The organism is Microbacterium sp. I2, assembly GCF_051364985.1.
In the GTDB taxonomy this organism is placed as follows: domain Bacteria; phylum Actinomycetota; class Actinomycetes; order Actinomycetales; family Microbacteriaceae; genus Microbacterium.
This window is the reverse complement of sequence record NZ_JBLWIH010000025.1, coordinates 171410-213179: the sequence shown is the minus strand read 5'-3', so window position 1 is coordinate 213179 and position 41770 is coordinate 171410. Positions and strand designations below refer to the sequence as shown.

The window sequence follows — 41770 nt, the reverse complement described above, 5'->3', positions numbered from 1 at the left end:
TTCGGGGGTGGGGGGGGAGTCGCCCCCCCCCCCCCCCGCGACGGATGCCTGGAGGCTCGCCGGCACGTAGGCGTGATCGATGTTCGCCACGGCCGCCAGGGCGGCGTCGTACGCGGCGTCCCAGCCGCGGTAGGCGGCCTCCCACTGCTCCCACAGGTCGGACAGCGCGGTGCGCCGCCGGGCGAGAGCGTCCTCGGCATCCGCGACGGCCTCCTCGGCGAGAGCGACCTCGCGCGACGTCGCGTCGTCGCTCAGCCCGCCCATCTCCCGGTCGGCCGTGGCGACCGACGCCGCTGCGGACTCCACCGCCGCGTGGGCGGCCTCGATGTCGTCGATCAGATCGTTCGCGGCGCGCCCGTGCTGAGCGACCGCTTCGCCGTACGATCTCAGCACCGCGGCGATGCGGTCGACCATCTGCGTCGTCGGAGTGATGCGACCGGCGAGGTCGCCGGCATCCGACTGGACGGACCTGATCGCCTCACCACGGCCTTCCAGTCCGCCGTCGATGTTGCGCAGCACGACACCCGCGTCTCGACCATCCTCGGCGAGGTCGCGGAGGGCATCGGAGAGAGCCTCGATTCCGCCCTCGTCGTAGTCGATGCGCTCGAGCGGCACCCCCAGCTCAGGCGAGGTCAGCGACATAGTCCCGATCCCAATGGGCGCTCAATGAGACGTCCAGCTCCGTGAACGAGTCGAGGATGTCGAGCAGCTGGGCGCTCACCACGATCGCGTCCTCGTCCTCGGCGGTCACACGCATGAGGGCGGCGCCGACCGCGTTCTCGACCATCACGCGTAACAGGGTGCGCCCGCACGGATCACCGATCCCCGTGTCGCGACGCCAGGCGTCCTCGGCTTTCGCGCGGTAGTTCAGGAGCGCCTGATCGAGCGTCATCTTCGCGCTCTCGAGCGCGTAGCGGTCGATTTCGACGTCACCCACTGCAGCGCCCCGTCCCCCGCGTCCACGACCAGTCGCCTCATGCTATCCACGCGATGCGAACGACCACGATGGGGAGCATTCCCCATGCCCGGCCGCCCGTCGCACCCGAATGCGCGGGTCTCAGTGGAAGAAGTGGCGCTCGCCGGTGAAGAACATCGTGACGCCCGCCGCCTGCGCGGCCGCGATCACCTCGTCGTCTCGTACCGAACCGCCGGGCTGCACGATCGCCGTGATGCCGGCGTCGAGCAGGATCTGCGGACCGTCCGCGAACGGGAAGAAGGCATCGGATGCCGCCACCGAGCCGGCGGCGCGGTCGCCGGCGCGTTCGACCGCGAGCCGGCACGAGTCCACACGATTGACCTGGCCCATGCCGATGCCCACCGTTGCGGAGTTCTTGGCGAGGACGATCGCGTTGGACTTGACGGCGCGGCAGGACTTCCACGCGAAGATGAGGTTCGTCATCTCCGCGTCGGCGGGGCGCTCACCAGACACCAGCTGCCAGTCCTTCGCGACGGATTCGATGTCGTCGGGGAACCGGTCGGCGTCCTGGAGGAGGAGTCCGCCCGACACCAGCCGCACGTCCATGCGCTCCTGCTGCCAATCGGCGGGGAGTTGAAGCAGTCGCAGGTTCTTCTTCGTCCGGAAGACCTCGAGCGCGGCCGGTTCGAAGTCGGGGGCGACGATCACCTCGGTGAAGATGTCCTTGAGATTCTCCGCCATCTTGAGGGTGACGGTGCCGTTCGCGGCGATCACGCCGCCGTATGCCGAGACGGGATCGCACTCGTGGGCGCGCAGGTGGGCGCTGGCGATCGGGTCGAGCGCGTTGGGCGCCGTCACTGCGATGCCGCACGGGTTCGCGTGCTTGATGATGGCCACGGCGGGCTTGACCATGTCGAACGCGGCGCGCAGGGCGGCGTCGGCGTCGACGTAGTTGTTGTACGACATCTCCTTGCCCTGCAGCTGCGTGGCCTGGGCGATGCCGTGCCCGCCGTTGCGCGTGTAGATCGCGGCGCGCTGGTGCGAGTTCTCGCCGTAGCGCAGCGTCGCGAGCCGCTCGGCCTTGATCGTGAGGTGGGCCGGCAGGTCCGCCTCGGTCAGGGTGCCCTCCGAGAACCAGGTCGCCACGGCGCGGTCGTACTCGGCGGTGTGCGCGAAGGCGCGCGCGGCGAGTTCGCGGCGCTGCACGAGGCTCGTGCCGCCGGCGCCGAGCGACTCGATGACCGCCGGGTACGACGACGGCGAGACGACGATGGCGACGTTGGCGTAGTTCTTCGCCGAGGCACGCACCATGGCGGGGCCGCCGATGTCGATCTGCTCGACGACGTTGTCGCCCTGGGCGCCGGAGCGCACCGTCTCGACGAACGGGTAGAGGTTGACCACGACCAGTTCGAACGGCTCGATGTCGAGGTCCGCGAGCTGGCGCTCGTGGTCCTCCAGGCGCAGGTCAGCCAGCAGCCCGGCGTGGACGCTCGGGTGCAGCGTCTTGACGCGACCATCGAGCGACTCGGGGAACCCGGTGACGCTCGCGACGTCGGTGACGGCGAAACCGGCGTCGCGGATGGTCGCTGCCGTCGACCCGGTCGAGACGATCTCGACGCCCGCGCCCGCCAGCGCCTCCGCGAGCTTCAGCAGGTCGGTCTTGTCGCTGACCGAGACGAGCGCACGGCGGACGGGCACGACGTCGCGGGTGCGGTACAGGGCGGGGTCGTGGCTCGGTCCGGCCATGGCGGATCTCCTCGGTGCTGGGGACGAAGTCAGGGTGCGGGGGCGCGGGTGGCGGCCTGCGCGGCGAGGTCGAGGTCGCCGGTCGCGATGCGGCGCACGACGTCGATCAGAAGGCGCCGCTCCACGGGCTTGATGCGTTCGTGCAGGGTGTGCTCGTCGTCGCCGGCGAGCACGGGCACGCGCTCCTGGGCGAGGATCGGGCCGCTGTCGACCCCGGTGTCGACCAGGATGACGCTCGCTCCGGTCTGGTCCACGCCGGTGGCGAGCGCATCGCGGACGCCGTGCGCGCCGGGGAACTCGGGCAGGTAGGCCGGGTGGGTGTTGATGATCCGCGGCGACCACTCGTCCACGAGCGCGGCGGGCAGGAGCCTCATGAGTCCGCTCAGCACGACCAGGTCGGGCTGCCACACGGCGAGCTGGGCTCCGAGTTCGGCGCCCCAGTCCTCGCGGCTGTCGAACTGCGCGTACGGGACCATGAACGTCGGGATGCCGTACTCCTCGGCATGCGCGAAGCCCTCTGCCTCACGATCCGCGCCGACGACGACGACGCGAGCGGGGTAATCGGGGTCGGCGGCCGCGTCGAGCAGGGCTCGCAGATTCGACCCTGTGCCCGAGATGAGAACGGCGACCGAGAGCACCCGGTCAGTCTAGCCGGGGCCGGCGGGCCGCCCCGCGCGTGGGAGGACGGATGCCTCGGTTCGAGGCATCCGTCCTCCCGACCGCACCCGGCCAGGTCCCCCGGCAGCCGGGTGCGGCGCCTTCAGGACTGCGCGATCGCGAACCCTCCGGCCGGGAGCACGATCGTGCCACCGCCTTGCATGCCACGCTCGCGGACCAGCGCACCGGACGCATCGAAGACGCGCACGGACAGCGGCGTTCCCGGTTCCCCGATGCGCACCGGCTGAGGCCGGTCGATCGTCGAGTGCACCAGTTCGGTGCTGCCCTCGCCGCTCAGCACGAGTCGCGACACCGCGGGCCTGACGATCAGCGCGTCGAGCATGAGGGTGCCGCCCTCCACCTCGACCCGCACGGACGCGGTGCCGGCGGGCACGTCTCGCTTGAGGGAATGCGGCAGCAGCACGCCCGGGGTCGGCGAGATCCCCTGCTCCGGGCCGGTGATGTCGAGGGTCCCGAGCGGGCGGTGCCCGGTGCGCCACTGCGATGAACTCTCGGCGCCGGGCTCGGACCACACCACCGGCTCGATCGAGCGACCACCGGCCGCCTCGCCCAGGTCGAACACTGCGTGCTCGCCCGCGGTCAGGGTCAGCGCGTCACCCGACCACAGCGACTCACCGGTCCACGGCGTCGGCGCCGACACGACGCCCGTGGTGTCGCCCGACGATTCCGCCTCGATCACGGTCAGCCCGTCGCGGGCCGACACCGTGGCGATCGTCGTGGCGCGGGTGGCGAGATCGGGACGCGCGTCCAGAGTCAGCATCGTCAGCAGTCCGTGGATCGTGCTCTCGGCGCCGCTGTTGCGGTTGATGACGCCGTTGGAATGGGTGCCGTCCGGCTGGATCCCGTCGAAGGTCACGCCGGTGGCAGGGTCGTACATCGGCGAGCCCGCCGGATTGGCGCCGAAGAACCAGGCCGCCTGCATGGCAGCGAGGTCGGCGAAACCTGTCGAGCCCGTCGCGTCGGCCACCGCGACCAGCGACTGCACGCGCGAGTCCGCACCGTAGGCGATCTGCACGCGATCGGCGGGCGTCGGGAACCATCCGTTGTCGGGCCCTCCCGCCGTCAGCAGGGTCGTCGTGAACAGAGCCGCGTCGCGCGCTGCGGGTTCGGCGAGCGCCGGGTCATCGAGGACGACGGATGCCGCGGCCAGCGCCGCCGGCATCTGCGAGCCCCATCCGTGCCACATGCTGCGCGACTGCGCCCAGGGCAGCACCGCGCCGTACGGCCACGAGCCCCCGTCGCCGGCTGACATGGCGGCGATCCCCTCGGCGAGCTTGCGCAAGGCGTCCGCCGCGACCGCGTCATCGGGCACTGCCCGCACACGCGCCGCGAGTCCGAGCACTGCCTCGGCCGAGGCATCCGCCCCGTCCACGATCAGCCACGCCGGCACGCGCATGCCGTCGGTTTCCGCCCATTGCCCGTACCGAGAAAGCACCTGCCGGTCGATCGCCGCGATGGCGAGCCCCAAGCGGTCTTCGAGGAAGGCGGCGAACTCGGGATCGGCGTCCTGGAAGGCCGCATAACCCTCGCCGAAGGCCCACACGGTCCGTGCGAGCCAGTAGCTCGGGCCCGAATCCGAGGGATCGGGCAGGTCGACCGGCTCGGCCGACGGGTTCAGGGTGCCGTCGGGCTGCATCCACAGCACGACGTTCCCGGCGTTCGGTCCCTCGGCCGTCTGCAGGTAAGCGAGGCTGCGCAGCAGCTCGTACGCGGTGTCACGACTGGTCTCGGCATCCGTCTGCTCCCAGTGCCGCAGGTACACGACCGCGGCGCGCGCGATGTCGTCGGCGTTGTAGGCGCCCTGGCCCCAGTGACCGGTCGCCGGGTCGAGCGGGCCGCCGCCGACCCGCTCGAACGCGCCGCCCGGTCTCGCGTCGGCGTACGTCCAGGGCATCACGAGCGATGGCTCGGCGTCGAGGCGGTACGTCGTGTGCCCCGGCACCTCCGCCGGCGGCGTCGCTTCGTCGAGCAGGAAGTCGAGGTGCGCGAGATTCGTGAGGGGGGCGGATGCCGCGGCCGGCGACTGCCGGTGGTCAGGCGTCGCGGCAGCGGGTACGGCCACCGCGGTGGCCGACACCAGTGCGACGGCGGCGGACACTGCCGCGACGCGTGCACCCCATCGTGCGTGCGTGTTCATGGGATCCTCGATCCTTTCTCAGCCGGCGTCGGTGCGCTCCAGGAGCGCGACGCCGATCTTGGAATCGGCCATGCCGTAGAAGACGAACAGGCGGCCGTCGATCTCTTCGATCGCCGTCGGGAAGACGACGTTGGGGACGATGCCGCTGCGCTCGTCCTCGGTCTCGGGCGCGAGCAGAGGCTCGGGAGTGCGGGCGATCACGCGCGACGGGTCTGCGGCATCCAGCAGGAGGGCGCCTGCGGCGTAATTCACGCGCTGCTGCTGCGCGAACGCGCTGTCGAGGACGCCGGTGACGCCGTGGTGCAGAACGAGCCACCCCTCCGGCACCCGGAGCGGCGGCGGGCCGCCGCCGATCTTGACCTCCTCGAACGCGTACTCGGGACCGGCGACGAACCGGTGCTGCTCCCACAGCACGAGGTTCGCCAGATCGTCGCGCACGGCCGCGAGCGGCACATAGCTGATCCAGATGGACTGGCGCGGGTCGTCGATCCCGGCGGGCAGACGCACCCCCTGTCCGGGCTTGGTCTCGCTGAGATCCCACATCGGGCGGTGCAGCACCGCCAGGGCCTCGGTGCCATCGGGCGCCGTCACCGGCTCCGGGAAGAAGACCGTGTCCTTGTTGTGGAAGAGGTTCAGGTCCATGTCGAGTTCGTCCTGGTACCGGAACAGCACCGGCCCGAGACGTCGCCACTCCCGCAGGTCCTCCGACACCGCGATCGCCGTGCGAGGGCCGAGCGGCCCGTACGCGACATACGTCATGACGTGCAGGCCGAGGGCGTCGATCCACGTCGTGCGCGGGTCCTCGACACCGGCGTTGCCGACGCCGCGCTCCCAGCCCCGGTCAGGCTCGAGTACGACACCCTCGCGCTCGACGGCCACCGGGACGCCGTCTTCGACGACGACGCGTGCGAGCCCCACGCGCGAGACGTTTCCCTCGGCGACGAGGCGCGGCAGCAGGTACAGCTCTCCATCCGGCCCGCGCCCGGAGGCGGGATTGAGCACGCCCTCGGCTTCGTTCGGATCTCCGGGCTGCGGCGTCATCACGACGCCCATCCGGGTCAGCCGGTACGGGATCGAGGGGGTTGTTCCGGGCATGGTCATCCTTTCACTCCGGATCCGAGGTCATTGCTGGTGAAGTACCGCTGGAAGACGATGAACAGGGTCACCGCTGGAACAGCGAGCACGACGGCGCCGGCCATCATGGCGCCGAACGGGTTGGCGGTGGAGGCGGCGATGTTCGAGATGAAGTTCGCGAGCGACACAGCGAGCGGCTGCATCGACGCCTCCTTGGTGATGAGGAAGGGCCACAAGAACTCGTTCCAGGGCCCGATGAACGTCAGCAGCACGGCCGTCAGCAGCGCCGGACGGACGAGGGGCAGGGCGACGCTCCACAGCAGGCGGAACTCCCCGGCACCGTCGATTCGCGCCGCCGAGAAGAGATCCTGCGGAAGCTGCAGGAAGTACTGCCGGAAGATGAGCACTGCGGTGGAGTTGATGAAGAACGGCAGGATCATGCCGAGATAGCTGTCGGACAGTCCGAAGTCCCGCGCGATCATGACGTAGAGCGGAATCATCAGCAGCTGGAACGGCACAACCTGCACCAGCAGGACCAGGGCGAAGGTCGCACTGCGACCGCGCCACTGGAGGACCGCGAGCGCATACCCGGCGAGAACCCCGAAGACCACGGTGCCGAGGATCACGCCGCCCGTGAAGATCCCCGAGTTGAGCAGCCCCTGGAAGAGGTTGATCCGCTCGTTGATGGCGACGTAGTTGTCCACCGTCAGGTTCGCCGGGTCCGGGAAAGCGCCCGCCACGGTCGCGTCGACATCCGTCTGCAGCGACCCGACGATCATGTACCAGAACGGGAAGAGGAAGGCCAGCGCGCCGAGGCTCAGCACCACGTAGAGCGCGATCTTGCTGCCGAGTGCTCGCCTCATGACTCGTCCCCTCCGCCGACGAACTTGCGCTGCGCGGCGGCCAGAATCAGCACGAAGATGATCAGGATCACTCCGATCGCGGCCGCGACGTCCGGATTGCCCTGCTCGATTCCGCGCTGATAGATCAGCAGCACCGGAGAGGTGGAGGCTCCATTCGGCCCGCCGCCGCCGGTGAGCAGATACGGCTCGGTGAAGAGATTGGCTCCGGTGATCGTCGACAGGAGCACCACCAGGAACGTGGCCGGGCGCACGCCCGGCACGGTGACCGAGAAGAACTGGCGGATGCGGCCGCCGCCGTCCATCGACACCGATTCGTACTGCTCTTTGGGCACGTTCTGAAGCGCCGCCAGGTACAGCAGGATGTAGAACCCGAGCCCCTTCCACGTGACGAAGAGCGCGATCGTCGGCATGGCGAGAGCCGAGTTGATGAGCCACGACGGGTCGGGCGCAAGCGGCCCCAGGACGTTGTTGACCAGACCGTTGCTCGAGAACAGGAAGAGCCAGACCGCGACGACGGCCACCGAGGCCGTCACGTACGGCACGTAGTAACTGACGCGGAAGAAGGTCCGCGCGTGGACGACGTTGTTGAGCGCGGTCGCCAGGACGATCGACAGTGCCACCGTCAAGGGCACATTGATGAGCAGGAAGATTCCGACGTTGCGGAACGACTGCCACACGTCGGGGTCGGTGAGCACCGCGACGTAGTTCTCGAACCCGACGAACGGCCGTTCGACGTCGGCTCCCGGCGCGGCGAAGAAGTAGTCCTGGAACGACATCCACACCGCGAAGACGATCGGCCACGCGAAGACGAGGATCACGAAGACCAGATACGGCGCCGAGAACAGGATGCCGAGCGGCTGAGCGCCGAGGATCCGCCGGCGTGTGCGCCGCTCCGGCTGCGTCGGGGCCGCGGCGGGCGCGGCCGACCCGGCGCGGTCCGGGTCGTCCCCGGTCCGTCCGGGCGGCCCCGCCACCGTCGCGCTCATGTCAGCCCGCCGCCAGTTCGTCGACCTCGGCCGCGGTGTCGGAGAGGAACGCGTCGATCTCCTCCTCGCCGAAGATCACCGACTCGGAGTAGCCGTCGCGGAACACCTGCCAGATCTCGACCGAGTTCGGCACGTTGGGCACCTCGACGGTGCGCGAGGTCTGGTCTCCGAACTGCTCGTACGCGGGGTTCGCCTCGAAGTAGTCCGCATACGTCTCGGTGAGGTTCTCGCGCATCGGCATCTGCCCGGTCTCTTCGAGCCAGATCCCGTCCTGCTCCTCGCTGGTGGCGAACTTGAGCACATCCCACGCAGTCGCCTTGTTGTCGCACGCCGTGAACAGGCCGACGTTCTTGGCGTCGCTGAACGTCCACGTCTCTTCCGGGGCGGTGCCCTGCTGCGTCGGTACCGGGACCGCGCCCCAGTTCACGTCCTCGCCGTAGACGTCGATCGCCCAGGGCCCGACGATCGACATCGCGGCGTAGCCGTCGGCGAACGCGTCGCCCTGGTACTGCTCCTGCCCGGCGAGCTGCTCCTCATAGAGCGTGCGCCAGAACTCCGCGACCGCCTGCCCGTCCTCGGAGTCGAACGTGGCCGCGCCGTCTTCGACGAGCAGCGTGCCACCGGTCTGTGCGGCGTACAGCGGGTAGAAGTCGAACCATGACTGGAAGAACTCGCTCGTCGGCGCCGGGTTGATCGCGTACGGGGCGACGCCGGCGGTCTTGAGCGCCCGCGCGGTCTCGAGGAACTCGTCGTAGGTCGACAGCGGCGGGTTCTCGGCATCCAGCCCCGCCTGGGTGAACATGTCCTTGTTGTAGAAGATCATGACCGGGTTGGACTTCCACGGCAGCTGGTAGAAGCCGCCGTCTTCCGACCGGTACTGCTCGGCGACTTCTCCAGAGCGCCCGGTGATGTAGTCGTCGCCGTCTTCGAACTCCGACAGGTTGACCAGCCCGCCCTGCTTCTGGAACCCGGGCACCGCTGCGGGCGAGGTGTTGAAGATGAGGCACGGGGCGTTCCCCGCGGTGATCGCGGCACCGATCACCTCTTCGCTGGATGCGCCCGCGGGGATCTCCTGCGCCTTGATCTGCTCGTCGGGGTTATCGGCGTTCCATGCCTCGACCATCTGCTCGCCCCACGCGATCTCGGCCGCGTTGTTCGAATACCAGATGGTGATCTCGCCGCGACTGTCCATGCCGGCGTCGCCACCGCCGCCACCGCCGCCGCCGCAGCCGGTCAGGGCGAGGACACCTGCCACGGCTCCCGCCGCCAGGATCGTGCGTCGTTGCATCTCGTGCTCCTTCATCGGTCGCGGCGGTCGCCGCGAGTGTCGGTCGGCGCAGGTCCGGTGGACTCGCGCACGGTGAGGGTCGGTTCATTCAGGCGCACGTTCACCGCGTCGTGGCCCTCGACCGCTCCGAGGAGCGTCCGGGCCGCGACGCGGCCCCACTCCCGGGCGTCGGTGGCGACGCTGGTGAGAGCTGGATTCACGTAGCGCCCGATCTCGGTGTCGTCGTAGCCGGTGATCGAGAGGTCACCGGGGACCGAGAGTCCGCGCCGGCGCGCCACGCCCAGGCCCGCGATCGCCATGTGGTCGTTGGAGTACACGATCGCGGTCGGCGGCGCGTCGCCGTCCAGCAGCGCGCCGGTCGCGGCCGCTCCTTCGGCGGCGCTGAAGTCCGTCTCGACTGAGGCTGCGACGAGGCCGAACTCGGCGGCAGCCGTCTCGAACGCCTGCCGGCGGGTGCGGGCATGCAGCATCCCGTCGGGTCCGGCGATGTGGGCGATGCGACGGTGACCGAGGCCGGCCAGATGGCGGACGGCGGCGTGGATGCCTGCGCCGTCGTCGACCGATACCGACGAGAACGGCGTCTCGGCGTCGGGCATGCCCAGCGTGACCGCGGCGAGCCCGAGGCGCTCGACCAATTCGAGCCGCGGGTCGTGGACGCGCAGGTCGGTGAGGATCACGCCGTCGACGCGCTTGTCGACCGACAGGCCGCGGTAGGTCTCGGACTCCTGCCGCCCGGGTGTCGCGACGGCGAGCACGAGCACCTGGCCCGACATCGAGAACTCGTCCTCCAGGCCGGCGATGAACGAGTGGAAGAACGGGTCCGCCGCGATGACGTCGGGACTGCGTCCGAGCACCAGGCCGCACGCGAAGGAGCGACCCGTGCTGAGCGAGCGCGCACGCAGGCTCGGGGTCCAGCCGAGCTCGCGCGCGACCTCGAGGATGCGCGCACGCGTCTCGGCCGAGACGCCCGGGCGGTCGTTGAGCGCGAACGAGACGAGCCCCTTGCTGACGCCCGCTTCACGGGCGACGTCGGTGATCGTCGGCGGCTGCTGTGCCATGGGTCTCCTCGAACTAAACCGGTTCAGACTCTAAAGCGGTTTAGGCCTCGCGCGCAACACCCTTGTCTCGATGGGACAGAGGTGGTAACCGCCCCTCAGTCGCGCTGCGGCAGCTCGATCGGCTCGGTGCGCGCCTCGTCGGCCGCTGGGGCGGGCTCGTCCGTCGCCTCGAACGGGGACGGATGCCGCTCCTCGGCGTCCGGGCGAGCGGCACCGCGGATCAGTCCGCTGAGGCGCGCGTCGACGCTCGCAGGCTCGCCGCCGGTCGCGGCGGTGGCCGTTCGTGACGTGCCGATGCCCGACCGCCGGCCGCGCGGCGAGAGCAGCAGGATCGCGGCACCGACGAACACCTCGAAGGCCACCGCGAGCGCGACAGGACCCGGCTCGGGGCCGAACGTCGAGAGCCTGCCAGGCCCGAGCGAACCGGACGCGGCGAACGCGAGGAGTGCCGCCGCGGATGCCGACAGGACGGCGATGGCGGCCGCGGTCACCAGCCGCGCACCGATCGGGTCGTCGGCGGCCGGCGCGCCGCTGTCGCCCGCATGGACGAGGCGGGAGCGGGCGATCCAGCCCGCCAGTGCGCCGAGCGCGACGGGGGCGAGCGCGAGCAGGAGCAGCCAGGACGTGGTGGAGTCGGGCACCGCGCCGAGCAGCGGGATGCCAGGCACGACGCCCACCTGCGTCGCCGCGGGCGAGACCGCCGTGCCCTCACCCACGGCGAAGCCCGGTCCCGCGACGAACGCGAACCCCCATACGGCGAGCGTCGGGAGGTAGGCCAGCTGCACGAGCGTGAGCACCGTCGCACCGGCGGCGTCGACGTTGCCGGCCTGGAACAGCGCGACCACGTGCCCGGCTCGCGTGAAGAGGGCGACCGCTGTCACCGCCGCGCCGAGCCCGATCAGCCCGGTCACGACGACGGCCGATCCGCGAACGACGACACCCGGAACGTCGCCCCACCCGTCCGGCGCCCCCTCGACGCGGTCGCGAAGTCTCGCCACACCGCCGCCGCCGGCCTCGCGCCATTCGGTGATCAGCGCTGCCACGACGGCGGGAACGGCGAACAGCAGCGTCGGCACGAGCACGGCCTGCCACGTCGGAGCGGTCGCGATGGCGTTCTGCGCCGTCAGCGCGGCACCGGTGGCGAGCGCAGCGAAGACCACGGTCGCGGTGACGACGCCGGTGAGCCATGCCTCCGCCCGCGACGCGCGCACGCCCGAACGCGCCGCGAAGATGACGGTGAACCCGGCGAACGCGAGGGGCGAGAGCGACAGGACGAAGGATGCCGCCTGCCCGTCGATCCCCGTCGCGGCAAGGTATTCCGGGGGCAGCTCGACGGCGAGCGGCACGAGGTTGCCGAGCTGCCACACCGAGACGCCGGCGGGCCAGATGGCACCCCAATCGGCGGCACCGCCGAAACCGAAGACCCACAGAAGCGTCAGCGGAGCGAGGGTCGCCGCGAGGCCGACGGCCACCGCGAGGGCGGCGTCGACGGTGGCGAGGAGGGCAACGATGAGGCGATTCATGCGCCATCGACCCTACTTCGACCCGCGGCGGCCTTCCGGCTGACCGCGCGGGTGGCGGCGGCATCCGTTCAGCTGATCCCCAGGTTCGCGCGCGAGGCGCTAACGTCGTCGTCGGAGGTCATTCATGAGCACAGCCCCGTCCACCGCGCCCGATTCCCCCGAGACCGCCGACCCTGGCGAGACGCGGGAACCCAAGAACGGCCTCGATCGGTTCTTCGAGATCACCCGGCGCGGGTCGACGGTCGGCACCGAGGTGCGCGGCGGCGTCGTGACCTTCGTGACGATGGCGTACATCGTCATCCTCAACCCGATCATCCTCTCGGGCGCGGCAGACGTCGACGGCAACAGTCTCGGCTTCGGCCAGGTGGCAGCCACGACGGCGCTGACCGCGGGTGTGATGACGGTGCTCTTCGGACTCGTGACGCGCCTGCCGTTCGCATTCGCGGCCGGCCTGGGCATCAACTCGTTCCTCGCGGTCTCGGTCGTCGGTCAGGTGACGTGGCCCGAGGCGATGGGCCTCGTGGTGATCAACGGCCTCATCATCGTGCTGCTGGCGGCGACGGGGCTGCGGCGCATGATCTTCGACGCGGTGCCGATCCAGCTCAAGCTCGCGATCACGGTCGGCATCGGCCTGTTCATCGCCTTCATCGGCTTCGTCGACGCCGGCTTCGTCACCGCAACGGGGGCGTCCTCTCCCCCGGTCGGCCTCGGCGTGAACGGATCGGTCGGCACGGTCCCGACGCTCATCTTCGTCTTCACGCTGCTGCTCACCGGCATCCTGGTCGCGCGCAAGGTCAAGGGCGGCATCCTGATCGGCCTCGTCTCGGGCACCGTGGTGGCCGTCGTCGTCGAGGCGATCTGGAACATCGGCCCGAAGTTCGACGGCGACGAGGTGAACCCCGGCGGCTGGGGTCTGTCGGTGCCCGAGCTGCCCGCATCCCTCGTGAGCGTGCCCGACCTCTCGCTCGTCGGCCAGATCTCGTTCGGCTCATTCGAGCGCATCGGCGTGCTCGCCGCGCTGATGCTCGTGTTCACCCTCGTCTTCACGAACTTCTTCGACGCGATGGGCACCATGACGGGGCTGTCGAAGGAGGCGGGCCTGGCCGACGCCAAGGGCGACTTCCCCCGCATCAAGTCGGCGCTGATCGTCGAGGGCGTCGGCGCGGTGGCCGGTGGCCTCACCTCGAGCTCGTCCAACACGGTCTTCATCGAATCCGGCTCCGGCATCGGCGAGGGCGCACGCACCGGTTTCGCGAACGTCGTCACCGGCGCGCTGTTCCTCGTGGCGATGTTCTTCTCGCCGCTCGTCTCGATCGTGCCGTCCGAGGTGGCCGCCTCGGCCCTGGTCATCGTCGGCGCGCTGATGATGTCGCAGATCCGCTACATCGACTTCTCGGACTTCTCGATCCTGCTGCCGGTCTTCCTCGCGGTGACCGTGATGCCCCTCACCTACTCGATCGCGAACGGCATCGGCGCAGGATTCATCGCGTGGGTCGTGGTGCGGTCGCTGTCGGGCAAGGCCCGCGAGATCAGCCCGCTGCTGTGGATCGTCGCCGCCGGATTCGTCCTGTACTTCGCGCGCGGACCGATCGAGGCGCTGCTCGGCTGAGCCCGGACGGGACGGATGCCGCGGCTCGCGGCATCCGTTCCCCTCACGGTCCGCCCCTCGGTTCGGGTGACGCAACACGCGGGACCGCGCGCGGCACGCGGCGTGTCGTGACACCCGAAGGTCGACGGCTGCTCCGGCACGCGGCATCCGTCCTCCCTCGATTCGGGTGACGCAACACGCGGGACCGCGCGCGGCACGCGGCGTGTCGTGACACCCGAAGGTCGAGCGCTGCTCCGGCACGCGGCATCCGTCCTCCCTCGATTCGGGTGACGCAACCCGCGGGACCGCGCGCGGCACGCGGCGTGTCGTGCCACCCGAAGGTCGAGCGCTACTCCGGCACGCGGCATCCGTCCTCCCTCGATTCGGGTGACGCAACACGCGGGACCGCGCGCGGCACGCGGCGTGTCGTGACACCCGAAGGTCGAGCGCTACTCCGACACGCGGCATCCGTCCTCCCTCGATTCGGGTGGCGCAACACGCGGGGTCGAGCGCGGCATGCGGCGTGTCGTGACACCCGAACCCGGGCGGATCAGCGGCGCGGCGTCCACCCCGGCGGTGTCGGGCCCTCGTACGCCGCGCGCTCGGTGTCGGCGTGCGCCGACCAGCCCTGCGCCGCGTCGACCGCGTCGAATCCGCCGCGGGCGACGCGGAAGCCGACGTCGTCGTGGTGCATGCGAGGCGCGCCACCGCGGCGAGTGGACGCCCGCACGCTCCACGCGTCGTCGGCGAACCCGCCGCCCCGGAAGACGCGATAATCGCCGTAACGCGCCGGGTCGAGCAGGTCCCAGCACCATTCCCACACGTTGCCGAGCGTGTCGAACAGCCCGTTCAGATTGGGCAGCTTGGCTCCGACGTCCTGGGGTGACGTGACGCCGTCCGCGCTCGTCCACGCGACCTCCGCGAGCGGACCGTAGTGCGGGCCGGTCGATCCCGCGCGGCACGCGACCTCCCACTCCGCCTCGGTCGGCAGCCGGTATCCGTCGGCGTCGACGTGCCATGTGACCTGATCGCCGTCGAACGTGTAGGCGGAATCCAGCCCCTCCCACTCCGAGGCGGCGTTGCAGAATCGGATCGCCCGCAGCCAGCTCAGGTCGCTCGCCGGGCGGCGCGGGTGGCTCGCGGTTTCGCCGAGCAGTTCACCCAACTGGCCCTGGGTGACCGGGTACACCCCGATCTCGAACGGCTCGAGCTCGACGCTCCAGCGACGGTCGCGTCGCGCATCGTGCAGCGCGACGGTGCCCGCGGGGATCCGGGCGAGTTCGATATCGGTCATCCGGGGAAGTATGCCAGGCGGACGTGCCCGCCGGGCTCAGGGGCCGCGACGCCAGGCGCCGGATGCGGGAAGGTGGCCGCCGAACAGCTGGCGCACCGTGACGAGCGTGAACCCTCGATCGAGCAGTCCGTCGAAGATCGTGGCGGCCGTGCGCTGCGTGCCGGCGTGGACGTCGTGCATGAGCACGATCGATCCGGCACGCGGCTGCTCGACGGCACGCGAGATGAGGGTCTCGTCGGATGGCCCCTGCCAGTCCAGCGTGTCGACGTCCCACAGGATCGCCGGCAGGCCCGCCGCTGCGAGAACCTCGCCGTTGAACTCGCCGTACGGTGGGCGGAAGCTGTCGATCCGCTGGCCGGATGCCGCCTCGAGGGCCCGCGACGTGTCGTCGATCTGAGCCGAAACCTGAGCCGGTGTCAGCTTCGGCAGCTGCGGATGGCTCCAGGTGTGGTTCGCGACCTGGTGGCCTTCCCGCGTCATGCGCGCCAGCACCTCACGGAACCCGTGCGCGTTCGCACCCATCGCGAAGAACGTCGCCGCCGAGTCTCGCACGGCCAGCTCGTCGAGGATCGCCGACGTCAGCCGCGACGGCCCGTCGTCGTAGGTCACCGCCACGCAGGGGACGAGCGCGCAGTCGACGGCGCGCGTCCCCGCCGGCACGAGCGCGGGACCCGTGTACGGCTGACCCGCCGCTGCGAGCATGCGCGCGCCGAACGGTGACACGAGCGGCGCGGCGACGTCAGCCGGCACCGCGAGCACCATGGCCTCGGTGGTGGCGGGCACGCCCAGACCCGAGAGCTCGGGAGAGCTGAACCCCGGCGGAATGGTCACGACGAAGCCGCGGGCATCCGGAACCGTCGCCGCGAGCGCCGCGCGTACAGCGGCCAGCTGCGCCTCGTCGCCGGGCGACGCCGGAAGACGGCTGAGCGCTCCGGCGTCACGCCGGAGCGCTTCGACGATGTGCGAGCCGAGCGTGGCGGCCGCGCCGTCCGTCCAGAGCGCGTCGGCGGTCGCGATCTCGCCGGTGGCCGTGTCGACGTACAGGATCACGGTCGAATCTGCGGCGATCGCCTCGGGCGTTCCCGAGACGACCCGCACGCTCTCACCCAAGAATGGGCCCCTCACCGCGACGATGTCGCACACCACGGCCGAACCGGTGCCGCCGGAAGGCCCGAACGCCGGATCGGCGAGCACCTCGGCGGCGGCGCGTGTCGTGCTCCCAGGCTCACATCTGCGTGAGGCCATCCCCGCGTCGCCGGCTGCCGCCACCGGCGAATACGCGACACCGGATGCCGCGACGCGTGCGTCGATCGCGGTTCGAACATGCTGCAGCATCGCTGCGTTGAACGCCGCCGTCTGCGGCGTGTCGGGGAGCACCGAGACTCGAGCCTGCACGCCGACCGCATCATTGCGCACCCGCACACCGGTCAGCGCCGTCGCCAACGGTCCGGCGGCGCCGGCATCGACGAGGGCCGGAGCCGTCGTCGTGTGCACGACGGCCGCCTCCCAAGAGGGCGGCTCCCAGTCCGCGCGCGCCGCCGGGGCGCACGCCGTCAGCACAGCCGCCACCGCGGCGAGCAGGAGCACGGCCGGGCGCCGCGAGGTCACGTCCGGATGCCTTCCAGGAGGTGGGCGATGGCGGGCCGGTAGGCCGCGATGTCGCCGCCGCGCACCTCGATCACGACGCGGACGTTCGCCCCGTCCGGGCCTGCCACGACGGCGACGTATCCGCCGTCCGCGAGGTCGGCATGCACCGTGTTCATCCCCGACGCGAGCTGCTCCGAACGGGCCTCGCCTTGCGCACCGGGCGTCGCGGAGAAGATGGCGGTGGCATCTTCGTCCGCCGCCTCGAGCTGTGCCCGCAGCACGCCGTCCGGAGTGCGTACGGAGACACGGTCGCCGGCGTGAGTCGTGACGATCCAGTCCGCCGGAACGACGACCTCTGCATCGTCGCCGATCGGAACCGCAGTGACTCCGTCGGCCACTTCGCTCGCGAGGTTCTCGAGAACGGGCGGAAGAGCCGTCATGACGGCCGCGCCGATTCCTGCCGCTGCCAGGGCGGCGCCCAGCCACGCTGCCCCGACGTCCCAGCGACGCGCGACGGATCTGGCAGAGCCCCCGGCCACATTGCCCCCCTCGGGGCGATTCTAGGACCGGGGCTTCGATTCACCGGGCACGGAGCGCGTTTCAGGCGACCCCGCCCGCGATTTGGCGACTCAGGTCTCCAGGGGCTCGAGCAGGAACAGCGCGATCAGCCGGTCGGTGCGCTTCTGATAATTGTCGTAGTCGGGCCACACCGCCGCCGCGCGCGTCCACCACTCGGCGCGCTCGTCGCCCGACAGCTCGCGCGCCGTGTAGTCGCGTTTGTCGGCGCCGTCCTGCAGTTCGACATGCGGCTGACGGCGCATGTTCTCGGCCCACTTCGGCTCTGCCGGCGCACCGCCGTGCGATGCCACGACGACATAGCGGCCGTCGTGCTCGACGCGCATGAGCGCCGTCTTGCGCAGGGCGCCTGACTTGGCGCCGACGGTCGTGAGCACGATGATCGGCACTCCGCGCAGCGTGTTGGACTTCTGCCCGTTCGAGGCCTCGTACTTCTCGGCCTGTGTGCGGGCCCACTCGGACGTGGACGGCTTGTACTCTCCGGTCAGCGGCATGCGTCCACGATACGACGCCCAGAGCGGGCGAGCTCGGCGAGCCCTCTAGGGTCGGAGCATGCCGAACATCAGAGTCGAACTCCTGCCCGGTCGCACGGTGGACCAGCGTCGCCGCTTCGCGGAGGAGGTGACGCGCGCCGCGGTCGAAGCACTCGGCGCACGCCGGCAGGATGTGCGCATCATGTTCGAGGAGGTCGCCGCGGATTTCGTCGCCAACGGAGGAGTACTGGCCAGCGAGGATGCGAGCCGGGCCGGAGTGCTGTCGAAGCTGGCCCGAGACGCCGGCTGACGGCACGTCCGGCGTGCATGAGAAGGGGCGGATGACGCGACCCGTGGTCGCGGCATCCGCCCCTCGTGCTGCTGCTCAGAGCGCTTCGATGATCTCGCGCATCAGGGCGGCGGTCTCGGACGGCGTCTTGCCGACCTTGACGCCGGCGGCCTCGAGGGCCTCCTTCTTCGCCTGCGCCGTGCCGGCCGAACCCGACACGATCGCGCCGGCATGGCCCATCGTCTTGCCCTCGGGAGCCGTGAACCCCGCGACGTAGCCGACGACCGGCTTGGTCACGTTCGCCTTGATGAAGTCGGCCGCACGCTCTTCGGCGTCGCCGCCGATCTCGCCGATCATCACGATCGCCTTGGTCTCGGGGTCGGCCTCGAACGCGGCGAGCGCGTCGATGTGGGTCGTGCCGATGATCGGGTCGCCGCCGATGCCGATGGCGGTCGAGAAGCCGATGTCGCGCAGCTCGAACATCATCTGGTAGGTCAGGGTGCCCGACTTCGACACCAGGCCGATCGGGCCCTTGCCGGTGATGTTGGCGGGCGTGATACCCACGAGCGACTCGTCGGGCGTGATGATGCCGGGGCAGTTCGGCCCGATGATGCGGGTCTTGTTGCCCTTCGCCGTGGCGTAGGCCCAGGCTTCGGCCGAGTCGCCGACGGGCACGCCCTCGGTGATGACGACGAGCAGCGGGATCTCGGCGTCGATGGCCTCGACCATCGCGGCCTTCGTGAACGCGGCGGGCACGAACGCGATCGAGACGTCCGCGCCGGTCGCCGCGATGGCCTCTTCGACCGTGCCGAAGACGGGCAGCTCGACGCTGTTTCCGTCCTTGTCGGTGTGCAGCACGGTGGTGCCGGCCTTGCGGGCGTTCACGCCGCCGACGACGTTGGTGCCGGCCTTGAGCATGAGCGCGGTGTGCTTGGTGCCTTCGCCGCCGGTGATGCCCTGGACGATGACCTTGGAGTCCTTGTTGAGGAAGATCGACATTTCTCTACAGTCCTTTTGAAGTCCGGATGCCGGGATCAGGCGTTCGCGAGCTCGGCGGCCTTGTCGGCGCCCTCGTCCATCGTGGCGGCCAGGGTGACGAGCGGGTGGTTCGCGTCCTGGAGGATCTTGCGGCCCTCTTCCACGCGGTTGCCGTCCAGGCGCACGACGAGCGGCTTCGACGCGGTCGAGCCCAGCTCTGCGAGTGCGCCGACGATGCCCTTGGCGACGGCGTCGCATGCGGTGATGCCGCCGAAGACGTTGACGAACACGCTCTTGACCTGCGGGTCGCCGAGGATGACGTCCAGCCCCGCGGCCATGACCTCGGCCGAGGCGCCGCCGCCGATGTCGAGGAAGTTGGCGGGCTTCACGCCGCCGTGGTTCTCACCGGCGTACGCGACGACGTCGAGGGTCGACATGACCAGGCCTGCGCCGTTGCCGATGATGCCGACCTGTCCGTCGAGCTTGACGTAGTTGAGGTCGTTCTCCTTGGCCTTCGCCTCGAGCGGGTCGGCGGCGTCCTTGTCTTCGAGGAGCGCGTGACCTGCGTGGCGGAACTCGGCGTTCTCGTCGAGCGTGACCTTGCCGTCGAGGGCGATGATGTCGCCCTCCTCGGTCAGGACGAGCGGGTTGACCTCGACCAGGGTCGCGTCCTCGCTCTTGTAGACGTTGTAGAGCTTGACGAAGACGTCGCTCACCTTGTCGACGAGGTCGGCATCGAAGCCGGCGGCCTCGGCGATCTCGACGGCCTTGGCCTTGTCGATCCCGGTTCCCGGGTTCACGTCGACGCGCGCCAGCGCCTCCGGTCGCTCGACGGCGAGCTCTTCGATCTCCATGCCGCCCTCGACGCTGCACAGCGACAGGTAGGAGCGGTTGGCGCGGTCCAGCAGCACCGAGAAGTAATACTCCTTGTCGATGCGCGCGCCCTGCGCGACCATGACGCGCTTGACGACGTGGCCCTTGATGTCGAGGCCGAGGATCGCCTTCGCAGCCTCGTAGGCCTCGTCGGGGGTCTTCGCGACCTTCACGCCGCCGGCCTTGCCACGTCCGCCGGTCTTCACCTGCGCCTTGACGACGACGACTCCGCCGATCTTCTCGGCCGCGGCCCGCACCTCCTCCGGCGTGTCCGCGACGATGCCGGCGAGAACCGGCACCTCGTACTTCTCGAAAAGGTCACGTGCCTGGTACTCGTACAGATCCACAGTGCATTCCTTCGCAGGTGGCGAATGGGGTGGGATGACGCGAAAAGCGTCTCGACGTCGAGATATCGACCAGTCCCCCAGCCTACTACCGCCAGCTGGGCGCCTCCGACCGCAGCGACGCGCCATGAGTGCGGCGCGCCGATGGGGGTGCGTCAGGCCCGCGGGCGCAGTTGCTCGATGATCCGGTTGAAGTCTTCGGCGCCGTGACCTGCGTCGATCTCGCCGCGCACAAGGGCGGTCACCATGTCGATCGGAACCGGGTCGACGTCGAGCTCGCGACTGGCGCGAGCGATGGTCTCGAGTGCGGTGCGGGTCCAGTCGAGGCTCTGCAGTGGCGTTTCATAGGTCGCGCCGTCAACCGTGGCTGCAGTACCGGGGAAGGATGCGGTCATGGCGGAGAGGAACGGAGCAGCGCGTTCGGCGAACTCGGCGGCCTCGATACCGGCGGACTGGACCATCGCCGCCCCGTGGAGGAATCCGGCGAACAGGGGGTACATGCCGGCGAGGATGGCGAGATCGAACAGCGACGCGAGTCCGGCATCGTCCCCTTCGTGAGTGCTCGTTGCCCAAAGGTCCAGGATCTGGCGATGCTCGTCGAACACCGATCGCGATCCGCTGTAGAGGATGTGGCTGCCGGGTCCCCCGATCATCGGAGGCGTCGCCATGATCGCCCCGTCGAGGTACGCGATCCCATGCCGTTGGGCCCACCCGGCCAACTCCCGTGCCTCAGCGGGGGTCGTCGTCGTGAGATTGACGACGGCCCTCCCGCGCAGGCTCTCGGCCAACGGGTCGAGTGTCTGATGCACCGACGCGTGGTCGAAGAGGCACACGAAGACCGGCCCGCCGGCGAGCAGGGCCTCGCCTGCTGTCGCGGCCTCCGATGCCCCTTGTGAGACGAGCTCTGCCGCACGCCCGGGCGTCCGGTTCCACACCGTCACCGTCCTGCCCGCGTCGAGCACGGCCTGAGCGAGCGCGCCGCCCATCGCGCCTAGGCCGAGCATGCTGCCGCTGTGTGGTTTGGATGTCATGTCAGTAGTCCTCGAGTTCGTTTCAGTGGTACCTCCATGCTGTGGACCTTCGTCGAAAATGGGAAGTACCCACTATTTACTGCGATACTTCCCTTTGAGTAAGTGAGGTGGATGATGAACGACTCCAAGCGCAGCGGACCATACATCTGCGGCATCGACGCCGCGATGGATGTGATCGGCGGCAAGTGGAAGGCGCTGATCCTGTGGGAACTGGACGCCCACGGCATTCGACGCTTCGCGGCATTGCGGCGCGGTCTGCCGGGGGTCAGCGAGAAGATGCTGACCCAGCACCTTCGGGAGATGGAGCGCGACGGTCTGCTCCTTCGCACCGTTTTCGCGGAAGTGCCGCCGCGCGTCGAGTACCGCCTCACCGAGCACGGCCGCTCCTTGAACCAGGCGCTGCAACCCCTCGGCCTGTGGGGGATCGAGCGGATCGCGCGTGAACACTCCGAACTCGTGGATCACCCCGACGCTCTCAGCCTCCCGCGTCCGCACTGAGGACCCGTGTCACGGAGTGGGATCCCGGAGCCGCGGAGCGGTCCCGCCCTCCGCGAGCCAGAACGTGGCGACGCGATGGTGTCCTCACGGACGTGCCTGGCGAAACATCGGTTCCGAGGCGCCAGGCGGCGGCGAGCGGGTTCCGTCATCCCGCCACCAGAACCCCCGATGCACGAAGCAACGGCCCTGACGATGACAGATAGGCTCTCCCCGAGATGTCCGACACCGTTGCCGTCCCTTCCCAGGCCGCGCCTCGCGCGGCCGTCGTGGCCGCCGCGCTCGAGCTGTTCGCCGAGCAGGGGTTCGACCAGACCTCGGTAGAGCAGATCGCCCAGGCCGCCGGTGTCTCGCGCTCGACCTTCTTCCGCCAGTTCGGCGGCAAGGACGATGTCGTGTTCGCCGATCACGAGGTGCAGCTCGACCGCCTGCGGGAGTTCCTGGCCAAGCCGCATGACGATCCGTGGGCGGCCGTGTGCGAGGCATCCGTCCTCGTCTACACGCACTTCGTCGCCGACCCGGAGCTCGCGCGGCGACGCTACGCCGTCGTTCGGGGCGTCCCGGCGCTGCGGGACCGCGAGATCGTTACGGTCTTCCGCTACGAGCGCCTGTTCGACGAGTACCTCCGCGCATCGCTGCCGGGGCTGGACCCGCTGGATGCCGTCGGCTTCGCAGCCCTTGTGACCGCGATCCACAACCACGTGCTGCGCAAGCTCCTGCGGGGGACGAAGAAGGTGCCGGTGTCGGTGCTGCGCACAGCACTCGACGACGCCCGCCGCCGCTTCGGCGTCCTGCCCGAGGGCACGGAGACCGGCGAGGACGAAGTCGTCGTCGCGGTGTTCCCGCGTGCGATGCCCACTGCCGAGGTCGCGCGCCGCCTGCGTGAGCACCTCGACACCTGACCCGGCCCCCCGCTGATCGGTGACGGACGACGTCGGATCGCGCACATTCGGCGTCATCACCTTCGAAAGGAACGACGCATGACCAGAATCGCCATCGTGACCGGAGCCGCGCGCGGCATCGGCGCGGCGACGGCCCAGCGCCTGGCGGCCGACGGCAACGCCGTCGCAGTGCTCGATCTCGAAGAGTCGGCGTGCGCCGACACGGTGACGACGATCACGGATGCCGGGGGCCGGGCGCTCGCCGTCGGCGCCGACGTGTCGGACGCGGCGTCGGTCGAGCGGGCCGTCGCGCGTGTGTCCGAAGAGTTCGGGGCGCCGACGATCCTGGTCAACAATGCCGGGATCGTCCGCGACAATCTGCTGTTCAAGATGACCGAGGAGGACTGGGACGCCGTGATGTCGGTGCACCTGCGCGGCGCCTTCCTGATGTCCCGGGCCGTGCAGGAGCACCAGGTGAAACAGGGCTGGGGCCGCATCGTCAACCTCTCGTCCACCTCGGCACTCGGCAATCGCGGGCAGGCGAACTACGCCGCCGCGAAGGCCGGCATGCAGGGATTCACCAAGACCCTCGCCCTCGAGCTCGGGCGGTACGGCGTCACCGCGAACGCGATCGCCCCGGGGTTCATCGTCACCGACATGACCCGGGCGACCGCCGACCGGCTCGGTGTCTCGTTCGAGGACTTCATCGCCGCGCGGGCGGCCGAGATCCCGGTGCAGCGCGCGGGTTATCCCGACGACATCGCGGCGGCGGCATCCTTCTTCTGCTCCGACGAGGCCGGCTTCGTCTCTGGGCAGGTGCTGTACGTGGCAGGCGGTCCGCGCGCGTGAGCATCGCGCTCGATTCGCCGGCGGCGCTGACGGATGCCGTGGGCCGCGCCGCGACGGGAGACTGGTTCCGGATCGACCAGGCCCGCGTCCAGGCCTTCGCCGATGCGACCGAGGACTGGCAGTGGATCCACCTCGACGCCGATCGTGCAGCATCCGGTCCGTTCGGCGCGACGATCGCGCACGGCTACCTCACCCTGTCGCTGCTCCCGCGGCTGACGCGCGGTCTGCTGTCAGTCGCGGGCACCGCCATGGTCGTGAACTACGGGCTCGACAAGGTGCGGTTCCTGCAACCCGTCATCGTCGGCTCCCGCGTGCGCGCGGTGACCGAGGTGGTCTCAGCGCAGCCCTCGGCGCAGGGCTACCGCGTCGGCCTGCGCACGACGGTCGAGATCGAGGGCGCGCCCAAGCCGGCGCTCGTCGCCGAGACGATCGGGCTGTTCGTCCCCGAGGCGTGATCCTGCCGCCGATCAGCGCTCGGCGTCGAGGCTCTTGCGGCTTTCTCGGGCGTTCGCCTTCTGGATCGCCTCGACCAGTTCGTTCTTCGTCATCCGGGTTCGCCCGCGCACGTCGAGTCGCTTGGCCACCTCGAGCAGATGCTTCTTCGTCGCATTCGCGTTGACGCCGCCCGCCGTGTCACCCTCGCGGCTCAGAGCCCCTTCATCCGACGGGCCGCGCTCCTCCTTCTTCTCCCAGTGGTCTCCGACCTTCTCGTACTGGTGCTTCAGCGCCGAGAACGCGGTCCGATGGGCACGCTCGCCCTCACCGTAGGTCTCGACGGCAGAGTCGTGCGTCTCCGACCAGATGTCTTGAGCATGCTGCGGCGAACGCTTGATCGTCGCCGGGAGCTCCTCGCGGGCGGGCATGCGCGCCCCTACGCGGACTGCGCCGTGTGTCGACCTTCGGCGATCTCCTCGACCACCATGGCGTTGAATGCGGGGAGGTCTTCGGGGGTACGGCTGGTGACGAGGCCGTCCTCGACGACGACCTCTTCGTCCACCCAGGTCGCGCCGGCATTGCGCAGGTCGGTCTGCAGGCTCGGATAGCTCGTTAGAGTGCGGCCATCGACGACCTCCGCTTCGATGAGCGTCCACGCGGCGTGGCAGATCGCCGCGACCGGCTTCTGCTGCTCGAAGAATGCCCGCGTGAAAGCGACCGCAGCCTCGTCCATGCGCAGGTGGTCGGCGTTGACGACCCCGCCCGGCAGGACCAGAGCATCGAAGTCGTTCGCATCGACGTCGGCCGTGACCTCGTCCACCGACTGCGTGTGGCCCTTCTTGCCTTCGATCTCGCCGGACTTCGGCGCGATCAGAACCGCGGTGGCTCCGGCATCCGTCACCGCCTGCCACGGGGACGTCAGCTCGCTGTCTTCGAATCCGTCGGTCGCCACGAACGCGACCCGCTTTCCCGTCAGATCAGTCATGACTCCACGCTAGGAGCACGGGTTCGGGTGCCGGAGGGGGTTGACAGGCACCGCCGGTCGATGACTTCCGACTGCGGCGAGCACAGGGCCGTACCGCCGTGGTGTCGGGCGCTCGGCTTCCGCGCATCGCGGTCTCCCACACGGCCCTAAAGTCGAATCATGACCATCCCCCGTCTGACCGACGTCGCTGCGCGCGCCGGGGTGTCGCGGTCGACCGCGTCACGGGTCCTGAACGGGTCATCGGCGGTGAGTGATTCGGCACGCGTCGCTGTCTGGCGCGCGGCCGACGACTTGGGCTACCGCGTGGACCAGACCGCGCGCGATCTCGCACGGCGACGACCGGCGCCGCGCAGCTCCGGGTCCGAATCCGAGTCGCCGGGCGATCTGATGTCAGACGAGCAGCTCGCGCGCGCGGCAGGTTTTCCCGCCGGCTTCCTGTGGGGCGTCGGCACCTCGGCGCACCAGTACGACGGGAACAACGCGGCGAGCGACTACTGGGAGCTCGAGAACGCCGGGATCCCGCTCTTCGCCGAGCGCAGCGGTGACGCTCTCGACAGCTACCGTCGGTGGCCGGAGGACATCAGGCTCGCCGCGTCGCTGGGCCTGACGTCCTACCGGCTCAACATCGAGTGGGCGCGGATCGAGCCTGTGCGCGGTCAGTATTCGCTCGCGGAGCGCGAACGGTACCGCGACATGCTGCGCCTCTGCCGCGACCACGGGCTCGAGCCGCTCGTCATCCTGCAGCACATCACCCACCCGGCCTGGTTCACGCGCGGCGGTGGATGGACGGCGCCGGAGTCGAGTACATGGTTCACGGAGTACGTACGTTTTCTCACGCCGATCCTCGAGGATGTCGGTTACGTGGCGACGATCAACGAGCCGAACATCCTGGCGACCCTCGGCAGGGTGGGAGATCTGCTTCGGTCCGCCGATCCGGCGGGCGCGTATGCGGCGATCGCGGCGCGGCAGCCGGAACAGCGCGGTCTGCTCGGCGTCGCAACATCCCCGGTGCCCGAGGGGCGCATCGTGGACGGCCTGTCGCGGGCGCACACGGAGGCCCGTCACGTGCTGCGCGGCGGGACCGATGCCCTGGTCGGGTGGACGGTGTCGATCCAGCCATTCGAGCCCCAGCCCGGATTCGAAGCTGAGGCCGCCGAGCTGACCCGCGTCTGGGAGGATCCCTTCCTCGCGGTATCCCGCGACGACGACTGGGTCGGCGTGCAGTCGTACACGAGCTGGACGGTCGGCCCGCGCGGGGTCGAGGCCCCCGGCACGCGCAGGACGCAGCTCGACTGGGCGTTCCGGCCCGAGTCGGTCGGTGTTGCTCTCCGCCACGCGTGGTCCGCGACCGGAGGGGTCCCCCTCCTCGTCACGGAGAACGGCGTGGCGACCGCCGCCGATACGGAGCGCGTCGAGTACCTCGACGGAGCGACCGCCGCTATGGCCGACGCGATCGCCGACGGCCTCGACGTCCGTGGCTACGTCCACTGGACCTTCATCGACAACTACGAGTGGGCTTCGGGCTACGACGTCTCGTTCGGCCTCGTATCGATCGACCGCAGCACCTTCGCCCGCACCCCCAAGCCGAGTGCCCGATGGCTCGGGCACCTCGCCCGCGCCCATCGATCGGCGCCCGGCGCTCGCGATACCTAGCCGGGCGATGGAGAGCCCGCGATGATGCCGCCGGTCGGGGCCGCATAGTGGGCACGGCCCCAGCCATTCGTGACACTGAGTCCTATGGATCGCGGCATTGAGTTTCAGTAGACTCGGGATGCCGCATCCGCACCGCCGTCAGGAGTCCGAACATGACCGCATTCCAGCCCCGCCCCGGTCAGAGCGTCGAGGGCTACGACGTCACCGCCCGACTCGGCACCGACTACTACGCGGTCTTCGCCGACATCCCGGCCGCCGACCGTGAGGTGTGGGAACGCGCGCAGGCCTACGTCGACGAGGTCGGCACCCGGATGCAGGATGCCTGGGACCGGGCGGAGTATCCGCTCGAGCTCGCGATGCGCATGGGCGAGCGGGAGCTCTTCAACGATGGCATCGACCACCCCGCGCTCACGCGCTTCTCACCTTTGGCCGCGGGGCTGGTCAACATGGAGGTCTCTCGCGGCGACGGGTCGCTGGGCACCGTGATCGCGGTGCAGGGCGGGCTCGCGCTGCGCACGCTCGCCCTCTTCGGCAGCCCCGAGCAGCAGGAGCACTGGCTCTCGCCGGTCGCGCGCGGCGAGGTCGCGGCATCCTTCGCGCTCACCGAACCCGACCACGGATCCGACTCGGTCTCGCTCGAGACGATCGCGCGCCGCGACGGCCAGGAGTGGGTGCTCGACGGCGCGAAGAAGTGGATCGGCAACGGCGCGTCCGGCGGCATCACCTTCGTGTGGGCGCGCATCGACGACCCCGAGAGCGAGCACCACGGCGCGGTGCGGTGCTTCCTCGTCGAGCAGGACACACCCGGGTACGTCGGCACCGTGATCACCGGCAAGGCGTCGCTGCGCGGCATCCATCAGGCCCATATCGTCCTCGACGGCGTGCGCGTGCCGCTCGATGCCGTGCTGCCGGGCACGAAGACCTTCAAGGATGCCTCGACCGTGCTGTACTCGACGCGCTCGGGTGTCGCGTGGTCGGCTCTGGGTCACGCCACCGCCTGCTACGAGGCGTCGCTGGCGTACGCGCAGCAGCGCGTGCAGTTCGGCAAGCCGCTGGCGAAGTTCCAGATGGTGCAGGAGCGGCTCACGCAGATGCTCGACGAGCTGACCGCGATGCAGCTGTACTGCCGCTGGATGGCCGACCTCGAGACGCGCGGCGAGCTGCGTCCGACGCAGGCGTCCCTGGCGAAGTACCACAACACCCGCGCCGCGCGCCGGATCGCCTCGACGGCCCGTGATCTGCTCGGGGGCAACGGCATCCTGCTCGAGAACGGCGTCATGCAGCACATGGCCGACATCGAGGCGATCCACACGTACGAGGGCACCGAGAGCGTGCAGGCCCTGCTCATCGGCCGCGACATCACCGGGATGAGCGCGTTCGCATAGCGGGTCGGCGCGGGCGCGGCAAGCCGTCCGGCATCGCCCGAGCCGCCGGTTAGCCTCGCCTCATGGGACTGTTCAGCAACGAGCCGAAGACGGTGCGCCTGGAGTCGCAGGACGCCGACCTGAAGGCGACCCGGGCGCCGTGGAGCCTGTGGGCCGACGGCTTCGGCAGGCTCGGCATCCGTGCGATCCAGATCATCGTCATCGTGACGGTGGTCGCGGCGATCATCGTCGCGATCCAGCAGCTGACTCTCGTGACCATCCCGCTCGTGATCGCGCTGATCCTCGCGTGCGCGTTCGCGCCGGTGATGGGATGGATGCGGCGGCGCGGGGTTCCGCCGCTGCTGGCCACCGTGCTCTCCCTGCTGGCGATCGTGCTGCTGCTGACCGGGATCGGCTGGCTCATCGTGGCCGCCGTGCGCGACCAGTGGGAGGAGCTGTATAGGCAGGCCGAAGACGGCTTCCAGCAGTTGCTCGCCTGGGTGCAGACGCTGCCGTTCGACTTCCTCCAGCCGGATCAGCTCGACGAGTGGGTCGCCTCGCTGACGGACTTCGTCACGAGCGCACAGTTCGGGTCGGGCGCGCTGGCCGGCGTCGGAGCCGTCGCGAACTTCGTGACGGGCTTCGTGCTGATGGTGACGATCCTGTTCTTCTTCCTCAAGGACGGCCCGCAGATGTGGGAGTTCCTGCTGCGCCCGTTCCGCGGGCAGCACTACGTGCGCGCCCGGCGCATCGGCGACAAAACGGTCGGCGTGCTCGGCTCGTATGTACGCGGCACCGCGACCGTGGCCGCCGTCGATGCGATCGGCATCCTGATCGGTCTGCTCATCCTGCAGGTGCCGCTGGCGTTCCCGCTCGCGGTGCTGGTGTTCCTGCTCGCCTTCATCCCGATCGTCGGGGCGACCGTCGCCGGCATCGTCGCGGCGCTGGTGGCACTCGTCGCCAACGACTGGGTCAACGCCCTCTTCGTCGTCGGCGTGGTCGTGCTGGTGAACCAGCTCGAGGGCAACTTCCTGCAGCCGGTGCTCATGGGCCGCTCGATGAAGCTGCACGCGTTCGTGATCCTGGTCGCCCTGACCATCGGCACGGTGCTGGGCGGCATCGTGGGCGCCGTGCTCGCGGTGCCGATCGCCGCGGCGGCGTGGGGCGCGATCCAGGTGTGGGACGGCCCCGATCTGCCGGCTCGGTGGGCGCGGCCTAAGCATCCGATCGAGGCCTGACCCGCGGCATCCGTCCGGCGACGGCCAGGAATAGGGAGGTCGCGCGCCGGAGATAGGGCATTCGTCCGATGAGGGGACGGGGCCTCAGCGACGAGAGTCGAACTGCACGGAATCACCGGGTTCCGAGGCAGGAGATCTCGATCATGGATGCCACCACCTCCGCGGCCATGCGACTGGCCGAGCACCGCTTCGCCGACCTCGAGCGCGAGAACCGCCGTCGCGTCGCACACGCCGAGCGTCGTGCGGCCGTCGTCGAGCTTGAGCGCCGAGCAACGACGCGCAACTCTGCGACCGACCTCGCGCTCGCGGGCCCCTCGTCGTGACCCGCGAGCCCTCGCCCGGCGGCCGGGCCCGGCATCCCGAACCCGCCACCTCCCGCATGTCGCACCGAGGTGCGAGCATATGAACATGCCCGCCCTCGCGTCGACGCCTCGCATGGTGGGGCGCCGGGCGCAGCTCGACACCCTGCTGGCGGCGCTCGACGACGGCGCGTCCGGCCGCCCGGGCACGGTGGTCGTTCGGGGTGAGGCGGGCATCGGCAAGACGCGGCTGGTGCAGGAGTTCCTCGCGGCGGCGACCGAGCGCACCGGCGGGCTGCCCGTCGCGGTCGCCATCGGGCAATGCGTCGATCTGGGCCCGATCGGCGCCCCGTTCGGCCCGATCCGCCGGGTGCTGCGCGATCTGCACGCCGCGGTCGGCACCGAGGAGCTGCGCACCGCGGCCGGTTCGGTCGCGGTCATCGCGAGCCTGGCCGCACTCGTGCCGGGCATCGCCGCCGAGCACCCCGACACCGACGATCCTGCGGGCGAGTTCGCCGAGGCGATCGAAGTCCTCCTCGAGCAGCTGTCGCAGGAGCGCCACATCATCGTGGTGATCGAAGACCTGCAGTGGGCGGATGCCTCCACCATGGCTCTGCTCAAGACCCTCGCCAGCACGCTCCGGGGCCGTCACCTCACGATCGTGGCCACCTATCGCTCCGACGACATCGACCGCTTCCATCCGCTTCGTCCGGTGCTCGCCGAGCTCGATCGCACGCGCTCCGTCGTCCGGGTCGACGTCGAGCGTCTGAGTCCCGAAGAGGTCGCCGAGCAGGTCGCACAGCTGGCGCCCGACCTGGACCCCCGCCTCATCGAGGATGTCGCGGAGCGCAGCGGCGGCATCCCGTTCCTCGTCGAGGAGCTTGTCGACCTGGGCGATCGCGGACTGCCCGACACCCTGCGCGAGCTGGTCCTCGCCCGCTATGCCCGCCTCGGCGACGAGGCGCAGCAGACGGTCCGCACGATGGCAGCAGGCGGCATGCACGTGGATCACGAGGTGCTGGCGGCGGTGTCGCCGCTCGACGACCGCGCCCTCGACCTGGCCGTCCGCGAGGCGATCGACGCGCGCGTGATCCTCGCCGACGGCGCCGGGTACTCCTTCCGACACGCGCTGACGCGCGAGGCCGTCGAGACCGACATGCTTCCGAGCGAACGCGTGCGCACGCACCGGCGCTACGCCGAGGTCCTCCGCGACGGCCGCGCCGACTCGCCTGATGAGGCATCCGCCATCGCCGAGCACTGGCTCGCGGCACGCGACCTGCCGGCCGCTTTCGACGCCACCGTCGCCGCGCTGCGGCAGTCGCGCGCCCGCTACTCGCCGGTCACGTCCGTGAAGCTCGCCGAGCGCCTCACCGAGCTGTGGGATCAAGTTCCGGATGCCGCCGCCCGCGCCGGCACCACGCTCCCCGAGCTGCATCTCGGCGCCGCCGAGGGGTGGCACGACCTCGGTGACTCCGAGCGCGCGCTGCGGTCGGCGAACGAGGGGCTCGCGGTGTGCCTCGACGACGCCTTCACGCGCGCGGCGCTGCTGCGGCAGCGGTTCGTCGAGATCTTCAACTTCGAGCACCGCAATCAGAGCGACGACCTCCATGCGGCCATCGAGCTGCTCGACGGTCTGGACGACGAGCGGGCGCTCGCGCTCCTGTCCCGCGTCTACACGAACCTCGCGATCGGCGACCACGGTGCCTCGGCGCAGCAGTATGCGCAGCGGGCGATCGCCCTGGCCGAAGAGGCGGGTGATGACGCCGCGCTCGGCGTCGCGCTCACCGTGGAGTCGTGGCGGATCTCGGACGACGAGAACGACGAACCCCGCGCGCTCGCGCCGATCCAGCGAGCTGCTTCGCTGCCTCTCGACCCCGCCTTGCGGTCGTACGCCGGCACTGCGCTGATCGATCTTCTCGTGCAGCTCGGCCGCTTCGACGAAGCCGTCATCGTCGGTGAACAGCGTTACGCCGACGCGGTCAGGGCCGGGATCGAACGCGGGTCCGGGGCATCCGTCGCCTACTCCCTCGCTCGGGCGCTGTTCAGCATGGGCCGCGCCGACGACGCCCTTCGCTACGCCCGCCGCGCCCGCCGCCTGACCAGCACGACCAGCCGCGGATCCGTCGTGCGACTCATCGCGAACCACCTCAGCTGGAACGACCAGTCCGCCGTCCGCGACGAGCTCCTCACCGCCGACGCGGCCATGATCGACGAGTCGCTGCGCACTCACTCCAAGAAGCGATCGTCGTGGATGATCGAGCGCGCCGAGGCGTGCGCCACGATCCGCGGGGTGACGCCGGTGCCGGCCGCCGAGCGCGAGGCCGCACTCGCGGGCGTGCTCGAGGGCGTGGACGGCGGCGTGGACGGCGGGGCCCCGCCCACGCTCCGACGTCACGCGGCTGTCGCCGCCGCGCTGCTCCTCGCGGTCGGTGATCCCGGTGATGACCGGCGCGAGCGGCTGGTGGCCGTGGTCGACGCGTGGCCTGACCGGGGCGTCGCGCCGGTCGTGGCGGGATTCGTGCGGGCGCTCCTCGCCGACGCGGGCTCGGACTCGCCGGCGGATCGCATCGAGCGGTGGCGCGGAGCGGTGTCGCAGCTCGAGGAGGGCACGACGCTGGTGTGGCACCGCCACGTCGCGCGCTGCCGGCTCGCCGCCGCGCTGCTCGAGCACGGCGATCGCGACGAGGCTGCGAGGCTGCTCGGGCGGGTCGCGGCCGAGGCGCCCGGGCACGGCGTGGCCCGCGTCGGGAGGTGGGCCACCGAGCTCGCGGCCCACGCGGGGCTCGGGCCCGATGCGGAGATCCCCGGCGGATCCGACCTGGCTGCGACGCTCACGCCGCGCGAACGGCAGGTGCTCGAGCTGATCGCCGAGGGCCTGACCAACCCGCAGATCGGAAGGCGGCTGTTCATCAGCCCGAAGACAGCGTCGGTGCACGTGTCGGCGATCCTCGCGAAGATCGGCGCCTCCAACCGGGCCGAGGCCGCTGCGCTGTACACCACGTCCCTTTCGTCCTGACACCCGTCCGTACGCCGCGCGTGCGCGTGCGTGTGCGTGCGCCGCGGGAACGCTTTTGAGCTCAGGCCCACATGCCCCTGCGCCTCCCGGCATCCGACCGTCCGTGGTTCGAGTGTCACAACACGCGGCATCCCCGACCCCGAAGCCGCGTGCTGTGCCACCCGAACACGCGCTCCGCGATCCACCGGTCGTTCAGGTGGCACGACACGCCGCAACCCCGCGAGAGTTCCCGCGTGTTGTGCCACCCGAACGGGGCCCAGCACAGCATCCGCCGAATCTCGCAGGCGTGAGCGAGGCCTCGCGGGTGTCGGGGCGCCACGGCAGGATGGACCCATGCCGTACGAGATCCCCGCGCCGATGCTCGCGAAGTCCGTGCCCGACGTGCCCGACCCGGCGAAGGTGACCGGAGGCCTCAGCTACGAGCCGAAGTGGGACGGGTTCCGCGCCCTGATCTCGTGGGACGGCGAGAACGTCGAGATCGGCTCGCGCGGCGCGAAGCCGCTCACCCGCTACTTCCCCGAGCTCGTCGAGGCGTTCGCGCGGCTTCTGCCCGAGCCGTGCCTCCTCGACGGCGAGATCGTCGTGCCGATCCAGCGCGACGGGCGACGCCGGCTGGACTGGGAGTCGCTCTCGCAGCGCATCCACCCCGCAGCATCCCGCGTCAACATGCTCGCCGAGCAGACGCCGGCGATGTTCATCGCGTTCGACCTGCTGGCCGTCGGCGACCGCGACCTGCAGTCCGAGCCCTTCGCCACCCGGCGGGCCGCGCTCGTCGACCTGTTGCGCGGTGTGCCGGATCCCATCCACGTCACCCGCACCACCGACGACGCCGATCTCGCGCGGCGCTGGCTCGCCGAGTTCGAGGGTGCCGGTCTCGACGGCGTCGTGGCGAAGCCGCTCGAGCAGCCGTACGCACCCGGCAAGCGCACGATGTTCAAGATCAAGCACGCGCGGACGGCGGATGTCGTGGCGCTGGGCTATCGCATCCACAAGTCGGGTGAGGGCGTCGGGTCGCTGCTGGTCGGGCTGTACGGCGAAGACGGCACGCTCTATCCGGTCGGCGGCGTCGCCGCATGGAGCAACGCCCGCAGGCTGGAGCTGATCGACGAGCTCGCGCCGCTCGTCGAGCGCGACGCCGAGGGCGAGGCCGTCCGCGGTGAGGGCGAGAAGTCCCGGTTCCAGGCCGGCCGCGCCGACTCGTCGTTCGTGCGGCTGCGCCCCGAGCGGGTGCTCGAGGTGCGCTACGACCAGCTCGAGGGGTGGCGCTTCCGCCACACCGTGCAGTTCGAGCGGTGGCGCCCCGACCGCGACCCGCGCTCGTGCACCTACGAGCAGCTCGAGGTGGTCACCGCGTACGACCTCGCCGAAGTGCTCGTCTGAGGCTGACGGATGCCGCGGCCCACGGCATCCGGTCTCTTCAGTCTTTCGGCGGCGTGAACTCGACGACCGGAATGTGCGCGTCACCGTCGGCGGCGATCTCCATCGCGCTGCTCAGGTGATGCCACGCCTCCGGGTGCGCCACCGCATAGCGGCGCAGCACCGCCGCGGACTCCTCCCGGCCGAGCAGCCGCACCGCGGCGCGCACGCGCCGGGCCCCGCCGGTGCTGAGGTATGCGACACCGTTCGCACGCAGGTTGCGGTACCACTGCGCCTTCTCGCCGAATCCGGATGCCACGCGCACGACGTTGCGCTCTCGCTCCACCACCTCGACCACCACGAAACGCCGCTCGTGCGAGACGCGCCCGAAGTGCTCGATCATGACGAGGCGCGGTCCGAGCATCCAGCCGAGCCCGGCACGGTACAGCGGGATCGGCGTCCGCATGAGCCGCCGCACCTTGAGCGCGCGGGCCGCGAGCCGGTCGAGGAAGCCGGGGCCGCGCGTGGCCTGCGTCGGATCCGTGAGCGCCTCGGTCATTGCTCTTCTTTGGGCCAGTTCTCGGGGTTGATGCGGCTGGGCTGCACGCGCGGCGGCTCGCCGGGCATCTTGGGGAAGTCGGGCGGGAACGGCAGCTCGCCGAGCCCCTGATCCAGGTCGCGCTGCCACCATTCGAGGAGCGTGTCGATGCGCCCCGGCTTCGCCAGCAGATCGGCCCACGGATCACCGACCTCGGCAAGACGCTGCGGCACCGAACGCACGGTGAACGAGGCCGGGTCGACCCCGGCCGCGAGCTCGTCCCAGGTGAGCGGCGTCGAGACCGTCGCGCGGGGCAGCGCGCGCGGGCTGTACGCGCCTGCCATCGTGCGGTCGCGGTTGGCCTGGTTGAAGTCGATGAAGATGCGCTCACCGCGCTCCTCTTTCCACCAGTTCATCGTGACCTTGTCGGGCAGTCGCCGCTCCAGTTCGCGGCCCGCGGCGATCACCGCATGCCGCACGTCGAGGAACTCGTGCGTGGGCTCGATCGGGCAGAAGACATGGATGCCGCGGTTGCCGCTGGTCTTGAGGAACGCCGTCAGCCCCGCCTCGGCGAGCACCTCGCGCAGCGCAGGGGCGACGGCTGCGGCATCCGCGAAATCCGTTCCCGGCTGCGGGTCGAGGTCGATGCGCAGTTCGACGGGGTTGTCGGTGTCGGCCGTGAGCGACGCCCACGGGTGGAAGACGATCGTGTTCATCTGCACCGCCCACACCGCGGTCGCGATCTCGGTGAGGATGATCTGCGGATGCCGTCGCCCGCTGTTGTACGTGACGGTCTGCGCCTCGACGAACGAAGGGGCGCCCTTGGGCGGATTCTTGGAGTAGAACTTCTCGCCCTCGACGCCGTCGGGGAACCGCTCGAGCGACACCGGCCGATCGCCGTTCGCGGCCAGGAACGGCTCACGCACGGCGATCATGTACTCGGCGAGTTCCCGCTTGGTGATCCCGACCTCAGGCCAGATCGCGCGGTCGGGATTCGATATCCCGACCTCGCGATCTCCGTCGGGGCCTGGGACGGTGAGAGTGATGCGCGGCGACGCCATGCTTCGACGGTAGCGGGATGCCGCGACCGGGGCCACACGACCGGAGACTCCGCTCGACGCGCCAGCGGCGAGTGAAGGGGGCGTGGGCGGCATCCCCCCGGTCCTATGTGGGTATGCCCGACCGCCGGGTGGGTGGCTGCGGCTTCCTGCTGAGGCGCATCCGATCCGGTGCGCCTCGGCAGGAAGCAGGCGCCGCCACGGCCGGAGGCGTCACCGCTGAACGGGAAACACCATGTGCGTGACGCGCGTGCTGGGGATCACGACCGTCGGATCGCCGAGTCTCACGAGCGCGGGATCGACGTCGGCGAAGTAGGGGTGTCCCTCTCCGAGCACGACCGGCACGAGGTCGATGGCGACCTCGTCGACGAGGCCCGCGGCCAGCGCCTGGCCGGCGATGGTTCCGGCTGCGAGGGCGACGGTGCGGTCGCCGGCGATCTGCTGCGCCTGCGCGACCGCGGCCTCGATGCCGTCGGTGACGAAGTGGGCGTTGCCGGTGTGTGCGTGGGTCCAGTCGTGGGGAGGCTCGTGCGTCAGCACGACGAAGGGCACTCCGAGCGGATGCTGACCCTTCCAGCCGTCGGTGATGTCGAAGAGCAGCCGGCCGACGACGAGGCATCCGATCTGTCCCACCCAGTCCCGCCAGTACTCCGCGCTGGTCGGCGTGAGATGGAACGTCGCCGGCTCGCTTGCAGTGTGGACCTCGACCTCGCCGGCCTCGTACCAGTCGAAGAGGCGTCCGGGGTTGTTGTCGGGGTGGGCGACGAAACCGTCGAGCGACACCGACGCGTTGCAGATGACCTTGCCCATGGCTCAGCCCTGCCCCGCGAGGAGGGAGTCCAGTTTCTCGTAGCCCTCGCGCATTCCGCGCTCCATGCCCTCGGCCACCATGTTCTCGAGCACCTCGACGCTCGGGAACACGCTATGATCGACGAGTCGCGAGCGACCGCCGTCGAGCGACTCGAAGCGGATGCAGTCCATGCTGACCTCATCGGGCCAGCCCTCGAACTCGAACGTCTGGATGATGAGCTCGTTCTCGCGGACGGTGTGGAACGTGCCGCGGAACCCGTACACGTTGCCATCCGGATCAGTCTGCTCGAAGCGGTAGCCTCCGCCGCTGCGGAAGTCCCAGTGGGTGATCGTGGTCCGCTCGTCGCCGGGGCCGATCCACTGCGCGAACAGCTCCGGGTCGGCGTGGGCGCCGAACACCGCCTCGACGGGCGCCTCGAACTCGCGCGTGATGTCGGCGTACGAGGTGCCGGGGACGGCGTCGATGACGACGGGGTTGCTCATGATTCCTTCTCCTTCTTGTCGGGGTTCTCGGTGGGTGTTGACAAGGTCTTCGCGAGCACGGCATCCAACCGCCGGTACGCGCGCTCGGCATCCAGTCGGTAGCGGTCGATCCACGCCGTGAGCTGCTCGAGCGCGGCGGCCTCGAGGTGGACCGGACGCCGCTGCGCGTCACGCGATCGCGTGACGAGCCCGGCGTCTTCGAGCACCCGGATGTGCCGCGACACGGCCTGCATCGTGATGGGGAACGGCTCGGCCAGCTCGCCCACCGTCGCCGGGCCGCGGCTCAGCCGCGCGATGATCCCGCGGCGCACCGGGTCGCCCAGCGCGACGAACGCGCGATCGAGCAGGTCCTCATTCATGTTCAACTGATTCCTTTATCAACGTACATGTTGAATAGAATACCGACCGGATGACGCGAGTCAACCCCTTCGGGTCGAAGAAGCGGGATCGGGTCAGTCGGCGAGCGCGAGCACGGGCGCGAGCTCGTCGCGCGTCAGCCGGATCCACGGACCGGCCGGGTCCACGACGACACCGGTCAAGCCGGTATCCGCGGCCAGCGCCTTGGCGAGCTGCGCCGCCGTGATCGGTGCGGCGTTGTCGCCTCGCCCGACGACCGCGACTTCGAGCGGGTGCGAGTACAGCTCGAGATACCGGCTGCCGTCGTTCTGCCGCCCCTCGGCGAGGCCTGGCTTGCCCCCTGCCGCCGTGCCGACGGCAACCCACAGCGGCACACGGGTGAGAGCCTGGGCGATCTCGGCCGACGTCGCAGGCGTGCGGTCGCCGGCGAGCAGCGTCTTGACCGTCAGCTGCGGGTCCGCCTGCTCGACGATCTTCTGGAGCAATTCCCTGGGCAGCACGGCCCGAGCCGGAGCCGACGCGTGATCGAGGATGAGGCCGTCGTACGATCCGTTGAGCACGTGCCGCAGCACCGAGAGCACCGGCTGCCCCATCGCCGAGGTGTCGGCGTCGCCGTCGGCGCGCAGACTGGCCTGCAACGCGGTGCCGCTCGAGTATCCGAGGGCGAAAGTGCGCTCCCCCGCGTTGACGACGGCGAGCGGCAGATTCTTCCCCTCGGCCAGCAAGGCACGCGCGTCGCCCTTCACCCGCAGGAACACGTGCCCCTGCAGCAGTTGCCGGGCGACATCCAGCACCGTCTGCGCCGGAGCGCCATCCGGCACGCGAGCGAGGGCATCGCGCAACAGCACGTTGTCGCGCAGGCCGGGGATGGTCTGGCTCGACGGCGGCGCGACGCGGGTCTCGGCACGGGCGTTGCCACGCGCCCGCGGTGCCTCCTTCGGCGTGACCGGCGTCGTCGGCGTTGCCGCGCCGAGCCCACCGAACGCCGAGAGGGAGATGGAAACGGAGGCAGCAGCATCCGTCGCCTCGTCGCCCGACGTGGTTCGCGCCGCGACATCCGTCGCCTCGGCATCCGCGGTCGTCCGGCCTGCGGCATCCGTCGCCTCGGTGCCGGAGGTCGCTGCAGTCTGGGCCTCGGTGTCGGTCAGATCGCTCGCGTCGCGCGACTCCTGCGGACCCGACGCGGCCGCCTCACCGGCGAGCGCCGGGTCCTGCTCGCTCGACGGCGTCACCGGTGCGGCCGCGTCCTCGCTGGAACGGGACTCGACGGGCTTCTTCGGGCGGCGCGAGAACAAGGCCATTGTGCGAGCCTAACCCGCGCTTCCCTGCACTCACGATGCTCGCGGCTCAGGCTCGGAGCCGGCCCCTTCCCGCCGCCCCCTGTACCGTTCTCCGGATCACCGCGCCGCCTGTGCGCCCCGACCCGCGGAATCCCGCGACCGACCACACCGACGACCCGCATCCGTCCGGAGTTCGGCACGCCCGCCTGTCACGCCAGCGCCGAGACCCCGGCCGCGATCACGCCGATGCCGACGGAGAGAAGGGATGCCGCGAGCACCACGACCCCGGCCCAGAGCAGGGCGATCGCCCGGCCCGGCCGCTCAGGATCGCGACCGAGCACCGACAGGAAGAAGCCTGCCGGGATCAGGATCGCGCTCGCGAGCACGCCGACGGCGGTCCACTGCCACGCGGGCGAAGCGCCGGCAGCAGCGAGGAGCAGCAGGCTGACGAGCCCCAGGATCACGAGGACGCCGGCGTGGGCATGGCCCGCGCGGAAGAACGTCTTCTGCAGCCCGTTGAACGGCAGCCCGCCCGTCGCGATGCGCAGCAGGAAAGTTCCGCCCGACATGATGCCGATGACGGTGAGGATCGTCGCACCCGCGACGATCGTGGGGATCGGGTCCATCGTGACCTCCATTGGATAGTGTCACTCTCCAGTATTGGATAGTTATAGTATCTAATGCAAGCCCGAGGAGGGTCCATGAAGATCTCGCAGCTCGCCGAGCGCAGCGGAGTCCCCGTCGCTACCGTGAAGTTCTACATCCGCGAGGGCATGCTCCCCCGCGGCGAAGCGGTGTCGGCGACGAGCTCTGAGTACGGCGACGAGCACCTCGCGCGATTGCGCCTCATCGCCGCCCTGGCGGATGTGCGCGGGCTGCCGCTATCGCGGGTGCGCGACATCCTCGCCCTCATCGACGCCCCCACCGGCGACCCGATCGACATCCTGGGTCGCGCCGTGGGCGCGCTGCCGCCATATGTCGACGGCGATCGCGACGACTATCCGCGCGCCCGCGCCGCCATCGCCGCGCTGGGACTGACCTACGATCCCGGCTTCACCGCCGTCCCGCAGCTCGACGAGGCGCTGCGGGCACTGGATGGAGCGGGACTGGATGCCTCACCGGCGGTCCTCCGGCGCTACGGCGACGCGATGCGCAGGGTCGCTGCGGAAGAGATCGCACCCGTCGCGCGCATGGACCTCGAGGACGCCGTGCCGTACGCCGTGCTCGGCACGGCACTCTACGAGCCGGTCATGCTCGCGCTCCGCCGCCTGGCCCACCACCATCTGCTGGTCGAGCGCGCCGGTGATCTCTCCCATCCACCTGCCTGAGAGCCCGGCTCCGACCCCCGTCCCTGACGGGTCCAGTCCGAGTTTCGCAGGTTCCTGACGCCGCGATCCTGCTGAACCTGGACCGCATCCGGCAGCTGCCGAGGACCACCACCGGCCGGTCGAGCGCACCGGCGACCTCTCCCATCCACCTGCCTGAGAGCCCGGCTCCGACCCGGGTCCGGTCCGGGTTTCGCAGGTTTCCGACGCCGCGATCCTGCTGAACCTGGACCGCATCCGGCAGCTGCCGAGGACCACCACCAGCCGGTCGAGCACACCGGTGACCTCTCCCATCCACCTGCCTGAGAGCCCGGCTCCGACCCGCGTCCCGGCCGGGTCCCGTCCGAGTTCGCAGGTTTCCGAAGCAGCGATCCTGCTGAACCTGGACCGCATCCGGCAGCTGCCGAGGGACCAGCCGGTCGAGCGACAACCCGTGACCCGGAGTCGCGTCAGACCGGAAGCCGCGTCAGAGTCGAACTCTCCTCAGAGTCGAACTCACCTCGGAGTCGAATCCGCGTCGGATCGGATGCCGCGCAAGGCCCGGAGTCGAGGTCAGAGCTTCTCGATCGGGGCGATCTTGATCAGCAGCTTCTTCGGGCCGGCGGTGTCGAAGCGGACGTGCGCGACACGCTTCGCGCCCTCGCCGGTGACGGCATCCACCTTTCCCTCACCGAAATCGTCGTGACGGATGCGGTCGCCCGGCGCCAGTTCGAGGTCGCCGTTGTCGCGGACCTTCGCCGGGATCTTGTTCGCGAACCGGTCGATCGACCCGCCCGCCGTGCGGCGAGGCAGCGGCACGAGGTCGTCCCCGTACCGCGAGCCCGACCCGGACCCGCCGAAGCCCGACCCGGGCTGCCGCCGCGCGTTGAGCGCGCGCGACTGGGTGCCGCCGCGCGAGTTGACGTCTCCGGGCGATTGGCGCCAGTGCAGCAGCTCGTTGGGGATCTCTTGCAGGAACCGGCTCGGCATCGCCACGGTGACCTCGCCGAACTGCGCGCGCGTCATGGCGAGCGACAGATAGAGGCGCTTGCGTGCGCGAGTGATGCCGACGTAGAAGAGTCGTCGCTCCTCCTGCGGTCCACCCGGCTCGTTGGCCGAGATGCGGTGCGGGATCAGGTCTTCCTCGACGCCGGTGACGAACACGGCGTCGTACTCGAGACCCTTCGCGGTGTGCATGGTCATGAGCGACACCGAGCCCGACGCGTCCTCGAGGTCGTCGGCATCCGACACCAGCGCGACCTCGGTCAGGAAGTCCAGGATCGTGCCCTCGGGGTTGTTGCGCGCGAACTCCCGCGCGACCGCGACGAGCTCGTCGAGGTTCTCGATGCGCGCCTCGTCCTGCGCGTCCTTGCTCGCCCGCAGCGCGTCGTAGTACCCGCTCTTGCTCAGCAGCAGCTGCAGTCCGTCGGCCACCGCGGTGGGCGGCGCGAGCTCACCCGACGGCGGCAGCATGAGAGCGGATGCTTCGGCCAGTACTGCGTCCAGATGCGCGATCGCCGCCTGGATCTTGGGGCCGACGCTCAACGCCGACGAGTTCGCGAGGGCGTCGCGGAACGTGATCTGCTGGTCGACCGCGTATCGGGCGATCGTCTCGATCGTTACGTCACCGATGCCCCGCCGGGGCCGGTTGATGATCCGGCGCATCGCCATCTCGTCGGCCGGGTTGGCGACCGCGACGAGGTAGGCCAGGGCGTCCCTGATCTCGGCACGCTCGTAGAACTTGGTGCCGCCCATGATCTTGTAGGGCAGCGCCGAGCGGATGAAGATCTCTTCCAGCGCACGCGATTGCGAGTTCGTGCGGTAGAACACGGCCATCTGCGAGTAGTCGACGCCCGCCTTGCGCAGCACCTCGATCTCGTCGGCGACGAACTGCGCCTCGTCGTGCTGCGAGTAGCCGGTGAAGCCGATGATCTTCTCGCCCTCGCCGACGTCGGTCCACAGGCGCTTGTCTTTGCGGTCGAAGTTGTGGCTGATGACCGCGTTCGCGGCCGAGAGGATGTTCTGCGTCGAACGGTAGTTCTGTTCGAGCAGCACGACCTTGGCACC

The 41770-nt window shown here is 70.2% G+C and carries 41 protein-coding genes (1 of these 41 only partly in view); 13 read left to right on the top strand and 28 right to left on the bottom strand.

Going from position 1 to position 41770, the window contains the following annotated elements:
• The 11 genes from ACLKM7_RS19000 to ACLKM7_RS18950 form a co-directional block, all read right to left on the bottom strand.
• Positions 1 to 642: hypothetical protein (locus ACLKM7_RS19000; protein ID WP_436448865.1), on the bottom strand; the 642-nt coding region annotated here is incomplete at its 3' end.
• Positions 623 to 937 carry a hypothetical protein gene (locus ACLKM7_RS18995; RefSeq protein WP_436448864.1) on the bottom strand — a complete coding sequence of 105 codons (315 nt, stop codon included), beginning with the start codon at positions 935 to 937 and terminating at the stop codon, positions 623 to 625. The genes ACLKM7_RS19000 and ACLKM7_RS18995, both read right to left, overlap by 20 nt.
• Positions 938 to 1057: 120 nt before the next feature.
• Positions 1058 to 2662 carry a bifunctional phosphoribosylaminoimidazolecarboxamide formyltransferase/IMP cyclohydrolase gene (purH, locus tag ACLKM7_RS18990; protein WP_436448863.1) on the bottom strand — a complete coding sequence of 535 codons (1605 nt, stop codon included), beginning with the start codon at positions 2660 to 2662 and terminating at the stop codon, positions 1058 to 1060.
• 29 nt (positions 2663 to 2691) lie between these two features.
• Positions 2692 to 3300 (bottom strand): phosphoribosylglycinamide formyltransferase, encoded by a 609-nt coding sequence (gene purN / locus ACLKM7_RS18985; protein WP_436448862.1) that lies wholly within the window; start codon positions 3298 to 3300, stop codon positions 2692 to 2694.
• Positions 3301 to 3422: 122 nt separating this feature from the next.
• Positions 3423 to 5477, bottom strand: coding sequence for a hypothetical protein (locus ACLKM7_RS18980; RefSeq protein ID WP_436448861.1), 2055 nt, complete (start codon positions 5475 to 5477; stop codon positions 3423 to 3425).
• A gap of 18 nt (positions 5478 to 5495) precedes the next feature.
• Positions 5496 to 6578 carry a glycoside hydrolase family 130 protein gene (locus ACLKM7_RS18975; protein WP_436448860.1) on the bottom strand — a complete coding sequence of 361 codons (1083 nt, stop codon included), beginning with the start codon at positions 6576 to 6578 and terminating at the stop codon, positions 5496 to 5498.
• On the bottom strand, positions 6575 to 7414 hold the full coding sequence (locus ACLKM7_RS18970) for a carbohydrate ABC transporter permease (RefSeq protein WP_436448859.1): 840 nt from the start codon (positions 7412 to 7414) through the stop codon (positions 6575 to 6577). Before ACLKM7_RS18970 ends, ACLKM7_RS18975 begins: the two co-directional genes overlap by 4 nt.
• Positions 7411 to 8400, bottom strand: a complete 990-nt coding sequence (locus tag ACLKM7_RS18965; RefSeq protein ID WP_436448858.1) for a carbohydrate ABC transporter permease — start codon at positions 8398 to 8400, stop codon at positions 7411 to 7413. The genes ACLKM7_RS18970 and ACLKM7_RS18965 overlap by 4 nt, the downstream gene beginning before the upstream one ends.
• A 1-nt stretch (position 8401) precedes the next feature.
• A complete protein-coding gene (locus ACLKM7_RS18960; RefSeq protein ID WP_436448857.1) occupies positions 8402 to 9688 on the bottom strand; it encodes an extracellular solute-binding protein in 1287 nt (428 codons plus the stop codon).
• Between the two features lie 11 nt (positions 9689 to 9699).
• A complete protein-coding gene (locus ACLKM7_RS18955) occupies positions 9700 to 10746 on the bottom strand; it encodes a LacI family DNA-binding transcriptional regulator (RefSeq protein ID WP_436448856.1) in 1047 nt (348 codons plus the stop codon).
• A 95-nt stretch (positions 10747 to 10841) separates the two neighbouring features.
• Positions 10842 to 12269: a cell division protein PerM gene (locus ACLKM7_RS18950; RefSeq protein ID WP_436448855.1), complete on the bottom strand. Its 1428-nt coding sequence runs from the start codon at positions 12267 to 12269 to the stop codon at positions 10842 to 10844.
• 124 nt (positions 12270 to 12393) lie between these two features.
• On the opposite strand from ACLKM7_RS18950, the gene ACLKM7_RS18945 reads away from it, so the two are divergent.
• Entirely contained in the window at positions 12394 to 13878 is a 1485-nt protein-coding gene (locus ACLKM7_RS18945) for an NCS2 family permease (RefSeq protein WP_436448854.1), read from the top strand.
• Positions 13879 to 14407: 529 nt separating this feature from the next.
• Here ACLKM7_RS18945 and ACLKM7_RS18940 read toward each other — a convergent pair.
• The 4 genes from ACLKM7_RS18940 to ACLKM7_RS18925 form a co-directional block, all read right to left on the bottom strand.
• Entirely contained in the window at positions 14408 to 15151 is a 744-nt protein-coding gene (locus tag ACLKM7_RS18940) for a formylglycine-generating enzyme family protein (protein ID WP_436448853.1), read from the bottom strand.
• Between the two features lie 36 nt (positions 15152 to 15187).
• On the bottom strand, positions 15188 to 16759 hold the full coding sequence (locus ACLKM7_RS18935) for a polysaccharide deacetylase family protein (RefSeq protein ID WP_436448852.1): 1572 nt from the start codon (positions 16757 to 16759) through the stop codon (positions 15188 to 15190).
• Complete coding sequence (locus tag ACLKM7_RS18930; RefSeq protein WP_436448851.1) at positions 16756 to 17277, bottom strand: hypothetical protein; 522 nt, start codon at positions 17275 to 17277, stop codon at positions 16756 to 16758. Before ACLKM7_RS18930 ends, ACLKM7_RS18935 begins: the two co-directional genes overlap by 4 nt.
• A gap of 90 nt (positions 17278 to 17367) precedes the next feature.
• Positions 17368 to 17808, bottom strand: a complete 441-nt coding sequence (locus tag ACLKM7_RS18925) for a nitroreductase family deazaflavin-dependent oxidoreductase (RefSeq protein ID WP_436448850.1) — start codon at positions 17806 to 17808, stop codon at positions 17368 to 17370.
• A 58-nt stretch (positions 17809 to 17866) separates the two neighbouring features.
• On the opposite strand from ACLKM7_RS18925, the gene ACLKM7_RS18920 reads away from it, so the two are divergent.
• Entirely contained in the window at positions 17867 to 18097 is a 231-nt protein-coding gene (locus ACLKM7_RS18920; RefSeq protein WP_436448849.1) for a tautomerase family protein, read from the top strand.
• 75 nt (positions 18098 to 18172) lie between these two features.
• Here ACLKM7_RS18920 and sucD read toward each other — a convergent pair whose 3' ends face one another.
• From sucD to ACLKM7_RS18905, 3 genes are all read right to left on the bottom strand, one after another.
• On the bottom strand, positions 18173 to 19075 hold the full coding sequence (sucD, locus tag ACLKM7_RS18915) for a succinate--CoA ligase subunit alpha (protein ID WP_436448848.1): 903 nt from the start codon (positions 19073 to 19075) through the stop codon (positions 18173 to 18175).
• 35 nt (positions 19076 to 19110) lie between these two features.
• Positions 19111 to 20274, bottom strand: coding sequence for an ADP-forming succinate--CoA ligase subunit beta (gene sucC, locus ACLKM7_RS18910; RefSeq protein WP_436448847.1), 1164 nt, complete (start codon positions 20272 to 20274; stop codon positions 19111 to 19113).
• A 152-nt stretch (positions 20275 to 20426) separates the two neighbouring features.
• A complete protein-coding gene (locus tag ACLKM7_RS18905) occupies positions 20427 to 21302 on the bottom strand; it encodes an NAD(P)-dependent oxidoreductase (RefSeq protein ID WP_436448846.1) in 876 nt (291 codons plus the stop codon).
• 114 nt (positions 21303 to 21416) lie between these two features.
• Here ACLKM7_RS18905 and ACLKM7_RS18900 point away from each other — a divergent pair, with 114 nt between their 5' ends.
• From ACLKM7_RS18900 to ACLKM7_RS18885, 4 genes are all read left to right on the top strand, one after another.
• Positions 21417 to 21800 (top strand): winged helix-turn-helix transcriptional regulator, encoded by a 384-nt coding sequence (locus ACLKM7_RS18900; protein WP_436448845.1) that lies wholly within the window; start codon positions 21417 to 21419, stop codon positions 21798 to 21800.
• Positions 21801 to 22015: 215 nt separating this feature from the next.
• A complete protein-coding gene (locus ACLKM7_RS18895) occupies positions 22016 to 22699 on the top strand; it encodes a TetR family transcriptional regulator (RefSeq protein WP_436448844.1) in 684 nt (227 codons plus the stop codon).
• Between the two features lie 78 nt (positions 22700 to 22777).
• Complete coding sequence (gene fabG, locus ACLKM7_RS18890) at positions 22778 to 23527, top strand: 3-oxoacyl-ACP reductase FabG (protein WP_436448843.1); 750 nt, start codon at positions 22778 to 22780, stop codon at positions 23525 to 23527.
• Positions 23524 to 23982 carry a MaoC family dehydratase gene (locus ACLKM7_RS18885; protein WP_436448842.1) on the top strand — a complete coding sequence of 153 codons (459 nt, stop codon included), beginning with the start codon at positions 23524 to 23526 and terminating at the stop codon, positions 23980 to 23982. Before fabG ends, ACLKM7_RS18885 begins: the two co-directional genes overlap by 4 nt.
• A gap of 12 nt (positions 23983 to 23994) precedes the next feature.
• Here ACLKM7_RS18885 and ACLKM7_RS18880 read toward each other — a convergent pair whose 3' ends face one another.
• Complete coding sequence (locus tag ACLKM7_RS18880; RefSeq protein WP_436448841.1) at positions 23995 to 24390, bottom strand: ChaB family protein; 396 nt, start codon at positions 24388 to 24390, stop codon at positions 23995 to 23997.
• Positions 24391 to 24398: 8 nt separating this feature from the next.
• Complete coding sequence (locus ACLKM7_RS18875; protein WP_436448840.1) at positions 24399 to 24947, bottom strand: type 1 glutamine amidotransferase domain-containing protein; 549 nt, start codon at positions 24945 to 24947, stop codon at positions 24399 to 24401.
• Positions 24948 to 25106: 159 nt separating this feature from the next.
• Here ACLKM7_RS18875 and ACLKM7_RS18870 point away from each other — a divergent pair, with 159 nt between their 5' ends.
• The 6 genes from ACLKM7_RS18870 (at position 25107) to ACLKM7_RS18845 (ending at position 33897) form a co-directional block, all read left to right on the top strand.
• Positions 25107 to 26600, top strand: a complete 1494-nt coding sequence (locus tag ACLKM7_RS18870; protein ID WP_436448839.1) for a family 1 glycosylhydrolase — start codon at positions 25107 to 25109, stop codon at positions 26598 to 26600.
• 152 nt (positions 26601 to 26752) lie between these two features.
• The gene (locus tag ACLKM7_RS18865) at positions 26753 to 27985 is read left to right on the top strand and encodes an acyl-CoA dehydrogenase family protein (protein WP_436448838.1); all 1233 of its coding nucleotides are present in this window, start codon (positions 26753 to 26755) and stop codon (positions 27983 to 27985) included.
• Positions 27986 to 28047: 62 nt separating this feature from the next.
• Positions 28048 to 29202, top strand: a complete 1155-nt coding sequence (locus tag ACLKM7_RS18860; RefSeq protein WP_436448837.1) for an AI-2E family transporter — start codon at positions 28048 to 28050, stop codon at positions 29200 to 29202.
• Between the two features lie 143 nt (positions 29203 to 29345).
• A complete protein-coding gene (locus ACLKM7_RS18855; protein ID WP_436448836.1) occupies positions 29346 to 29525 on the top strand; it encodes a hypothetical protein in 180 nt (59 codons plus the stop codon).
• Between the two features lie 85 nt (positions 29526 to 29610).
• Positions 29611 to 32517, top strand: coding sequence for a helix-turn-helix transcriptional regulator (locus tag ACLKM7_RS18850; RefSeq protein WP_436448835.1), 2907 nt, complete (start codon positions 29611 to 29613; stop codon positions 32515 to 32517).
• Between the two features lie 333 nt (positions 32518 to 32850).
• Entirely contained in the window at positions 32851 to 33897 is a 1047-nt protein-coding gene (locus tag ACLKM7_RS18845; protein ID WP_436448834.1) for an ATP-dependent DNA ligase, read from the top strand.
• A 37-nt stretch (positions 33898 to 33934) separates the two neighbouring features.
• Here ACLKM7_RS18845 and ACLKM7_RS18840 read toward each other — a convergent pair whose 3' ends face one another.
• The 7 genes from ACLKM7_RS18840 to ACLKM7_RS18810 form a co-directional block, all read right to left on the bottom strand.
• Positions 33935 to 34432, bottom strand: a complete 498-nt coding sequence (locus ACLKM7_RS18840) for a nitroreductase family deazaflavin-dependent oxidoreductase (RefSeq protein WP_436448833.1) — start codon at positions 34430 to 34432, stop codon at positions 33935 to 33937.
• Positions 34429 to 35472, bottom strand: coding sequence for a non-homologous end-joining DNA ligase (gene ligD / locus ACLKM7_RS18835; RefSeq protein WP_436448832.1), 1044 nt, complete (start codon positions 35470 to 35472; stop codon positions 34429 to 34431). The genes ACLKM7_RS18840 and ligD overlap by 4 nt, the downstream gene beginning before the upstream one ends.
• A gap of 210 nt (positions 35473 to 35682) precedes the next feature.
• Complete coding sequence (locus ACLKM7_RS18830; protein ID WP_436448831.1) at positions 35683 to 36279, bottom strand: dihydrofolate reductase family protein; 597 nt, start codon at positions 36277 to 36279, stop codon at positions 35683 to 35685.
• A 3-nt stretch (positions 36280 to 36282) separates the two neighbouring features.
• Positions 36283 to 36762: an SRPBCC family protein gene (locus ACLKM7_RS18825; RefSeq protein ID WP_436448830.1), complete on the bottom strand. Its 480-nt coding sequence runs from the start codon at positions 36760 to 36762 to the stop codon at positions 36283 to 36285.
• Positions 36759 to 37121, bottom strand: coding sequence for an ArsR/SmtB family transcription factor (locus ACLKM7_RS18820; protein WP_436448829.1), 363 nt, complete (start codon positions 37119 to 37121; stop codon positions 36759 to 36761). The genes ACLKM7_RS18825 and ACLKM7_RS18820 overlap by 4 nt, the downstream gene beginning before the upstream one ends.
• Positions 37122 to 37214: 93 nt before the next feature.
• Positions 37215 to 38420, bottom strand: coding sequence for an SseB family protein (locus ACLKM7_RS18815; RefSeq protein ID WP_436448828.1), 1206 nt, complete (start codon positions 38418 to 38420; stop codon positions 37215 to 37217).
• A gap of 188 nt (positions 38421 to 38608) precedes the next feature.
• Positions 38609 to 39025: a hypothetical protein gene (locus ACLKM7_RS18810; RefSeq protein WP_436448827.1), complete on the bottom strand. Its 417-nt coding sequence runs from the start codon at positions 39023 to 39025 to the stop codon at positions 38609 to 38611.
• Between the two features lie 75 nt (positions 39026 to 39100).
• Between ACLKM7_RS18810 and ACLKM7_RS18805 the strand changes: the two genes are divergently transcribed.
• Positions 39101 to 39727, top strand: coding sequence for a MerR family transcriptional regulator (locus tag ACLKM7_RS18805; RefSeq protein WP_436448826.1), 627 nt, complete (start codon positions 39101 to 39103; stop codon positions 39725 to 39727).
• Positions 39728 to 40276: 549 nt separating this feature from the next.
• On the opposite strand, the gene ACLKM7_RS18800 is transcribed toward ACLKM7_RS18805, so the two are convergent.
• Positions 40277 to 41770, bottom strand: partial view of an ATP-dependent helicase gene (locus ACLKM7_RS18800; protein ID WP_436448825.1) — the 3' portion only. The gene runs 1005 nt beyond the window's last position; only the last 1494 of its 2499 coding nucleotides appear in the window; its start codon lies beyond the right edge, outside the window; its stop codon occupies positions 40277 to 40279.

Excerpts from the sequence above, each read along its gene's own strand:
- purH (WP_436448863.1), bottom strand. The coding sequence starts at position 2,662 with ATGGCCGGACCGAGCCACGACCCCGCCCTGTACCGCACCCGCGACGTC.
- ACLKM7_RS18980 (WP_436448861.1), bottom strand. The coding sequence starts at position 5,477 with ATGAACACGCACGCACGATGGGGTGCACGCGTCGCGGCAGTGTCCGCC.
- ACLKM7_RS18975 (WP_436448860.1), bottom strand. The coding sequence starts at position 6,578 with ATGACCATGCCCGGAACAACCCCCTCGATCCCGTACCGGCTGACCCGG.
- ACLKM7_RS18970 (WP_436448859.1), bottom strand. The coding sequence starts at position 7,414 with ATGAGGCGAGCACTCGGCAGCAAGATCGCGCTCTACGTGGTGCTGAGC.
- ACLKM7_RS18965 (WP_436448858.1), bottom strand. The coding sequence starts at position 8,400 with ATGAGCGCGACGGTGGCGGGGCCGCCCGGACGGACCGGGGACGACCCG.
- ACLKM7_RS18960 (WP_436448857.1), bottom strand. The coding sequence starts at position 9,688 with ATGCAACGACGCACGATCCTGGCGGCGGGAGCCGTGGCAGGTGTCCTC.
- ACLKM7_RS18955 (WP_436448856.1), bottom strand. The coding sequence starts at position 10,746 with ATGGCACAGCAGCCGCCGACGATCACCGACGTCGCCCGTGAAGCGGGC.
- ACLKM7_RS18950 (WP_436448855.1), bottom strand. The coding sequence starts at position 12,269 with ATGAATCGCCTCATCGTTGCCCTCCTCGCCACCGTCGACGCCGCCCTC.
- ACLKM7_RS18945 (WP_436448854.1), top strand. The coding sequence starts at position 12,394 with ATGAGCACAGCCCCGTCCACCGCGCCCGATTCCCCCGAGACCGCCGAC.
- ACLKM7_RS18940 (WP_436448853.1), bottom strand. The coding sequence starts at position 15,151 with ATGACCGATATCGAACTCGCCCGGATCCCCGCGGGCACCGTCGCGCTG.
- ACLKM7_RS18925 (WP_436448850.1), bottom strand. The coding sequence starts at position 17,808 with ATGCCGCTGACCGGAGAGTACAAGCCGTCCACGTCCGAGTGGGCCCGC.
- ACLKM7_RS18920 (WP_436448849.1), top strand. The coding sequence starts at position 17,867 with ATGCCGAACATCAGAGTCGAACTCCTGCCCGGTCGCACGGTGGACCAG.
- sucD (WP_436448848.1), bottom strand. The coding sequence starts at position 19,075 with ATGTCGATCTTCCTCAACAAGGACTCCAAGGTCATCGTCCAGGGCATC.
- ACLKM7_RS18905 (WP_436448846.1), bottom strand. The coding sequence starts at position 21,302 with ATGACATCCAAACCACACAGCGGCAGCATGCTCGGCCTAGGCGCGATG.
- ACLKM7_RS18900 (WP_436448845.1), top strand. The coding sequence starts at position 21,417 with ATGAACGACTCCAAGCGCAGCGGACCATACATCTGCGGCATCGACGCC.
- ACLKM7_RS18895 (WP_436448844.1), top strand. The coding sequence starts at position 22,016 with ATGTCCGACACCGTTGCCGTCCCTTCCCAGGCCGCGCCTCGCGCGGCC.
- fabG (WP_436448843.1), top strand. The coding sequence starts at position 22,778 with ATGACCAGAATCGCCATCGTGACCGGAGCCGCGCGCGGCATCGGCGCG.
- ACLKM7_RS18880 (WP_436448841.1), bottom strand. The coding sequence starts at position 24,390 with ATGCCCGCCCGCGAGGAGCTCCCGGCGACGATCAAGCGTTCGCCGCAG.
- ACLKM7_RS18875 (WP_436448840.1), bottom strand. The coding sequence starts at position 24,947 with ATGACTGATCTGACGGGAAAGCGGGTCGCGTTCGTGGCGACCGACGGA.
- ACLKM7_RS18870 (WP_436448839.1), top strand. The coding sequence starts at position 25,107 with ATGACCATCCCCCGTCTGACCGACGTCGCTGCGCGCGCCGGGGTGTCG.
- ACLKM7_RS18865 (WP_436448838.1), top strand. The coding sequence starts at position 26,753 with ATGACCGCATTCCAGCCCCGCCCCGGTCAGAGCGTCGAGGGCTACGAC.
- ACLKM7_RS18860 (WP_436448837.1), top strand. The coding sequence starts at position 28,048 with ATGGGACTGTTCAGCAACGAGCCGAAGACGGTGCGCCTGGAGTCGCAG.
- ACLKM7_RS18855 (WP_436448836.1), top strand. The coding sequence starts at position 29,346 with ATGGATGCCACCACCTCCGCGGCCATGCGACTGGCCGAGCACCGCTTC.
- ACLKM7_RS18850 (WP_436448835.1), top strand. The coding sequence starts at position 29,611 with ATGCCCGCCCTCGCGTCGACGCCTCGCATGGTGGGGCGCCGGGCGCAG.
- ACLKM7_RS18845 (WP_436448834.1), top strand. The coding sequence starts at position 32,851 with ATGCCGTACGAGATCCCCGCGCCGATGCTCGCGAAGTCCGTGCCCGAC.
- ACLKM7_RS18840 (WP_436448833.1), bottom strand. The coding sequence starts at position 34,432 with ATGACCGAGGCGCTCACGGATCCGACGCAGGCCACGCGCGGCCCCGGC.
- ligD (WP_436448832.1), bottom strand. The coding sequence starts at position 35,472 with ATGGCGTCGCCGCGCATCACTCTCACCGTCCCAGGCCCCGACGGAGAT.
- ACLKM7_RS18830 (WP_436448831.1), bottom strand. The coding sequence starts at position 36,279 with ATGGGCAAGGTCATCTGCAACGCGTCGGTGTCGCTCGACGGTTTCGTC.
- ACLKM7_RS18825 (WP_436448830.1), bottom strand. The coding sequence starts at position 36,762 with ATGAGCAACCCCGTCGTCATCGACGCCGTCCCCGGCACCTCGTACGCC.
- ACLKM7_RS18820 (WP_436448829.1), bottom strand. The coding sequence starts at position 37,121 with ATGAATGAGGACCTGCTCGATCGCGCGTTCGTCGCGCTGGGCGACCCG.
- ACLKM7_RS18815 (WP_436448828.1), bottom strand. The coding sequence starts at position 38,420 with ATGGCCTTGTTCTCGCGCCGCCCGAAGAAGCCCGTCGAGTCCCGTTCC.
- ACLKM7_RS18810 (WP_436448827.1), bottom strand. The coding sequence starts at position 39,025 with ATGGACCCGATCCCCACGATCGTCGCGGGTGCGACGATCCTCACCGTC.
- ACLKM7_RS18805 (WP_436448826.1), top strand. The coding sequence starts at position 39,101 with ATGAAGATCTCGCAGCTCGCCGAGCGCAGCGGAGTCCCCGTCGCTACC.